The following is a 53,872-nucleotide window of genomic DNA, read 5'->3' on the forward strand; positions in this document are numbered from 1 at the left end:
AAAGGGCTACCGCCACTTCCCCCACGTCCACCAGGCGGCGGACGTAGGGCTTAAGGAAAGCCGGGTAATACCGAGATTCCCGATCCCTAGGGACCTTCAGGTCCACCTGGCCAAAGGCGGTCTCCAGCTTGCGGGGGTAGTAGCCGTTCCTGCGGCCTCCGTGCACCTGCAAGAAGGCCGTCCGGTCCAACTCCAGAACCGTCTGCAAAACCTCGGCCACCGTCTCCCGCACCGCTTCCCTCAGCAAGATTCGCAAGGTATCCTGGTCCACGGGGCACCTCCTCGTGCTAAGGTGTGCCCCCCTATTAAACACGGACCCTTACACATAAATCCTTACACGACCGAGGGGCTCGAGGGTGAGGCCATCCAGAACCACCATGGTGGGCGGCCAGTAGCACCCCACCACCGCATACTTATCCTCGTAGCCCTTGAACTTGCTGGACTCAATGGACCGGGCATCCAGGCAGGGCTTGGACTCCGCCACCACCTGGGGCGGGTTCATCCAGAGGTCTATCAGGCTCGCCTTCCCGTCCCGGCCGATGGCCATGAAGTACCGCCCCGTGGCGGACGAGCGCAGAATATGCGTGGCAAAACCGGTGGGCACGATGGTCACCAACTCCTTCTTGTCCCCGTCGATGATGGCCACCTGGCCCGTATCCCGGAGCACCTGGCCGAAGAAGTTCTGCCAGTTGCGGTTATGGAGGGGTTTGGTGGGCCGCTTCTCCGGCGGCACGTGCACCTTCCAGGTCTTCCTGATCTCCTCAAAGGTGGGAACTGGAGGCGACGGGGGCTGCTCCAAAAGGAAGCGGGCAAGGAGCTCGATGTCCTTTTCCTTAAGAATCCCCTGCCGTCCCCAGTCGGGCATGCCCCCAGGAAGGCCGCCGAAGATCACCGCCTTCAGGTACTCCACCCCCTTTTCCGCCATCTTCTTGGGATCAAGGGCGGGACCCGTCGCCCCCTTCCGCAACACCCCATGGCACCCAGCACAGCGGTCAAAGTAGATCTTGGCTGCCTCCTCCTTCTCCGCCGGGCTCAGGGGAGCAGGAGCCTGGGCCAAGGCCAAAGCGGCCAGCAGCAGAGGTCCTAATAAACCTAACGTTCTTTTCACAGCTTTCACCTCCATCAACTAGGATAGACATATCCGAGTAGTACAGATGTCCTATGGCTAAAGTCCCTACAAATCTCCCCACCCAAACTAGCCGGGGGAAGGAAAGGCTAATGGGTATGCTCTTTTTCGCGGAAGGTGGTTGCCACCCACCACCCCCCTTGGGGATGAAGAGATAGGCCGCGGAGCGAAAAGCGATCAAGTACTTCCAGAACAGACACAAGTAGGGTAGCAGAATCATGCCTAAAGCCCCTAACGAAGGTGTAGAAAGAGCCCCCGAGGGTTCTCCCCGGGGACCCTTGGAGGTCCTAAATGGGCGCTCCGGACTATTGGGAACTGGCCCGCTCACTCAAGGGCTCGTAGACACGGATGATCCCCTTCATGTACGGGTGGATGCTGCAGATGTACACGTACTCCCCTGGCTTGGTGAAGGTGATGCGGTACCGTTCTGCGTGGCCCAGCTTGGGGGTCACAAAGGGCTCAGGCCCCTGCACGTCGATCACCACCGCATCATGCCGGCCCGTGCGTTCCCCCTCCAAGAGGTCGAAGATGTCTTCGTTGACGAACTCCACCGTGGTGCCCACGGGGATCTCCAGGACCTTGGGGTAGAAGGAGTTGCCCACCATCTGCACGGTGACGGGAAGGGGTTCTAAAGCCTTTGCCCCAACCGCGACCGGCTGGGCCAGGGCAGGATCCAAGGGCACCCGCACCGTGTGCTCGTGGCTGGGGGAAGCAAGCCCATAGGGATCGACCACCCGCTTGGCACTGGCGGGAATTTCCTTGACCCCGGGCACTCCCTCCGCCCGCACCTCAGGAATCCGGGGCGCATCCTTCCTCGCCCGCAGGATCCCCAAAGCCCCCTTGATGGCGGTACCGAAGACATGGGTTACCAAAGCGTAATCCCCCTCCACGGGCGGAACCCGCCATTCGATGACCCAGGAATCGCTCGGCCCCGCCAGAGCCGTCTGGGAGCCCACCACGAGGTTTTTCGGATTACCCTGGTAGTACATGTACTCAAAGACCCCGCCCACCACGTGGAACGTGCTGGTAAGGTTGGGCCCCACGTTCAGGAAGTAGATGCGTAGATAATCCCCGGGACGCACGGGTATGGGTTCTTCCACGTAACGGAAGTTCCTGCCATTGAACATCACGTAAAGGGCCCTTCCATCGTAGAAATCCCGCCCTGAAGCGTAAGCCTCACTCTGGATTATGTAGAGCTTGAGGTCCGGCCCCCGGCCGAGCTCCCGCTCCATCCGGTACTTCTCCTTGGGCTCCACCACGATCATCCCAAACTGGCCACCCATGGTGTGGGCCATGATGCCGTGGCCCCCAGGGGCGCAGTGGTACATAAAAACTCCGGGAAAGTCCGCGGTAAAGCTGAACTCCCGGGTTTCCCCTGGCTGGACGTTGCCCAGGAACCTCGAGGTCTGGGTGTTGGCGGCATGGATGGAAAGGCCGTGGGTAACGCTATCCAAATTCCGAAGGACGATGTGTACGGTATCCCCTTCCTCCACCACCAACATGGGCCCAGGGCTCATGTCGTTGAAGGAAAAGCCCCTGAGGTAAACCCCCTGATCCACCTCGAAGATGCTGGAGCGGGCCTCGAGGGTAAAGTGCCTTTCCGCCGCCACGCCTGGAATCCCTAAAACCAACCCCGCCAGTACGCCTAAAACTTTTCGCATCCTTCACCTCCCAGGTCCTTACTCGGACCTTTCCATCTGTGTTTTAGCACCACCCCCCAAGGACAGGTGTCCTTGTGACAAATGTCCCAAGATGGGGAGCGCGCACCGAACGCCTCCCCCACCCTTGACCTCGATCAAAGCGATCCCGGCACGGACGGGGGTATCCTCAGGCCATGAGGCTGACCTTTTTGGGTTTAGGACTGCTCTTCACGGGGCTGGGCTTCCTGGGGGCCCTCCTTCCCATCCTCCCCTCCACCCCCTTTTTCCTGGTAGCGGCCTACCTCTTCTCCCGAAGCCATCCCCGCCTCGAGGTCTGGCTTCTTTCCCTACCCCAGGTAGGTCCTTTGGTGAAAAACTACCGGCAAGGCCTCGGCATCCCCAAAAGGACCAAGATTCTGGCCACGGTTTTAGCCCTAGGAGCAGCAAGCATCAGCACCTACGGTCTACCCCACCCCGCAGGCCAGGTAGCCGTAGTCCTCCTTATCGCCTACGGTATCTACTACATCTGGAAGCGCGTGCCCACCCTAGCGCCGGAGAAAGCCCCAAAAGACCAGGAACTCCCAAAGAGCTAAAAAGCCCCCCAGGGCATCCACGTCTCCCCTTCCCCCCCAGGCCCAGCCGTAAGGGGTGGGGAGGGGAAGACCCGTAAACCGAGTCGCCCCGTAGAAGAGGAAGAGGCCCAAGGCCAGAAAGGTGGAGAACCGGTACAGTCCTCTTCCCAGGCGCCCTTCCAAGACCTCCGGGGCCACCAAGAGGAGGAAGAGGAGGGTGTAGCCCAAACCTCCCTGGAGGATCAGCCCCCCGAGGAGCACCCCCTCGTACAAGAAGGCCTCCGCTTCTCCCCCGTAGGCCCTCTGTCCCAGGCTGGCCAGAAGGTCTCCGCAGAAGCCCTTTAAACCCAGCCCCACCCCCAGGCCCTGAAGATGGGCTGGCAATAGGGCCAGAAGGGGCGGCAACCAGGGAGGCATGCCCTCAGGGTACCGGGAAGGGGAAAGGACATTTGTACTTGACGCCGCCAGGGAGGGGACTAAAACTAGGACTTGTAAGTCTGAGTTAGGAGGTGGCGTATGGCAGAGAAAGGTCACTGGTTCTTGGATAACCCCTGGCTCCTCCTTGCCCTTCACATGGCGCTCTTCGTTGGGCTTTATCTTATCTGGGGCTGGTTGGACATCAGCCGGATTCCCGGCCGTTAGGAGGTAGCCATGGCCCTTCATACCCCTCCCAAAAACTGGCTGGAGGAACAGGTCAGCCCAGAAGAGCGGGTCTGGCTAGTCCTGGCCACCCTCTTTGCCATCGTCTTCCTCTCCGCCTTCATGGGGCTTTGGCACCTGACCGGCCGCCAGACCACCCACGGGGAGGCCTATAGGGTAGACCCAGCATCCTTCCGGCAAGAGGTGCTGGCCTTCGCCGAGCGTTACCAAGTGGGGGAACTCAATGGCATCCCCGTGGTGGCCCCGCCTCCTGGGGATGTTTACCTCATGGCCCAGGCCTTCAGCTGGTACCCAGTCCTGAAGCTGAAGAAAGGGGAAACCTACCGCCTTAGGGTAGCCTCGGTGGACTATCCCCATGGCTTCAGCCTGTACCCCCACGAGTGGAGCATCCAGCTTTACCCTGGTTACGAGTGGGTCTACTCCTTCACGCCCACCAAGGCGGGAGAGTACGCCCTTATCTGCAACGACTACTGCGGCTTAGGGCACCACCTGATGGTGGGACGGATTCTGGTGGAAGAGTAGGAGGAATCTATGGCGCTTCCCTTGGAACGCACCTGCCCTGCCACAGGGCTCAGGTTGTTTAGCACTGCGGAAACCCTGGTCAAGATCAACGCCGTGGTTGCGGTGGTCTTCCTGCTCCTGGGCTTTCTCTGGGTCATCCCGAGCATCATCAACCGGGTCCTGGGGCCCGGGGTAGTTTCCCCCCAGCTCTACTATCAGGCCACCTTCCTCCACGGCTGGAACATGCTCATTTTCTGGATTCTCTTCTTTGAGGTGGCCCTCCTCTACTTCGCTGCCTCTGCCCTCCTCAAGACCCCCCTCCGCTTCCCTGGCCTGGCCTGGGGAGGATTCTGGCTCATGCTCCTGGGAGCGGTCCTCATCAACTATCTGGGCGTGGCAAGCCCGAGCAACTTCCTCCCCTTCACCCCTTACGTGCCCCTGCAGGCCCCGCCCCTCTTCTACCTGGCGGTCATCCTCTTCGCCGTGGGAGCCATTTTAGCGGTCTTCGTCTTCTTCGCTACCCTACACCGGGCCTGGCGAGAGAAAACCTATGGGGCCACCATGCCCCTAGGCGCCTTCGGGGCCCTCACCGCAGCCATCTTAGCCACCACCACCCTGCTTTCCGGGGCCATCGCCTTCATTCCCACCTTCCTCTGGTCCTTAGGATGGCTCAAGGTAGATCCCCTCTGGTTCCGGCACACCTACTGGGGCTTCGGCCACGGCGCCCAGCAGGTAAACCTGGCCGCCATGGTCACCGTTTGGTACCTCCTGGCCCTCTTCACCGTGGGAGGTACCACTCCCAGCGAAAGGCTCTCCCGCATCGCCTTCCTCCTCTATTTGCTGGGCATCAATCTAGGCTCCGCCCACCACCTCCTCACCGAGCCCACAGGAGCCCTCTCCAGCGCCTGGACCTGGGTGAACACCGGTTACCTCATCCACGTGGCCGTCCTTGGAAGCTTGATCCACGCCTTCTCGGTGCCTGCGGCCATCGAGCGGGGTCTGCGGTTGAAGGGGTTCACCCAGGGGCTTTTCGGCTGGTTAGCCCGGGCTCCCTGGGGAAATCCCGGCTTCTCCGCCCTGGTGCTTTCTGTCATCCTTTTCGGCTTCCTGGGAGGGATGAGTGGGGTCACCATGGGCTCCTACGATCAGAACCTTAAGTGGCACAACACCCTGGCGGTGGTGGGCCACTTCAAGGGGACGGTGGTGGCCGGCACCAGCCTGGCCTTCATGGGCCTTACCTACTACCTCTTGCCCCTCATCTTCCGCCGGAAGCTCATCTGGCCCCGGCTCGCCGCCTGGCAACCGTGGCTCTTTGGGCTGGGCATGGGTCTCCTTTCCCTGGCCATGTTGCGCCTGGGAGTGGTGTATGGGCTTCCTCGGCGCTCTGGGGACACCTTCCAGTTCGGGGGAAGCCCCTTCGCCTTCCCATACCCTCCAGAGATGGCTACTCTTCTCGCCGCCATGGGCATCGGGGGAACCCTGGCCCTTCTGGGAGGGCTCCTTTTTGTCCTCCTGGCGGTGGGCACCCTGCTATGGGGTAAACCTTTGACCGACGAAGAAATCCAAAACGCCTACCAAGTGAAAGCGGAGGAAGGACACGCCACCCCCAAGGGTGTCTACCTCCTGGCCCTACTCTTCCTGGCTTTCTTCCTGATCTACTACCTCTACAACCACTGGTTCCTCTCTCAGGCCTGGCTCATCGGAGGAAGGTAGCGCCCTTCCCGCCCGTCTCCCGGGGGGATTGAACCCCGGGGGATTACTATGGAGGCATGCCAGTGCGAAGCCTCTTGAGACGCGAAGAGTCCTACGCCCTGCATGCCCTCTTGTTGCTAGCGGAAGAACCCGGCTTAAGCGCAGCGGAGATCGCCGCCAAGCTCAAGGCCCCTCCTGCCTTTATGGCCAAGGTCCTCTCCAAGCTGGCCAAAGCGGGCTTGGTGGAAAGCCGCATGGGCCGAGCAGGAGGGGTGTGGTTAAAAGCTCCCCCAGAGGGGATCACCCTGCTTAAGGTGATGGAAAGCCTCTCTGGACCTGTGGCCCTGGACCTTTGCGCCATCTTAAAGCGCTGCCCCACAGAGGAGAGGCGGGGATTCTGCTACCTCAAGCCAAACCTGGTGCGGATGAACCAGGAAATCCGCAAAGCCCTCGAGGGCCTGACCCTAAAGGATCTCCTGCCCGAGGCTACCCATCCCGCTTGACCCAGGTCATGGCGGTCCACCCCCCCGGGTGCCAAGCTTAGGGGGGTATGGTGGAACTCACCTTAAAGACCACGGTAAACAGGGTCTTGCAACGCCACCCGGAAGCGGTGAGCTTGCTAAACGAGATGGGCATAGATACCTGCTGTGGCGGAGCCGATTCCCTGGAGGAAGCCGCCCGCCAAGCAGGCAAGGACCCCGAAGAGGTATTGAAGGCCCTCCTGGCCTTTTTGGGGAGGGAAGGATGAACCTCTTGGAGAAGGCCCGCTACGGCCAGGTCCGGGGGGTGGAACTCCTGGCCGATCACCCGGAAGTGCGCCTGATCCTCTTCAGCCTGCAAAAGGGGCAGGAGGTCCGGGGTAAAGGGGAACCCCGGGTTCACCTGCTTTGCCTCGAGGGGGAGGGCATCCTGTGGGCCGGGGAGCGAACCCTCCCCGCCACCCCGGGCACCCTCCTGGCGGCAGAGCCGGGAGAGGCCCACGGGGCCAGGGCCGGGGAAGGAACCTTCCTGGTGCTAGGCATCCTCACCCCTAGGCCATGATTCCGGCAAGCCGGCTTGCCCTCACCACGGCCCTCCTCTGGTTCCTGGCGGCAAGCCTGGTGGGCCTGCTCCTAGGCCTGGGCCTCCTTCCCTATAGCTGGAGGCCCGCCCACGCCCACATGCAGCTTCTGGGCTTCGTAAGCCTTATGATCTACGGAGTAGCCTACCACGCCCTTCCCCGGTTCCGGGGGGTGGTCTTCCGCAGGCCGGGACTGGCCCTCCTGCAAGTGCTCCTGGCCAACCTCAGCCTTCTGGGAATGGCCTTAGCCTGGGGCTTCGGGCTTGGGACCTACATATGGGGGTTTTTCGCTCTTCTTTCGCTTCTAGCCGGAGGCCTTTTCGTCCTCCTCATGCTGGAGGTACTCTGGGGCTAAGAAACCCTAAGGACTTCGGAGAACGGTATGCGTGCGACAAGCGTTCCCCTTAAAGCCGTAGCCCTTCCCACGGAGCACGGGGGCTGGGGGTTTACCCTAGAACCCATCCTCCTGGGCCTACTCCTCTCGCCAGGACCCCACACCCTGGGGCTATTCCTCCTGGGCCTTTTCGGGTTTCTGGCCCGGCACCCCTTGAAGCTGGTCTACCAGGACCTAAGGAAGGGCAAACGCTACCCCCGCACCGAGCTGGCCTTAAAGGTGGGCGGGGCCTATTTGGCCCTGGCCCTTCTGGGCCTTCTCCTTACCGCCTTGACCGCCAAAGGCCCCTTCCTCCTCCCCCTTCTTTTGGCGGTGCCCTTGGGGGTCTACATGCTCTGGGCGGATGCCTCAAACCGTTCCCGGGACCTTTTCCCCGAGATCGCCGCCGCCTTGGCCATGGCTTCCTTGGCCCCTGCGGGGGTTTTGGCAGGAGGCTTGGAGCCGGGGATCGCTTTGGGAAGCTTTCTCGCCTTAGCCATCAGGGATATCGCCGCCCTGTACTATGCCCGCACCCAGGTGCTCAGGGCCCGGGGAAGAAACCCCAAGCATTACCCCGCCCACCTGACCCTCTGGACCTCCTCCCTCCTCGCCCTTCTTCTTCAAGGCCAAGGGCTTCTGCCTGCCCCCACTACCCTTGCCCTTTTCCTCCTGGCCCTTTATGGAAGTCTCGCCCTCTTGAGACCCCCGGTGGAGGCCAGGATCATCGGCTGGACCCAGATAGGCTTTGGCCTTTTGGTGGTCCTGGCCACCGCTTTGGGCTATACCCTTGAGGGCCTTCCCACCGCCCTTTTGGGGGTGCCGCTTCTGCACCGGTTCCTGGGGTGGACCCTGGTGGGATTGGCCTTTCTGGCAGGGCTTTACCTCCTCCTGCGGAAAGAGATAACCAGGCCCGTGCGCCTTCTCCTGGGGCTTTACGACCTGAACGCCCTCTTGGGCCTCCTCTACCTGGCCTTTCTCTGGAAGCCCCTCCCTCACCCCCTCCTGGCCCTCATCGGGGTGGCCCTCCTCCACCTCCTCCTGAAAAAACCCCATCCCTGGCCCGGGGTTGGCTTCCTCCTCCTGGGATTCCTCCTTCTTTGGCACTGAGGTCCATGGTGGGCGGAACCACCCTCTTCCTCTCCCTGCTACCGGGGAAAATAGAAGCATGAGGAAAGCCAGGGGGATCCTCCTTCTTCTTCCCTTGGCCGGGGCCCTCTACGCCCTGTGGAGCCAGCCTGTACAGCTTTGGGGTAGGCCAGAAAACGTAACTTGGGAACTGGCCCAGGCGCCTCCTGAACGCCTGCAGGAGGTCTACACCAGGGCCCATCCCGCCGTCTTGCGCATAGACGGCCCGGAGGGAAGCCGGGGCACAGGGTTCTTTTATCGGGAGGGCCTCGTCCTTACCGCCTACCACGTGGTGGCCGAGGGCGGGCCTTATACCCTGGTGCTCTCCAACCAAAAGCGGGCCACGGCCACCCTTCTCGGTTTCGCCGAGCCCATGGACCTGGCGATCCTGGCCACGGAGGCCCGGGCCCCCGCCCTCCTTTCCCTGGAAACCCAAAGGCGCCCCCAGGTGGGGGAAGCAGTCTTGCACATCGGCAACGGGCGCAACCAGTTCATCGCCCCCCGGTATGGGCGCATCACCCGGCTTTTCGTGGACCCCTCGCCTTTTCTCCCCCAGGGCCTGGTGGAAACCAGCCTCCCCCTTTCCCCCGGGGATTCGGGAGGACCCGTGCTGGACCTCGAGGGAAAAGTGGTGGGGGTGGCGGTGGCCATCGGCCAGACGGAGGAGGGCTTCCGAAGTTTCTTCACCCCGTTCCTGGGCCGGGGCCAGGTCCTGGCGGAGATGGAAGGGGGTAAGCGAAGCTACTGGCCCTACCTGGGCCTGAGGGGTCCAAGGGGCTTAACCCCAGAGCTGGCCCGGGAGCTGGGCCTGCCCCCGGGTGGGGTGCTGGTGGGCGAGGTGGTCCCGGGCGGGGCCGCCCACCGGGCAGGGCTTAGGGGCCTGGAGACAGGAGGGGTGCCGGATGTGATCCTCGAGGTCAACGGGGTCAAGGTGAACAGCTTCGAGGACCTCCTGCGGGAGGTGCGCCGCCACCAGGTGGGGGACCGGGTCCGCCTTAGTGTGCGCCGGGGCGGGGAGGTCCTCCAGGTAGAGGTGGAGCTCGCTCCCTTTCCCGGAAGGTGATCAGCCCATGAGGTCCTGGTAAGCGGGAATCCCCGGCGCACTCCCCGAAAGGAGCACCGCCCGAAGGATCGCCCGGGTTACGGCGTCGGCGGCGTAGGCCCCGAGGCGCAAGAGGGTGTAGGGGGCCACCCCCTTCCCCTCCCCCAGGGCCAGGGCAAAGACCAGGTCCCCATCCAGGGGCGTATGGGCCGGACGGATGGCCCGGGCAATCCCATCCTGGGCCATGATGGCAAGCCTCTTGGCCTGGGCCTTGCTAAGGGGCGCATCCGTGGCCACCACCGCCAGGGTGGTGTTCTGGCCAAAAAGGAAAGGGTAGCGGTAGTCCTCAGGCCTCCCCTGGTAGCGGGAGCGGTCCGGCAGAAGGGCCCTTTCCTCCTCCGCAAGGAGATCCTCCCCGTAAAGCCTCCCCGTCTGAGGGTCAAAGGGCCGGCCCAGGCTGTTGACCGCCACCAAGGCCATGATCCGGTGGCCTTCCTCCAGAAGGTACCCTGCCAAGCCCACCCCGCCCTTGACTCCCCCCGCCACCGCCCCCGTGCCCGCCCCCACGCTACCCTCCTCCACCCTTTCCCCTGCGGCCAAGGCTGCCTGGTACCCTGCCTCCACCCCGGGCGGGCGGTGGATCCTCCCCCGGCCCAGGTCGTAGAGGACCGCTGCGGGCACGATGGGCACCACACCCCCTGGGGTGGGGAAGCCCTTTCCCCTTTCCGCCAAGTAGCGCATGACCCCATCCGCCGCCCTTAGGCCGAAGGCGCTTCCCCCGGTAAGCAGGATGGCCTGCACCTTCTCCACGGTGTTCTCCGGGGACAGGAGGTCGGTTTCCCGCGTACCGGGAGCCGCCCCCCGCACGTCCACCGCCCCCACCGCTCCCTCTTCCACCAGGACCACGGTGGAGCCGGTGAGGGCCTCGAGGTCGGTGAAATGCCCTACCCTTAATCCCGGCAAAAGGGCCGCCTTGCCCCACAAGGCTTCCGCCATAAGGCCAGTATCAGGTAGGCTAGGGAGCAGGACAAGGAGGAAGTATGTGGGAGTACCTGATCCACGGCGAGCCTTCTCCTAACGTCCAAACCTTTCTGGAAGGGCTGGGGAAAGCCCTGGAAGCCCAGGGGTTTCGCTACAACCCTCAGGCCGAGGCTCCAAACCTGGTGCTGAACGCCATCTCCCTGGAAAACCCACGCCCCTATCGCCGGCGGGCCCAGGCTACCTTCGTGGCCTCGGTACTGGAGCTTCCCGCCTTTCCCGAAAACCCCCTCCAGGCTCTCTACCCCTACTTGGTCCGGGCTCTTTCCAACGTGCTCCTGGCCTATGTGCCCCACCAGGGGGTCAAGTTCCTCACCCTGGAGCTTGGGCACTACGACGAACCCAACGGGGAAGGGTTTTACGAGAGGGTGGCCGGGCGCCTGAAGCCCATCGCCTGCAGCCGCCTGGTCATCAACAACATCTTCCACACGGACCTCGAGCCCGAACTCTGGCAAGGGGACGAGCTTACGGAAAGCATGTACCGGGCGGGGAAGAAACTCAAGGAGTGGGACCTCCTTCCTGCTCCCTTCCCCATCGAGGAGATCCTGCCCCCCGAGGACCTGCGGCATGTCAAACGGCTTTACGGTATCGGGGGTCTTTCCTATGGAAACCTCTCGGTGCGCAAGGACGAGCGCCGCTTCTGGATGTCCGCAAGCGGGGTGGACAAGGCCAACCTGAAGGAGATCGGCCGGGACATCCTCATGGTGAAGGACTACGACCCCGAGCAAAACGCCATCCTCCTCTCCGTGCCCCCCCACGTGGAACCCAGGCGGGTCAGCGTGGACGCCATCGAGCACTGGATGATCTACCGGGAACACCCCGGGGTCGGGGCCATCCTGCACGTGCACGCCTGGATGGAAGGGGTTCCCGCCACCCCCTTCAACTACCCTTGCGGCACCTACGAGCTGGCCCAGGCGGTGGCGGAAAAGGTGCGCCAAGCCCCTGACCCCACCCGGGCGGTGGTGGGCTTGAAAAACCATGGCCTCACCATCACCGGGCGCAGCCTGGACGAGATCATGGAGCGGATAGAGGGTAAGCTCATCCGCACCGTGCCCATGTCATGAAGGCCCTCCTCTACACCCCTTCCCTTCCCCGCTTTTTTGCCGCCAGGGTCCTGGGCAAGCGATTTCCCAAGGGCCTTCTACCCCTAAGCCTCACCCAACTTCCCCTTCCCGAACGGCAAGGCTTCGTACGGGTGAGGGTCAGGCTAAGCGGGGTCTGCGGCTCGGACCTGGCCCTTCTCTACGGGAAAAGCCCCCCATCCATCAGCCCCTTTTTCTCCTTTCCCGCCGTCCTTGGCCACGAGATCCTGGGGGAGGTGGAGGGAAGCCTGGTGGCGGTAAACCCTCTCCTCACCTGCGCCGACCGTGGCCTTCCCCCCTGCCCAAAGTGCCAGGAGGGCGAGGAAGGCCTATGCCAGAACGTGGCGGAAGGATCCCTGGCCCCAGGGATGCTGGGCTACAACCGGGACCTGCCCGGGGGTTGGGGAGAGTGGATCCTGGCCCGGCCCGAGCGGCTTTACCCCATCCCAGCCCACGTCCCCGAGGAACGGGCGGTGCTCGCCGAGCCCCTGGCGGTGGTGGTGCGGGGCCTTAAGAAGCTGAAGCCCTGGCCCAAGGAGGTCCTGATCCTGGGCATGGGTACCTTGGGCCTTCTGGCCCTCAAGGCCCTTAGGGCCCTGGGGTTTTCTGGAAAGGTCTACGCGGTGGCCAAGTACCCCCACCAGGCGGAGCGGGCTTTGGCCTTCGGGGCGGATGGGGTCTATGGAAGCGCCAAAGAGGCCCTGCTGGAGCGGGCCAAGCGCTACCGCTACCTCCTCTTTGAAGGGTACCGGGGTGGGTACGAGGCGGTCCTCGAGGCTTCGGGAAGCGGGGCGGGTTTCCGCCAGGCCCTTACCCTGGCCCAGGAAGGAGGCCGGGTGCTCCTTCTGGGGGCCCCTGGGCTGGACTGGGCCGACCTCTCCCCCTTCTGGTTCAAGGAGGTGGGCCTGGTAGGAAGCTACACCTATAGCCCCGAGGAGTTTGCTCAGGCGGTGGGACTCCTTCCCGAGCTGGTGGGCCTCGAGGCCCTCATCGGGGGCATCTTCCCTCTTACCGACTGGCAAAAAGCCCTTTCCGCCAAGGGCAAAGCCCTATTCCGGCCAAATGTGTCCTGAAGGGGAGTATCCCCTGGCCTGGGGGGCTATACTCCTGGGAAACCCTTAGGGGGTGGGCATGGCCTGGGAAGAGGAACCCTTCTTGGCGGCAGGGGAAAGGCTTCGGGCCCTCCTGAAGGAGGTCAAGCAGGTCATCGTGGGCCAGGACCACCTCCTGGAGAGGATGCTGGTGGCCCTTCTCGCCCGGGGCCATCTCCTGATCGAGGGGGTGCCGGGGCTGGCCAAGACCCTGGCGGTGAAGACCCTGGCCCAGGCGGTCGGGGGGAACTTCAAAAGAATCCAGTTCACTCCCGATCTGGTGCCCGCCGACCTCCTGGGAACCCGCATCTATAACCCCAAGGAAGGGGAGTTCAAGACCGAGCTCGGTCCCATCTTCGCCCACCTCCTTCTGGCGGACGAGATCAACCGGGCCCCGGCCAAGGTGCAGTCGGCCCTCCTCGAGGCCATGCAGGAGCGCCAGGTGACCCTGGGCAAGGAAACCTACCCCCTACCCAAGCCCTTCCTGGTGCTGGCCACGCAAAACCCCATAGAAAGCGAGGGCACCTATCCCCTGCCGGAAGCCCAACTGGACCGCTTCCTCCTCAAGGTGGTGGTGGACTACCCTGCCTTCCACGAGGAGCTCCTCATCGTGGAGCGCATGACCACGGGGGAGGAGATCCAGGTGGCCCAGGTGCTTTCCCTGGAAGAGGTTTTGGAGCTTTCCCGCCTGGCCGACCGCGTCTACGTCCACCCCAAGGTGGCCGAGCACGCCGTGGCCCTGGTCCAGGCCACCCGGGATCTGGAAAGGGCGGGGCTTAAGGACCTGAAGCCCTTTGTGGCCTACGGGGCAAGCCCCCGGGCCTCCTTGGCCCTGGTCCAGGGGGCCAAGGCCCTGGCCCTGGTCCGGGGGCGGGCCCACGCCCTGCCGGAGGATGTGCGGGATCTGTACCTGGACGCCCTCCGCCACCGCGTGATCCTCTCCTACCAGGCCCTGGCGGAGGGCGTGCGGGTGGAGGACGTGCTGGAAGCCATCCTCAACCGCCTTCCCCCGCCCTTCGTGCCCCTTCACGACCCCTATGGAGACGCCCGAAGCCCTCTTGGCCCGCCTGGAGCTTAAGGTGGTACGTCCCCTGGATGGGCTCCTCTTTGGGGACTACCGGGGGGTGTTCTACGGCAAGAGCCTGGAGCTGGCGGAGATCAGTCCCTATGCCCCTGGGGACGAGGCCGAACGCATCGACTGGCCCGCCACCGCCCGAACCGGGGAACTCCACGTGCGCCGCTTTCGCGAGGAGCGGGAACTCACCCTGTGGCTCCTCCTGGATGGAAGCCCCTCCATGCGCTTTGGCTCTAGGAGGCGGGAAAAGTACACCCTGGCCCTGGAGCTGGCCCTGAGCGTGGCCTATATCGCCCTCCGCCACGGAAACCGGGTGGGGGCTATCCTGCCCTCGGGCCTCCTGCCCCCTCGAGGAGGAAAGGCCCAGGCCCTCCTCCTGGCCCGGGAGGCCCTTAAGGGCGGGAAGGCGCTTTCCCTGGGGGAAGCCTTGGGGCTTCTGGAGCGGGTGGCCAGGCGCCGGAGCCTGGTCTTCGTCTTCTCGGACTTCCTGGACACCTTTTCCGCTCCCTTTTCCCGCCTGGCCGCCCGGCACGACCTGGTGGGGGTCTTGGTGGAGGACCCCTTGGAACGGGCCCTGCCCCGGGCAGGGGTGCTCTCCTTCGTGGACCCGGAAACCGGGGCCCAGGTGGAGGTGAACACCCTGGACCCAAGGGTGCGGGAAGCCTACCGCCTCCGGGCGGAGGCCCTCAGGGCCGCCAGGATGCGGGAGATCCTCAAGGCGGGTGCCGATCTCCTGGTGGCCTCCACGGAGATGGACCTGCTTCCCCTCCTCCTCGGCTTCGTGGAAAGGAGGCGCAGGTGGCCTTCAAAAGCCCCGAGGGCTTCCTCTTAGGCCTTCTCCTCCTGGGCGCAGGGGGGCTTCTCCTCTGGCTTCTGGAGCGGGCCGGGCGGAGGCGGCTTCTCTCCGCCTTGGACCCTGCCTTCCTCCCTGGGCCTAAACCCCTACCCCTTCCCTTCCTCCTGGCCCCTCTTTTCCTCCTCCTGGCGGCAGGCCGCCTCGAGGCCAGCCTTCCCTGGCGGGAGAACCTCACCCAGGCCCTGCTGGTGGTGGACACCAGCCACTCCATGGCCGCGGACGACGAGGCCCCCACCCGGCTGGCGCGGGCCAAGGCCCTGGCCGAAAACTTCCTTCGCGGCCTGGATCCCTCGGTCAAGGTAGGGCTGGTGAGCTTCGGACCCCAGGCGGTCCTGGTCCTCTCCCCTACCCGGGACCGCCAGGCCCTCCTCAAGGCCCTGCAAGGCCTCAAACCCGGGGGGGCCACCCCTTTGGGCCAGGGTCTCCTCCAGGCCCGGCGGATCCTGCGGCCCAAGGGACCAGAAGGGGATCTTCCCCAGGCAAAACCCCCCGCCGCCATCCTTCTTCTTTCCGACGGAGCGGCCAACGCAGGGGGCGATCCCCTCGAGGCGGCTAAAGAACTCTCCCGGGCAGGCCTCCCCGTCTTCGTGCGTCCCTTGGGCGACCCTAGGGGGGCGGTGAGCCGCATCGGGGAGGGGCTTTACTTCGTGCCCACCAACCCCACAAACCTCCTGCGCCTGGCCCAGGCCACCGGGGGCCAGGTGCTCGGCGAGGATTTCCAACCCCTCTACCGGGCCCTCCGCCCCTACCGGGTGTGGCGGACCCAGACCCTAGACCTCACCCAGGCCCTGGTGGTGGCGGGGCTTCTCTCCTTTTCCTTCGGCGCTTACCTGAACCTGGCCCGGGAAGGGAGGTGGCCGTGAGCCTGCAGGCCCCCGAGGCTTTAAGCCTTCTCCTCCTTTTGGCCTTCCTGCTCCTGGGCCTTTATCCAAGGCGCCCCAAGGCCCGCCTGCCCCACCCCTTGGTCTCCCTGCTCCAGCAAGCGGCCCGGGAGTCCCGGAGCGTGCTTCCCTGGTTGCCCCCGGCCCTCTTCCTCCTGGGGCTTCTCCTTCTGGTCCTGGCAGCCACCCGCCCCCTCCTGCCCCTGCCCGGCCAGGCGAGCCGGAACGTGGTGATCCTGGTCATGGACGTAAGCCGGAGCATGATGGCGGCCGACCTGAAGCCAAACCGCCTCGAGGCGGCCAAGGAAGCCGCCCGGGTCTTCCTCCGCGAGGCGCCAAGGGCCTTAAGGATAGGGCTTGTGGTCTTTGGCAGCCACGCCCAGACCATCCACCCTCCCACCACCGACCGCAGGCGCCTAAGGGAGAGCCTGGACAGCCTGGAGTTCGGCCGCTCCACAGCCATCGGGGAGGGAATCCTGGAAGCCCTGCGCAACATCCGCGAGGCCGGGGGCGAAGGGGAGATCCTCCTCCTGACCGACGGCAGGAACCGAACGGGGAAAGACCCCTTGGAGGCGGCGGCCGAAGCCTCCCGCATGGGGGTGCGCATCTATGCCGTGGGGGTGGGGGTGCCGGGATGGACCCCGGGTCCCGAGGATCCGGTGAGCGCCTTCGGCTTCTTCCCGGGGGCCTTTGAGGTGGACGAGGAACTCCTCTGGGCCCTGGCAGAGTTCACCGGGGGGCGGTATTACCTGGTGGCCTCGGAAAAGGAGCTTTCCGACCTCTACCGGAAGCTCGCCCGCTCGGTTCGCCCCGAGGTCATGCCAGGGGAAGCCACCGGGCTCCTGGGGGTCCTGGGAGGGTTTTTGGCCCTCTTAGGGGTGGCCTTACGGCGTTACCTTTCCCCCGCCTAGGACCCGCCAAAGGGGTTAGGAACGGGCTCCACCGGGAAAAGCTCCTGGGGCTCACCCCCAGGCACCGGGAGCATGCGGAAAAACTCCCCGTTCAAGAAGAGGTAAACCTGGGGTTCGCATCCCTCCCCGCCCGGGGAAGGGAGTTGCTGGACGGGTATGGACCCCAAAACCCAGGAAGCAGGGACTTCCCGCAAGGACCCGCTCCCGGGTAGCCGCCCCATCCAGGCCACCCCCATCCCAAGAAGCCCTCCCAGGGCCAGACCCAGTAGAAAAGGCCTCATACCCTTTAGGGTAGCAGCCCGGGCGAAAAGGGCAGGCCGGGGAGCACTTTTCCAGCCATACCCCCGCCCAAGCCTTTTCTCAAGCCAGGGGCGTAAGATGTAAGGCATGTACGCCCTGCACGAGGGCCTGCGGCAGATCCTCCGCCATCCCACGGCCAGCCTCGCCACCTTCTTCACCGCCCTCGTATCCTTCGCCCTGCTTTACTTCCTGGGCCTTGTCCTTTGGAACCTGGAGCGGGTGGTGCATACCCTGGAGCGGGAACTGGAAGTGGCGGCCTTCCTGCAAAAGGAAGCCAACGTGGAGGCCCTCCTCACCGAGATCCAGGGCTGGCCGGAAGTGGGCGAGGTGCGGCTTCAAAGCAAGGAGGAGGCCCTGGCCCAGCTGGTCCTGGACTACCCCTACCTGGCCGAGGCCAAGGACCTGGTGGAAAATCCCTTGCCCGACACCCTGCGCCTCAGGCTTAAGGATCCGGAAGCGGTGCGCAAGGTGGCGGAAAGGCTACGGAGGCTTCCGGGGATAGAAGGGGTGGAGTACGGGGGGGAGCTTACGGAAAGGCTGGTCCAGGTGCTATCCGGAAGCCGGCTGGCCATGGGGGTCCTGGTGGGGCTCCTTCTCCTCAACACCTTCTTCAGCGTCATGGGCTCCATCCGCCTATCCTTAGAAAGCCGGAAGGAAGCCCTGGGCATCATGCTCCTGGTGGGGGCCACCCGGCGGTTTATCCAGGCTCCTTTTGTGGTGGAAGGAATCCTCCTCACCCTTGGGGCAAGCCTCCTGGCGGTGGCCTTCGGTAGCCTCCTCTACCTAGGCTTGGCGCAGGCCCTCCAGGGGCTCCTTCCCTTCCTCCCCGTGCTGGGGGTCAAGGACCTCTCGCAGACGGGCCTCATGGTCCTGGCCCTGGCAGTGGTTCTAGGGGCCGGGGGAGCCTTCATGGCCACCCGGGCCTATCTGAGGGAAGTCTAGGATGCGCCCTAGCTGGCTTATCCTCCTCCTGCTTTTGTGCCCAGCCCTTCTCCCATGGGCCTTGGGCCAGACCGTGCCCGCCCAGGAGCGCACCGTGCGCAACCTGGAAGGCCAGCTGGAACGGGCCAAGGCCCTCGAGGAGCAAAGCCAAAGGCGGATCCGGATCCTAAACCAGGAGCTTTCCCGCCTCTCCACCCGGGTGGAGAACCTACTTAAGGAGAAGGCCCGTCTGGAAGGGGAGATCACCCGATTGGAGAGGGAACGCGCCGCCTTAAGCCGGCAGATCGCCCAGCTGAAAGAGGAGATACGCTGGACGGAAGGGCGCATCGCCCAGCTGGAAAAGGACCTGGAAAGCCTCAAGGAGCGGCTCCAGGCCCTGATGCGAAGCCTCCACCGGGAAAAGGCGGGCCGCTACCTACCCCTCCTCAGGGCCCAGTCCTTCACCGACCTGGCGGTCCGGGCCCGCTGGGTGGGGTACATCTCAAGGCAGGATGCGGACTTAGTCCGCGCCCTCCAGGCCACCCTGAAGGCCCTAAGGGAAGAGCGGGAGCGCTTAGGCCTTCTCCTCGCCGACCTCACCGCCAAGGAAAAGGCTCTCAGGGAAACCCAAAGGGCCCTCGAGGGGCAGAAGAGGGAGCTGGAGGCTACCCTCTCCAGCCTGGAGCGGGAAGCCCAGGGCAAACGAGCCCTCCTGCGGGAGGCTCTACAGGAAAGGCAACGCCTGCAAGCGGAGCTAGCCCAGCTCCAGGCCCGGGTCCTGGCGGAGAGGCAACGCCTCCTGGAGCTCAAGCGCCAGGAGGAGGAGCGGCGAAGGCGGGAAGCCGAGCGCCGCCAGGCCGCGGCCCAGCCGGCACCCCGGGAAGCCAGCGTGGTGGTCCCCCCTCCCCCCCTGCCCGCCACCGTGGGCCGGTTGGCCTTCCCCGTGCCCGGGGGCAGGATCCTGGTGCCCTACGGACAGGAAGGCCCGTTCCAGGTCATCCAGGGCCCAGCCCCGGGAAGCCCCGTGCAGGCAGCCGCCGAAGGGTACGTGGCCGGAATCCTCTACCTGCCCAACCTGGGCTACACGGTGATGCTGGTGCACACGGAAACCCTCTCCACCGTCTACACCAACCTGCAAGAACCCCTGGTGCAGGAAGGGCAAAGGGTAGAGCGGGGCCAGCTCCTCGGCTACACGGGGGGTGGCCTTCTCATCCGCCCGGAGGAGCTGGAGTTCAGGGTGGCAGTACGCATAGGCGGAGAGACCCGCTTCGTGGATCCCTCCGCCTACTACTAAGGGCCTTGAAGGCTATGCGGGCTCAATAAGCCCGTAGTTGCCGTCCTTACGGCGATAGATAACGTTGATCTCGTCGGTCTTGGCGTTGCGGAACACGAAGAAGTCGTGGCCCAAAGCCTCCATCTGGAAGGCCGCTTCCTCGGGATCCATGGGCTTCATCTCGAAGCGCTTGACCCGGACGATTTTGGGACCCTCTTCCTCCTCGGGCTTGCGCAGGGCCTCGAGGTCCTGCACCTCGGGGGGCGGAGGCCCCTGGTACGAGTGGCGCTTACCGATAAAACGGCGCTCCTTGAAACGCTTGAGCTGGGTTTCCAGGCGGTCCACCATGCGGTCGATGGCCGCGTAAAGGTCGGGATCCTCCTCCTCCACCCTGACGAGCCCCCCGGGGAGGTCCACCTGCACCTCGGCCTTGGCCTTGCGGGCTACGTGATTGCTACCCGCCAGGGAGAGAACCACCTTGGCCATGAGCTCCCCGTTCTGGTAGCGGTCCAGGCGGGAGAGCTTCCGCTCCACGTAGTCCCGAATGGCGTCGGTGATCTCCAGGTTGCGACCGATGAGTTTGTAGACGTTCATATGCCCTCCTTTCCGCCCCGGTCAGGGCTTTCCCTTACCCTTATGCTACCACCTTCCCCAGGACGTTCGTCCCGCACCACCTGCCCGGCCTTCAGGACCACCACCCGCGCCGGATAGGCTTCCAAAAGCTCCCGGCTATGGGTGGCCACCACCACCGTGGCCCCCCGCTGGTGAGCCGCCTTGAGGATATCCAGCACCTGCAAGGCGTTATCCAGGTCCAGGTTCCCCGTGGGCTCGTCCGCCAGGATCACGGGAGGGTCCAGAAGCAAGGCCCGGGCGATGGCCACCCGCTGGGCCTCCCCCACGGAAAGCTCCTCGGGAAAGGCCCTCTTCTTGTGGACGAGCCCCACCCGGCGCAGGGCGGTGGTGATCCGCTCTCCCCATTCCCTGGGAGGAATCCCCTGCACCCTGAGCACAAAGGCCAGGTTCTCCTCCACCGTCATGTCGGAAAGGAGGCGGTGGTCCTGGAAGACCATGCCGATCCGGCGGCGGTGCAGGGCCACCTGGTCCCCCCTGAGGAGCTTGAGGTTCTGCCCGGCAAAGTACACCGCCCCCTGGGTGGGAAGAAGGCGGCGGAGGATAAGGGCCAGCAGGGTGGACTTCCCGGCCCCGGAGTGGCCCACCACGTAGACGAACTCCCCCTTCTTCACCTCGAGGCTCACGTTGTAAAGCGCCTTGGTCCCCGTGCGGGGGTACTCCAGGCCCACCCGGTGGAAGGCGATCATGTCCCTACTATACGGAAGATAGGCCAGACTTTCTTCTCATGGAAAGGCGCTATAGTGGAAGCTAGGTGAGGGAAGAGATGAAAAAACGCGCATGGCTCATCGCAGGGCTCGGGGTGGCCCTGGCCTTGGTATACGCCCAGCTTCCTCGTCCCCAGGCGGAAAACCTCCTGCAAAACCCCAACGGCCAGGCCCTCCTGGAGGTCTACCAGAGGATCCAGCAGGACTACCTGGAGCCCCTGCCCCGGGAGAAGCTCAACGCCCTCCTGGAAGGGGCCATCGGGGGCATGGTCTCCGCCTTGAAGGACCCCTTCACCAGCTACTCCCCGCCCCAGCGGGCAAGCCTCCGGCAGGAGGACCTCAGGGGAGAGTTCTTTGGCATCGGGGCCACCCTTTCCCCCGCCAACCCTGACGGCACGGGGGCCAAGATCGAAGGGGTGATGAAGGGCCTTCCCGCCCAGCGGGCCGGGATGCGGGCCGGGGATGTGATCCTCGAGGTGGACGGGGTGGACGTCACCGGCCTACCCCTCCAGGAGGTGGTGGCCAGAATCCGCGGCCGCGAGGGCACCAAGGTTACCATCAAGGTTCGTCGGGAAGGCACCCCTGCCCCTTTGGTCTTTGAACTCATCCGGGAAAAGGTGGAGATCATCTCGGTATCCACGGCCCGGATCGGGGACGTGGGGTATGTGGCCTTGGAAACCTTCGGCAACTTCAAGGTGGAGGACCAACTCAAGAAGGCCATCGATGGGCTTAAGGCCCAGGGCATCAAGAAGCTCATCCTTGACCTGCGCGACAACGGAGGCGGCCTCCTAGACCAGGGGTGCGCCGTGGCCAGCGCGTTTCTTAAGGAGGGACCCATCGTTTACACCCGCACCAAGAACCTCACACGGGTCTGGTGCGAGGCCTCCGGGAAGCCTTTATGGGATGGCCCCATGGTGGTCCTGGTGAACGGGAACTCGGCCTCCGCCAGCGAGATCGTGGCCGGGGCCCTCCAGGACTACGGCCGGGCCAAGGTCATCGGGGAGAAGACCTTCGGCAAGGGCGTGGGCCAGACCCCCTACACCCTGGCCAATGGGGGCGAGCTCACCCTGGTCACCTTCGAGTGGCTCACCCCCAAGCGCCGGGCCATCAACAAGGAGGGCCTGAAGCCCGACATCGAGGTGAAGGACACCCGCTTCCCCACTCCCTTCTCCCTGCAAGGGGCCGGGGCACCGCCAGGCGCTGAGGTCAGCGTAACCCTAAACGGCAAGACCGTGAAGGTGAAGGCCGACGCCGAGGGCAAGTTCACCTACGCCGAACCCCAGCGCCAGCGGCCCCTTCCCGAGGACCGGGGGCAGGCGGTCTTGGACCTGGAGCAAGACGCCATCCTCAAGCGGGCTTTGCAGGAGCTTAACGCCACCCGTTAGTCTGGGGGAAAGGCTAAAGGGGCCGGGTTTCTCCGGCCCCTTTAAACCACCCCACCGCGGCTTCATCGGGGTGGGGGCTCAGGTAGTTTCTTCTCTACACCCCTCTTGCGCCAAGGGCTATTTCACCAACGCCCCCGGGGGGATATCCCCCTCCACAGTGACCAGGGCGAGCTTATCCCCTTCCGAAGCCGCCAGGATCATTCCCTGGCTCTCCACGCCCCGGAGCTTGGCCGGTTTCAGATTGGCCACCAGCACCACCTTCTTCCCCACGAGCTCCTCGGGACGGTACCACCGGGCGATGCCGGAAACCACGGTGCGCTCCTCGTTTCCCAGGGAAAGCCTAAGCACCAGAAGCCTATCGGCGTTGGGGTGCTTCTCCGCCGCCACCACCTCCGCCACCCTCAGCTCCACCTTGGCGAAGTCCTCTATGCTGATGGAACGGTCCTCCTTGGTACCCTCCGTTTGACCCTCTCGGGATCCTTTGGCCGCCTCCCTCGGCGCCTCTTTGGGAAAGAGAACCCCCGCCTCCTGGGGAAGGGGAAGGGGTTCCGCCAGGCCCCAGCGCTCCGCCTCCTCGAGGCGCACCTCCTCCCTCAAGCCCAAAGCCCGGCGCAGCTCGGCCATTTTGTCTGGCATGGCCGGGGTAAGGAGGATGGAGGCGATCCTCAAGCCCTCCACCACCCGGTAAAGCACCGCCCTAGCCTCCCCCGGATCCTCCTTGAATAGCTCCCAGGGGCGCTTCTCGTTAATGTAGCGGTTCAGGGCCTTCACATAGGCCATGACCTCCTCGAGGGCCACGTGGAAGCGGAGGTCCCGCACCAGCCCTCTTAGACGCCCCGCAAGCCGCGTCCCCTCCTCCAGCTCCTCCCCGGGAACCGGCTCGGGGATGCGCCCTTCGGCGAAGCGGAAAAGCATGGCCCGGGTGCGCTGGAGAAGATTGCCCAGGTCATCGGCCAAATCTGCCTCGTACCTGGCCCTCAGGGCCTCCTCGCTCACGGGCGTATCCTGGCCGTAGGGAATTTCCCGCAAAAGGTAGTACCGCACCGCGTCCCGGCCATACTTCTCCGTGAGGGCAAAGGGATCCACCACGTTCCCCAGGGTCTTGCTCATCTTCCGTCCATCCGGCCCCAGCAGGAACCCTCCCACGTTCAGGTGCCGGTACATGGGAATCCCCGCCGCCTTCAGCATGGTGGGCCAGAAGACCGCGTGGGGCTTCAGGATGTCCTTGCCGATCAGGTGCCAAGCCTGCGGCCAGAAGGTGGCGTAGCGAGGGTCGTCGGGGTAGCCCAGGGCGGAAACGTAGTTGAGGAGGGCGTCAAACCACACGTAGGTCACGTGGGCTTCATCCCAGGGCAAGGGGATCCCCCAGGGAACCCGGGCCTTGGGCCGGGAGATGGAAAGATCCCCAATGGGCTCGGAGAGCATGGAGAGCACCTCGTTCCTGTACCCCTCAGGGCGGATAAGGTCCGGGTGGGTCTGGAGGTAATCTATGAGCCACTCCCGGTACTTCTCCATGCGGAAGAAGTAGTTCCCCTCCCGCCTCCTCTCCACAGGCCGACCGTGAATGGGGCAGAGATCCCCTTCTAGCTCCTTTTCCGTGTAGAAGCGCTCGCAGCTTACGCAGTAAAGCCCCTCGTACTCCCCGTAGTAGATGTCCCCGGCCTCGTAGACCCTTTGCAACACCCTTTGCACCACCCGCTTGTGCCGTTCCTCGGTGGTGCGGATGAAATCGTCGTAGGCAATGCCCAAAAGCTCCCAGGCCTTGCGGAAGCGCTGGGATACCCGGTCCACGAAGGCCTGGGGTTCTTCCCCCGCCTTCTGGGCTGCCCGGTACACGGTCTCCCCGTGCTCATCCGTGCCGGTCAGGAAGAAGGTCCGGTACCCGTCCAACCGGTGCCAGCGGGCCAGGAAATCCGCCACCACCGTGGTGTAGGCGTGGCCCAGGTGGGGTTCCGCGTTCACGTAGTAGATGGGGGTAGTGATGTAAAAAACCTTTTCCATCCCTCCTCCAAGAAAAACCGGGGCACGCGCCCCGGGCGGGAAGGTCCTTCCCGCCCTAGCCCAAAGGCATGCCCTTCACAACCCCGATTCTACACCTCATGGCAGAATCTCCTCCACCCCCATGGGTCCCGCCACCAGGGCCCGGGTGGCGAGCCCCACGAAGATCCCCGTTTCCACCACCCCGGGGATCTCCAAAAGGGCCTTGTGGAGGCCCAAAGGATCCCCGATGGGGCCAAAGCGCACATCGGCGATGAGGTGGCCCCCGTCGGTGAAATAGACCTCATCCCCGTTCATCCTCAGCTCCGGCTCCCCCCCAAGGGCGCGGATGGCCCTTAGGGTGGCCAGGTGGCCAAAGGGCACGATCTCCACCGGCACCACTCCCCGGCCCAACACGGGCACCTTCTTGGTGTGGTCGGCGATGACGATGAACTCCTTGGCGTTGCTCTCCACGATCTTCTCCCGCAAAAGAGCCCCGCCAAGGCCCTTGATAAGGGAGAGGTCCGGAGCGATCTCGTCAGCCCCGTCAATGGCCAGGTCCACCCCCTCTGGAGGAAGATCCACCAGGGGGATCCCCTCCCTCAGGGCCAGGTCCTTGGTGGCCTCCGAGGTGGGAACCCCCACCACCCCCTTTAACTCCCCTTCTCTCAGCCGCCGGGCCAGCTCCAAAACGGCGTACCTGGCCGTGGATCCCGTGCCCAGGCCCACCACCATGCCATCCTGCACAAAGGCCACCGCCGCATGGGCCGCCTCCTTCTTGTAGCTTTCCAAAGGCCTTTCCATCCTCAAGACCCCCTCAGGGCCCGCAGGGCCTCAGCCACCTCCTCGGCGTGGTCCTCCGGGGATACCTTGCGCCAGACTTGGGCAATCCGGCCCTCGGGATCGATCAGAAAGGTCTGGCGCAAAACCCCCTCGTACTCCTTGCCGTAAAGGTTCTTCTTCCCCCAAGCCCCATAGGCCAGGATGACCTCCCGCTCGGGATCGGCGAGAAGGGGAAAGTTCAAACCGTACTTCTCGGCGAAGCGCTTGTGGCTTTGGACGTCGTCCGCCGACACCCCAAGCACCACGGCCCCCAGCTCCTGCAGATCCCCCATGCGGTCGCGGAAGCCGCAGGCCTCCTTGGTGCAACCCGGGGTGTCGTCCTTGGGGTAGAAGTAGAGAACCACCCACTTCCCCCGGTAATCGGAAAGCCGGTGAATCCGCCCATCCTGGTCCGGCAGGGCAAAGTCGGGCGCAGCAGTTCCAGGTTCCATGAGGGCATCATACCCCAAGCCCCCAGGGCGCGGTAAGGAAAGGAGGCGCTAAAGTTTGTAGCCGAAACGGCGGAGAAGGTCCTTGCGCCAGGCCACCTCGGCCTCGTCCTCCACCCCCAGGGGCTTAAAGCCATCCATGACCCCCAGGATGGCCCGCTGCTCCCCTTCCTCCGCCACCACCACCTTGAGGGGATTGGCAGTGGCGGCATAGATGCGCACCACCTCCGGGCAGGCCTTCACCGCATGAAGCACGTTGATGGGGTAAAACCCCTCCCCTAAAACGATGAGGAAGGTGTGCCCCGCCGCCAGGTTGAGGAGGTTCTTGACCGCAAGATCGGTAAGCTCGGGATCGGTGCCCGAGCGCCGCACCAGGCGCTTGCCGCTGGCCTCGGAAAAGGCCAAGCCGAACTTGATGCCCGGCACGGCGGTCACCAAAGCCTCGTGCAAGTCCTCCACCGTCTTGATGAAGTGGGCCTGGCCCAGGATGACGTTCAGGTTTTCCGGCTTCTCGATGGGAATGAGCTTGAGTTCCATGCCTTCCATTTTACCCGTAGCCCAACCTCCGACCGGCGAAGCCAGAAGGGTGTAGCATGAGGCCTATGGATGTGCTGGAAAAGGCCGTGGCGGGAGAAAGGCTTTCCGAAGCGGAGGTCATGACCCTCTTTGACCTGCCCCTTCCCGAGCTGGCCGCCGCCGCCCACGAGGTGCGCTTGCAAAAGACCGACCCCGAGGTGGTCACCTTCCTCATAGACCGCAACATCAACTACACCAACGTCTGCACCGTGGCCTGCGCCTTCTGTGCCTTTTACCGCACCCGTCGGCAAAAGGACGCTTACACCCTCACCTACGAGGAGATCGCCAAAAAGGTAGAGGAACTCTACCGGGTGGGGGGAAGACGCATCCTCATGCAAGGAGGCGTTAATCCGGACCTGCCTTTGGAGTGGTACCTGGACCTCCTGCGCTACCTCAAGAACCGCTTCCCCGACCTGCGCATCGATGCCTTCAGCCCCGAGGAAATCCTGGGATTGGAACGGCTTACCGGGCTTAAGGCGGAGAAGATCTTGGAAAAACTTATGGAGGCTGGCCTAGACGGGATGCCGGGGGCTGGGGCAGAGATCCTGGTGGACGAGGTGCGGCACAAGGCTGCCCCCGCCCGTATCAAAACCGCCGACTGGTACCGCATCGTGGACGCTGCCCAGGCCCTGGGGCTTTACACCCTGGCCAGCATGGTGATCGGTTTCGGGGAAGGCCCAAGGGAACGTACCCTTCACCTCTTAGGCATCCGCGCCCAGCAAGACAAGGCCCTGAAGCAGTACGGGAATGGCTTTGCTGCCTTCGCCCTTTGGACCCTGCAGGTGGAGCACACCCGCCTGAAGGGAAAGGCTCCTGGAGCCACCGCTCACGAGTACCTGAAAACCCTGGCCATCGCCCGGCTTGCTCTGGACAACTTCGCCCACTTCCAGGCCTCCTGGCCCACCCTGGGGTTCAAGGTGGCCCAAGCGGCGCTTTACTACGGAGCCGACGACTTCGGCAGCACCATGCTGGAGGAAAACGTGGTCTCGGCGGCAGGAGGGCATGGGCGCACCCACGCCACAGTGCGGGAGATCGTGCGCCACATCGTGGACGCGGGCTTCAAGCCCGCGGAGCGGGATCCCCTTTACCGCATCCTGCGGTATCCCGACCCCAAGGCCGTCCTGGGAGAGGAAGCCGAGCTCCCCCTGGCCTAAGCGGGTTCCTTCTGCAAAAGCCCTTGGCGGATCTCCTCGAGGAGAGGGGCCAAGGGTCGGTCCTCCTCGAGGGCTCGCACCAAAGCGCTCCCCACCACCACCCCATCGGCCACCGCCGCCTGGGCCGCGGTTTCCCGCCCCGACACCCCAAAGCCCACGGCCACGGGCAAGGAGGTTTTGGCCTTGATCCGCCGCACCAGCTCCCGTACCTCGTCGGGCAAGCGCTCCCGCTCCCCGGTGACCCCGGTGACGGAAACCGCATAGATGAACCCGGTGGCGTAGCCCACCACGGTTTCCACCCGCCTATCCGTGGAAGTGGGGGCCAGGAGAAATACCGTTTCCAGGCCGATTTCCTGCGCCAGGCGCACCAGGGAGGGGTCCTCATCGGGAGGAAGGTCGGGAAGGATGAGGCCCGTGGCCCCCGCCTGTTTAAAAAGGCTGAAGAACCGCTCCGGCCCCCAGGCCAGCACAGGGTTCAGGTAGGTCATGAGGAAAAGGGGTTTTTCGGTGAGGGCCCGCACCTCCCGGAAGAGCTCCAGAACACCCTGAACGCTCATCCCCTTCCTCAAGGCCTCCTCGCTGGCCCGCTGGATCACCGGGCCGTCCCCCAGGGGATCGGAGTAGGGGAGGCCGATCTCTAAAAGATCGGCGTAGGGCAACACCTCCTTCACCGCCTGCAAAAACCCTTCCCGGCTGGGGAAGCCCGCGGTGAGGTAGGGGATTAAAGCGGCCCGGCCCTCGGCCTTGGCCCGGGCGAAGGCTTCTTTAGTGGTCATAACTCCCCCCCCAGAAGGCGCATCACCTCGGTCACGTCCTTATCTCCCCGGCCCGAGAGGTTGATGACCACGATCTGGTCCTTGTCCATCTCCGGGACCACCTTGGCGGCGTGGGCAATGGCATGGGCGGACTCCAAGGCGGGGATGATTCCCTCGAGGCGGGCGAGGAGCTTGAAGCCCTCGAGGGCCTCCTCATCCGTCACCCCAGCGTACTCGGCGATACCCTGGTCGGCATAGTAGCTGTGTTCCGGTCCCACCCCGGGGTAGTCCAGCCCAGCGGAAACCGAGTGGGCCGGGGTGATCTGGCCATCGTGGTCGTAGAGGAGGTACATGTAGCTTCCGTGAAGCACCCCCCGCTTTCCCGCCCCGATGCTGGCGGCGTGCCTGCCGGTGGAAAGCCCCTCCCCAGCAGCCTCCACTCCAATTAGCCGGGGGCGCTCCTTTTCGGGAAGGTAGGCAAAGGGGGCAAAGAGGCCGATGGCGTTGGACCCTCCACCCACGGCAGCGATGAGGACATCGGGGTAACGGCCAAAAAGCTTGAGGCTTTGTTCCTTCACTTCCTCCCCGATGACGCTTTGGAACTCCCGAACCATCATGGGGTAGGGGTGGGGGCCCACCACCGAGCCCAGGATGTAGAAGGTGGTGCGCACATGGGTGAGCCAGTCCCGGATGGCCTCGTTGGTGGCGTCCTTAAGGGTGCGGCTTCCCGCGGCCACGGGCCGCACCTCCGCCCCCAGAAGCTTCATGCGGAAGACATTCAGGGCCTGTCGCCTTACATCCTCCTCCCCCATGTAAACCACGCATTCTAGGCCGAAAAGAGCGGCCACCGTGGCCACGGAAACCCCGTGTTGCCCGGCACCGGTTTCGGCAATCACCCGCTTCTTGCCCATGCGCCGGGCCAGGAGAGCTTGGCCCAAGGTGTTGTTGATCTTGTGGGCTCCGGTGTGCAGGAGGTCCTCCCGCTTCAGGTAAACCTGGGCCCCACCCCAGTACTCGGAAAGCCTCTTGGCGTGGTAAAGAGGAGTGGGCCGGCCGGCAAAGGTCTTGAGGTAGTATTCAAGTTCCGCCAAGAATGCCGGGTCCTTCTTGGCCTCCCTGTAGGCAGCCTCTACCTCCTCCAGGGCCGGGATCAAGGTCTCGGGGACGTACCTCCCTCCGTAAGGACCGAAGCGTCCTCGAGGGTCAGGCAGGGGAAAGTCTGGCAACCTCAACATACTCGCTCCGGAAACGGGCGCACTGGCGCCGCAAAGCCTACCCATCCTACATGCCGCAAGCCCTTAGAGCCAAGGTCCCTAGGGCCTATACCACCCATGCCACCTGGTGCAGGCAAAGGGGGTGCGGACCCGCATGAGCTTAGGGTAGATCCCTTTGGGCCAAAGGGCAAGTAGACTCAAGGACATGGAGATTGCGGTTTTGGACAAGGGATTCGTGCGCCTGGTGGAGGTGATGGGAAGCGATGCCTCCATCGTCCAGGCGGCCAGGGTATCCTACGGCCCCGGCACCAAGACGGTGCGGGAGGACGCCGCCCTCATCGACTACCTCATGCGCCACCGCCACACCAGCCCCTTTGAGATGGTGGAGTTCAAGTTCCACGTGAAGGCTCCCATTTTCGTGGTGCGCCAGTGGTTTCGCCACCGCACCGCCAGCGTGAACGAGATCTCCGGTCGCTACTCCGTTCTCAAGGAGGAGTTTTACGAGCCACAAGCGTGGCGGAAACAAGCCCGGCGGAACAAGCAAGGCTCCGAGGGGGAGTTTTCCGATGAGGAAGCCTCCCTTCTCCTCAAAGGGGTGGAGCGGGAGGCCTACCAGGCCTACCAAACCCTTCTGGAAAAGGGGATTGCCCGGGAGATGGCCCGCATGGTCCTGCCCCTAAACCTCTACACCGAGTTCTACTGGAAGCAGGACCTCCACAATCTTTTCCACTTCCTGGCCCTGCGCCTGGACCCCCATGCCCAGTGGGAGATAAGGCAGTACGCTAAGGCCATCGCCGAGATCGTCAAGGCCCATGTGCCCCTGGCCTGGCAGAGCTTTGAGGAGCACGTATTAAAGGGAGCCCATCTCTCCCATACGGAAATTAAGGCCCTCCAGGGGCTTCTCACCCCGGAGCTTTACGAAAAGGCCCTCAAAGAGCTTGGCTTGTCCGGTTCCAGGCTCCAGGAGGCCCTGGAAAAGATCTTCCCACGCAGCCACCAGCTCTAGGAAGCTAAGGTTTCCACACGCTTCCCCGTGCGCTCCTCTATGAGCCTGTACAGCTCCTCCTCCGTCAAGGTGGGCACCCCCAGGGCCCGGGCCTTCTCCAGCTTGCTCCCCGGGGCCTCCCCCACCACCAGGTAGCTGGTCTTGCGGCTCACGGAGTCGGTCACCTTAGCCCCTAAGCGCCTTAAGAGGGCCTTCACCTCCTCCCGCGGGCGGGAAAGCTCCCCGGTGATGACGAAGGTAAGGCCCTTTAAAGCCTCCTCCCCCCGTTCCTTGGCCTCCATCTCCACCCGAGCCTCCTTGAGGCGCCTTATCAGGTCCCGGAAGGCAGGGTCCTGCAGGGTTTCGTAAATCCCCCGGGCGGTGAGCTCCCCCACCTCCTCCACCTGGAGGAGTTCCTCCAGGGTGGCCTCGAGGAGGCGGTCCATGGTGCCGAAGTGGGCCGCCAGGTTGCGGGCCAGAACCTCCCCCACCCCCGGCAGCCCCAGGGCATAGAGGAGCCGCTCCAGGCCCCGGCTCCGGCTCTCCTCAATCTGGCGGAGAAGGTTCCCTGCGCTCTTCTTCCCCATGCGTTCGAGGCCCACCAGGTCCTCCTCCTTAAGCCGGTAAAGGTCGGCCACATCCTTCACCAAGCCCTTTTCCAGGAGCTTCTCAATGAGCTTCTCCCCGAGGCCCCCGATGTCCATGGCCTTGCGGGAGGCGTAGTGACGGATGGCCTCAAAGCGTTTGGCCGGGCACAAGGGATTGGGGCAGCGGTGCACCTTGCCCTCCTTGACCAGGCGGTGGCCGCACTCGGGACAGGTTTCCGGCCAGCGAATGGATCTCTCCTCCCCAGTCCTCTTCTCCTTCAGGACCCTGAGGACCTCGGGGATCACCCCCCCCGCCTTGTGCACCAGGACCCAGTCCCCGATGCGCACGTCCAGCTCCTCGATGTAGCTTTCATTGTGCAGGGTAACCCGGCTGACCTCGCTTCCCTCAATGAAGACGGGCTCCAGGATGCCCACCGGCGTCACCCTGCCCGTGCGCCCCACCTGGAAGACCACCTGCAGCAGGCGGGTTTCCTTCTCCTCCGCGGGGAACTTGTAGGCGATGGCAAAGCGCGGGGCCCGGGCGGTGTACCCCAGTTCCCGCCAGAGGGAAAGCTCATCCAGCTTCACCACCACCCCATCCGCCTCAAAGGGCAGGCTTCGCCGCTCCTTCAGCCAGTCCTGGTAGATCCTTTCCACCCCCTCTGCCCCTTCTGCCCGGGCGAAGCCGTGCTCCACGGGAAATCCCTTCTCCCTAAGCCAGTGAAGGAGGTCCAGCTGGGTCTTGAGCCCGCTTTCCTCCAGGCCGAGGCCCAAGGCGTAGAAGGTGGCCCTGAGGCCCCTCCTTGCGGTGATCCGGGGGTCCTTCTGCCTGAGGGAGCCGGCGGCGGCGTTCCTGGGGTTTTTGAAGATCTTCTCTCCCTTTTCCTCCAGCTCCTCGTTGAGGCGGAGGAAGGCCTCTATGGGCATGTACACCTCGCCCCGGACCTCGAGGCGCTCCGGTACCCCTTGAAGCCTTCGGGGAATGGTGGGGATGGTGAGGAGGTTCTGGGTGACCTCCTCCCCTGTTTCCCCGTCCCCCCGGGTGGCCCCCCATACCAGAATCCCTTCCTCGTAGTAGAGGTTCACGGAAAGGCCATCCACCTTGTGCTCCACCGTGTACACGAAGGGCCCCTTCCTCCCCAAGGCCCGCTCGATCCGCTCCTCAAAGGCCCTGACCTCCTCCAGGGTGAAGGCGTTATCCAGGGAGTACATGCGGGTGGGATGGCGGATGGGGCGGAAGGTGGCCTCGAGGGGCTTAGCCCCCACCTGCTCCGTGGGGGAATCCGGGCTTTTGAGCTCGGGAAAGCGTTCCTCCAACTCCTTAAGCTCCCTCAAAAGCCGGTCGTATTCGGCATCGGAGATCTCCGGGGCATCCAGGACGTAGTAACGGTAGTTGTGGTAGCGGATGAGGTCCCGGAGCTCGTTGATCCGTTTGCGTGCCTCTTCCAGGGTCATGCCTCGAGTTTACCGAACCAGGTATAATGCCCTACGGCGAAATGCCATAGGAGGTGGCAGATGAAACGTATTGTGGCCCTTTTGGCGGTATTGGCCTTAGGCCTGGGCTTGGCCCAGGTGCGTGTGGGAATCGCCTTTGATGCGGGCGGCAAGTTTGACCGCTCCTTTAACCAATCCGCTTGGGAAGGAGCCCAGAAGGCGGCCAAGGACTTCGGGGTTAAGCTCTTCGACTTCGAACCCGCCGACCCCTCCCAGGTGGGCCAGGGCATCCGCACCTTCGCCGAGGAGGGCTTTGACCTGGTGATCGGGGTGGGCTTCGCCAACGAGCCCGCCATCACCGCCACCGCCAAGGAGTTCCCCAAGGTAAACTTTGCGGTGATCGACGCCGTCCCCGGGGAAGGCAAGCTGCCCAACGCCCTAGGCCTGGTCTTCCGGGAGCACGAAGGAAGCTTCCTGGTGGGCTACATCGCCGGCAAGATGACCCGCACCGGGGTGGTGGGCTTCATCGGCGGCATGGACATCCCCCTCATCCACAAGTTTGAGGCGGGCTTCCGGGCCGGGGCAGAGTACGCCTTCAAGGAGGACAAGATCCAGGGCAAGGTCCTGGTGGGGTACGTGGGCAACACCCCCGCCGCCTGGAACGACCCCGCCAAGGCCAAGGAGATCGCCGCCGCCCAGGTGCGCCAGGGAGCCGACATCATCTACGCCGCTGCCGGTGGTTCGGGCCTGGGACTCATCGACTACGTGAAGCAGGCCAAGTGCCTGAAGGAAGGCGGGGCCATCCGCTTCGTACGGAAGGCGGACCCCTACGCCAAGGTGCCCAAGTACGCCGACTACACCAAGACCTGCGGCACCGACGGCACCAAGGCCACCCCCCTCTTCTTCATCGGGGTAGACGCCAACCAGAACTACCTAGGGGACACCGACAACAACCCCAACACCCTGAACCACGGCCTCACCTCCATGCTGAAGCGGGTGGACGTGGCCACCTACGAGGTCATCAAGAGCGTGGTCCAGAAGGCCTTCAAGGGTGGGGTGCGGGAGTTCGGCCTGGCCAACAACGGGGTGGGCTACGCCCTGGACGAGTACAACAAGGCCCTGATCCCCGCTGCGGTGGTGAGCAAGCTGGAGGTTTTGAAGCAACAGATCATCAAGGGCCAGCTCAAGGTACCTGAAAAGCGCTAAAAGAAGGGCTACCTAACCTAGGCCGGGGGTTCCCCCGGCCTTTTTGTATACTCCGGGCGTGGAGGCTAGCGGAACCATCGCAAAGGCCCTGGTGCTCAAGGGCATCACCAAACGCTTCCCCCTGGTCCTGGCCAACGACCACATCAGCCTGGACCTGAACTGGGGCGAGGTCCTGGCCCTGGTGGGGGAGAACGGGGCGGGGAAGTCCACCCTGATGAAGATCGTCTACGGTCTGCAGCCGCCGGACAAAGGGGAGATGTGGGTGGACGGCAAACCCTACCGACCCAAGAGCCCCCTGGACGCCATCGCCCACGGCATCGGCATGGTCCACCAGCACTTCATGCTGGTGGAGCCCTTCACCGTGCTGGAGAACCTGGTCCTGGGCCTCGAGCCGGGAAGCCCTCTATACCTCAATCTGGACGAGGCCAGGAAGCGGGCCACCGCCCTCATGGAGGAGCTGGGCTTCCAGGTCCCCCTGGACGAGCGCATCGAGAACCTCCCCGTGGGCTTGCAGCAGCGGGTGGAGATCCTCAAAGCCCTCTACCGCCAGGCCAAAATCCTCATCTTGGACGAACCCACCGCCGTCCTAACCCCCCAGGAGGCAGAGGAGCTTTTCCGCTTTCTCAGGGCCTATGTGGCCAGGGGAAACGCCGCCATCTTCATCAGCCACAAGCTGAAGGAGGTGCTTTCCGTGTCCGACCGGGTCACGGTGATCCGGGACGGAAGGGTGGTGGGCACGGTGAAGACCCCGGAAACCTCCTTGGAGGAGCTGGCCCGGATGATGGTGGGAAGGGAGGTGGTCCTGAGGGTGGAAAAGGGCCCTGCCCGGCCCGGCGAGGTGGTGCTGGAGGTGGAGGGCCTCGAGGCGCCCCCCAGGCTAAGGGGGGTGAGCTTCTTCGTACGGGCTGGGGAGATCGTGGGCATCGCCGGGGTGGAAGGGAACGGCCAGAGCGAGCTGGTGGAGGCCCTGGCGGGCCTGCGCAAGTACCGGGGAACGGTGCGCTACCTGGGCCGCCCTCTTCCCCACCTGGCCCTCAAGGTCCGGGAGGCGGGCTTGAGCCATATTCCCGAAGACCGGCTTGCTAGGGGTTTGGTCCTGGACTTCTCCGTGCGGGAAAACGCCATCCTAGGGGACCAGCACCGCCCCCCCTTCCGGAGCTTCCTGGGCTTTCTGGACGGGAAGGCCATGGAGCAGCACGCCCGGACCCTGGTGGAAACCTTTGACGTCCGCCCTCGCTCCACGGACCTCTCCGCCCGGCGCTTCTCCGGGGGGAACCAGCAGAAGATCGTGGTGGGCAGGGAGCTTTTGCGGAGGCCCCGCCTCCTCATCGCCGCCCAGCCCACCCGGGGCGTGGACGTGGGGGCCATAGAGTTTATCCACCAGCGCCTGGTGGAGGCCCGCGACCAGGGCCTGGCGGTGCTTCTGGTTTCCGCCGACCTTTCCGAGGTGATCAGCCTCTCAGACCGCATCCTGGTCATGTACGAGGGGCGCATTGTGGGAGAACTCACCCCGGAGGAAGCCAAGGAAGAGCGCCTAGGCCTCCTGATGGCGGGCGTGCCCGCCTAGTCGCCGCGGAACTCCCCGGCCACCCCGCCCAGGACCACCACCTCCCCGGTCTTCAGGGCGTAGCGCACCCGCTCCCCCCGCACCACACCCCTTTCATCCCGGCTTTCCACCTTCCCATATAGGAAGGCGTACCCTTCCTTTTCCCTAAGAAGCGCCCGCTCAGCCTTGGTGGTGCGCCCGCCCTGGGTAAACTCCACCCCTCCGAGAAGCCAAAGCCGGTCCTCGTCCAGAAGATAGCGCAAGGAACCCGCCTTGCCCGAAAGGGGTTTTTCCCCTTCGCGGCGTACTTCCAGGGGACCCTCCAATAGGGCCTCCCCGGTGTCGTTTCGGTAGCGGAGCCTCCGCCCCTCCACCCGCACCTGCCCTTGGGCCACCGCCACCTTTCCGGGAGCCGGCCTTAGCTCCAGCCGGCCTTCCTCCTCCAGGTACCGGGCCTCTCCCCCGGAGAGGAAGAGCTCCTCCACCCCACCCCGCTCCACCACCGCCAGGGGCCCCCTGGCCTCCACCTCCTCCCCCAGGCGCACCTCCACCCCCTTGGGGTCAAAGAGGACGAGCCGGAGGTAGCGCTCCCCTTTCCCCTCGCCGGCCCTTCGCAAACGCATCAGGTAGGGAAGCCCCTCCTGTTCCCAATCGGGGTTATAGGCCACCTCCACCCTTTCCCCCACCTTCAACCCCTCCTCCACCGCGCTTCCCAGATCCCTGAAGAAGGCTCGGTTCTCCACCTGGACCCTCTCGGGGGAAAGGGCTTGCAGCTCCCCCACCAGGAGGTCGCCGTAGTCCGCGTAGAAGAGGCTTCCCTCCTCCCCGCTCACCCAGGCCACCACCTTCTTCTCCTTCCGGGTGAGCTCCACCTGGGGGTGGAAGACCTCCTGGGCCAGGGCGAGGAGGCAAAGGGCGGCCACCCCAAGGAGGAACCTTGGGGCACGGCGGCAAGGGCGAGAGAGGAGCACCTTGAACCCCGCCTACTTCTCCCCAAGCTTCCTAAACTCCCCCACGGGCAGGCGGAACTCCTTGCCGTAAACCCGCACCTGGTGGCGGTTCACATTGTGCTGGAGCGTGTTCCCCGAAAGCCTGAACCCCTCCTTCTTGTTCTCGCTCACCGCCGGCCTGCCCAAAACGATGGCCTCCCCGGTGGTATCGTCGTAGTAGAGGCTCTCCCCCGTGGTGACCAGATCCCCATCCTGGAGCCGCACCCCCCCGGTGGCGATGAGTTTTTTGGTTCCGGTGAGGCTCCGCACCTCCTTGGCCCGGATCACCAGGTCCCCGTCCTTGCGCTTGCGGGTGAGGACCACCTCCTTGGGATCGGTGAACACCGCCAGGCCCTTCTCCTCCTCATAGTAGACAAAGGCGGCCCGCCCCTCCTGGTTCCCGCTCCTTAGGAGGGCATTTTCGCTGCTGGAGGTGTCCGTGTCCACCTGGAAGGTCATGCGGCTCGCCTCCACCTCCACCGGGTCCTCCCCCGGCTTGGGCTCCTGGCGCATGCGGGCCGGGCCCAGAAGCTCCCCCTCCCCGGTTTTCTCCCGGTAGACCAGAACCGGCCCCCTGGCCTCCACCCGGCCCCGGCGCACCACCACCCCGCCCTCAAAGCGGGCCTCCCGCTCCCCCTCCGCTTCCTGCATGGTCTTGCCCTTGGGAGCGGTGAGGGTGGCCTTGGGGGAGCGGATCTCCAGATCCTTCACCCGGCCCCTCACCTCCCCCTCAAAGGTCCAGGGACCGTAGCGCAGGTCCCCTGAAAGCCGACCCCCTTCCACCTGAATAACCCGGACCCCGGAAGCGGCCAAGGCCAAACCCAAAAGGGACAACCAAACCCACCTTCTCATGGGCTACCTCCTTCCACGGCACAAGGACCAAAGGTGCCACCCGCGGGAAACTCAAACCGCGGGCTTTCCGCCTCTATGCGCTCCATGCCGAAATCCGAGCGAAAGCCCTGGGCCTCCCCCCTAAGGTTAGGGGCCTCAATCCGCACCCAGGGGGCGAAAAACCCCTCCTTCTGACGGATGAGGACCTCCCCCCTGCCCGGGGCGGAAAGCTGGAGGCGGAAGCATCCCTTCAGGATCTCCACCCGGGCGAAAGGAGCCCGCAGGTTGTCCCCTGGCTCCACCGCCACCTCGGGGGCGAAAAGGCGCAGGTCCAACCGGTCCCCCACATAGCGCTCCCCCCTAAGCCCCCCCTGGATGCGGAAAACTCCTCCCTCCTCCACCATCTCCTGGGCGGTGAACCGCCACTCCACCCCCTCCTCCTCGGGGAAAAGGTAGAACTCCACCCCCTTAAGGCGCACGCCTTCCGTGGGCAAGGGCTTGGGCGGGGGCCGGAGGAACCAAAAAATCACACCGAAGATGACAACAAGAAGAAGGGGGAGCCGCACCACCTTCCCACCTTACCCAAGGCCCCTTGAGAAAGATGACAAGACCCGCAAGCCCTTTCAGCCTAAGACATCCCGCGGGTTCCCCCGTACCCGCAGGTTCACCCAGGTCTTGCGCAGGCGCAGGAGGAGCTTCAAGGGACGGTAGAGGGGGGAAAGGGGCAGGGTGTAGGCGGGAAACTGGACGCGCCTACCCCCAAACCCCTCCTTGAAGCGCCATATCCCCTCCGCGTGGCTGCCCTCCGGGGTCCTGGGCACGCCCCAGAGGTCGTAGATGCGGTAGCCGCGTCCGATCCCATGGCGGATGGCCGCCAGGTGCATGCCCATGGGAGCCTTGGCCTCGGGGTGGGCGCGGCTGCTTCCCCCATAAAGGTAGTCCACCTTACCGGCGAAGGCCACGAAAAGCCCCGCCGCCAAGGCCTCCCCCTCCCTACGGGCCACGGCCAAGAAGGCCTCCCCATAGGGCTGGTTCATCTCCCTGAGCACCGCCTGGTAGTACTCCTTTGCGTGCTGCAGGAGCTTGGCCCGACGGTTGGTCTCCTCAAAGAGGCGGAAGAACTCGGGAAAGGCCTCCTCCCCCTCCACGCAAAGCTCCGTGCGCTTGAGGGCCAGGCGAGCGTTGCGGCGGTGCATCTCCTTCATCCCCTTAAGGAGGGCTTCTTCCCCTTGGGTGAGGTCCAGCCATACAGAATAGGCAGGCTGGATGGATTCCTCGAGGAGGAGGCCAGGGAAGGTGGGGGGAGGTTCCCCCGCCGGCAATCCCGCTTCGGGCTCGAGGACCAGGTGGGTACCCCGCACCCCCTGGGCCAGGGCCTTAGCCACCAGGGGCAGGTCCTCGAGGCGGGAAAGGGCAGGTCCCCTAGGGGCATAGGCCAGGCGGAGACCCCCAGGCAGGGGGCGCAGCAGCACCTGGGCCGCCCCCAGAAGCCCCTCCTTTCCGTAGACCGCAAGCCGCCTGGGCACCCAGCCGGAAAGCCGCTTCACCTCCCCCCAGCCCCAGGACTGCAGGGCGCTGGTGATGGGGAGGCTGGAAACCAGCCGGTTCCAGGCCTCAGGATCGGTGATCTCTAAAAGCTCGGCCACCCCCTAAGCGTACAGGGCCTGGGCCAGCTCTTCTAGGAGGCCGTTCCCCTCCAGGGGTAGCCGCTTCTCCTCCAAATAGGCCTCCAGGTGGGAAACCAGGCGAGGGTCCTGCACCCGGGCCGCCCGCTCCCTCAAGGGCACCAAAGGCCAGCCGAAGGCCAGGTGGCCCAGGAGGTCATAGAGGTCGTATTCACCGGGGAGAATGCGCCGCAAAAGGGCCTCGGTCCAGCCCTTGGCCAAAAGGTTTTGCAGAAGGGCACGGCGGCTTGCCGTCTTTCGCCAAAGAAGCTTGAAGCGGGCCTCCTCAGGCAAGGCATGCCGCAAGCGGCTACCCACCTCCTCGAGGCTATTCACCCGTTCCCCGCCGGGCAGCACATACCCTTCCCGGGCAAGAAGGTTCTCCACCACCTCCTTGAGCCGGCGGCTGGAAACGGGCTTCTCCAGGAAAAGATCCGCCCCCAAAGCCCGGCTGGGTCCCTCCAGCTCCCTGCCACCCCCGGTGAACATGATCACCGGCACCTTGGCTAGGCGCCGCACCGCCCGGATGCGCCCCAAAAGGGTGAGGCCATCCATATCCGGCATCATGATGTCCAAGAGAATCAGATCCGGGGTTTCCCTGCGCAGGTACTCCAGGGCCGCTTTGGCCGAATCCGCCAGCACCACCTGATGGCCCGCCCCGGAAAAGAGCAACTCCAAAAGGTGCAGCAGGCGGAGGTCATCGTCCACCACAAGCAGCCGCGCCACAAAGGCCATGCTAAGGGAGGCACCTTTTCCCTGTCTACGGGAAGCGGTAGGATGGAGGGCATGAGGATCGCCTTCCAGGGAACGGAAGGAGCCTATAGCGAGGAGGCCCTCCTCAGGAACTTTCCCGGCTCTACCCCCATAGGCTTTCCCACCTTCCACCAGGTCTTCGAAGCGGTGGAAGCAGGGGAAGCGGAACTCGGGGTGGTGCCCGTGGAGAACACCACCGCAGGCAGCATCAACCAGACCTACGACCTGCTCCTGGAAAGCGACCTCCACGTGGTGGGAGAGATCATCCACCGGGTGGAGCACTGCCTCCTCGCTCCCGAGGGCACCGAACTCAAAGACCTCAAGGCGGTCAAAAGCCATCCCCAGGCCCTAGCCCAGTGCGACGGTTTCCTGGCCCGCATGCGCCTTACCCCCATCCCGGTTTTTGACACGGCAGGGGCAGCCCGGTCCCTATCGGAGAACCCCGAGCCCGGGGTGGGGGCCATCGCCAGCCGGCGGGCCGCGGAGCTTTACGGCCTAAAGGTGCTGGCGGAAAACATCGAGGATTATCCCCACAACTACACCCGCTTTTTCGTCATCGGGCGAGAGGAAGCCCCAAAGGGAGAAGGTCCCCACAAGACCAGCATCGTCTTCGCCGTGCGCCACCGGCCCGGGGGGCTTTTGGAAGCTCTTTCCGTGTTCGCCGAGGCCGGGGTGAACCTCACCAAGCTGGAGTCGCGGCCTAGGCGCGATAAGCCCTTCAGCTACCTCTTCTACCTGGACCTCGAGGGCCACCTGGAAGATCCCGGCCCCGCCCAAGCCCTTCTGGGCCTTCTCAGACGGGCCGCCTTCCTTAAGGTTCTGGGCTCCTATCCCGCCTACCGCAACGGCGTCTAACCGGGGCGTACGTCCACCACCCGCTCCCCGGCAGCCCGAAGCCGGTCAGGGACACCCTCCACATCCTCCCCTACCACCCTCAGGACCAAGCGCTGGTACCCGTTCAAGTGGGCAGCGGTAGCGATGGACACGATGTTGGCCGGGGGAACCGCCCGGGCCATCTGGGCCAGGGCCCCGGGCACATCCGGGATGTCCACGGTGATGCGCAAGCCCCCCATCTTGAGCCCTAACACCTCAATGAAAGCCCTCAGGACATCGGTCACGGTGATGATGCCCACCAGCTTATCCCCTTCCATCACCGGGAGGCCGCCGATCTTCCTCTCCTCCATCAAAAGGGCTGCCTTCTCCAGGGGCGCGTCGGCCTCCACGGTGATCACGGGCTTGGCCATAACCTCCTGCACCGTGAGCTTGGAGAGGAGGTAGTTCATCTCCCACACGGAGAGGGTGGTGGCCTTGGAGGGCATGGCGTCCTTGAGGTCCTTGTCGGTGACCAGGCCAATGAGCTTCCCGTCCTTTACCACCGGCAACCGCCGGAAACCCTTGTTCTTCAAAAGGTTGATGGCCTCCAGCACCGGGGTATCCGGGGCCACGGTGAGGGGGTCCTTGGTCATCCAGTCCCTGACCAGCATGGCTTCACCTCCGGTTCTCAGTCTACCCAGGGTTGGCGGGAAAAATGTCCCCCGTCCAGAGAGCCTGGACGGGGGACATGGGTCCTAACCTAGCGCAGATTGGCCCCGATTACCGTGCGGGGGAAGCGCCCTCCCCCAAAGGCGTAGAAATACTCCCCATCCAGGAAGATCCCTGTGCGGGCGTCCAGGAGGAACTCCACCCCCAGGGAGAGATGAATCCCCACCTCACCCGGACCGACAAAGTAGCCGGCGAGCCCCCCGCCGAAATAGGGACGTATCCCCCTGAGATCCCCATCCAACTGGCCCAGGTCAGTTTTGAACAGCACCTCACCCGCCACTAGGAAACCAGGCCCACCGGGAAAGAGGTCCACAAATCCCCGGAAGGCCAGGTTGCGCTCTAAGGGTGCCTCGAGGCCCAGTCCCAGCCCCGCCGGGGGCAGGGATAGGCGGAAGGACACCGCCCGCTGGGCAAAAGCTCCCGTGCCTAAGGCCAACAACGCCAACATCCAGAGCACTTTGCGCATAATCCACCTCCTCCATGCATGGTACCCCCACCTAGGACAAAGCGAAAGAGGGACTTCTCTCACGCACCCTTCACCCTAAGGCCTTAGGCTTTCTCCTATGAAGCGCTTTTCCCTAGCAGCCCTCCTATTGGCCCTTGGTGCCCTCCTTGCCCCCATGCTGGCCCAGAACAGGAACGTGGCCACCCGGGTGGGGTTCGTGGATGCCGATGCCCTAGTGCAGGCCCACCCCGACTACAAGAAGGTGCAAGACCTCCAGGCCCAAGCCCGCAAGGAGCTGGCTCCCTTGGAGGAGAAACTCAAGCCCCTGGACCAAAAGATCCGTTCAGGCCAGGCCACAGCCAAGGAACGCCAGGACTACGAGGCCCTCCTCAAGACCTACCAGGACACCCTGAAGAAATGGCAGGACCGGCAGAATCCGGTGCTTAAGCCCATCCTGGAGGAGGTGGACCAGGCCATCGCCAAGGTGGCCAAGGCCCAGGGCTTTGCCGTGGTCATGAGCCGCCAGGTGGCAGCCCAATCGGGGCTGGTGGTCTACGCCGACGAGGACACCGACCTCACCCAGGCGGTGATTAGAGAGTTGAAGAAGTAGCCCTCTAACCTCAGACCCGGGGAAAGCATGCCCCGGGCTTCCCTTTTCCTGTCCTTGCCGCCAGGTTATAATCCTTCCGATGGCGAAGCGAAAACCGGCTAGGCCCAGCCGAAACCGCGACCTCGAGGCCCTGGGTACAGTGGCCTTGGGGGCGGGGGTCTTCCTCGCCGCTCCTCTTCTACCCTTACCCACGGGGGCCTTCGGGTCCTTCCTCCGGGAAACCCTCTACCAGGCGCTGGGCCTACCCGCCTACCTCCTTCCGCCAAGCCTTTTCCTCCTAGGGGCCTTCCTCTTCCGGAATAAACCCCTAAAGCCTCTCCTTCGCCACCTGCTTTTCCTTTACCTCCTGGCCTTCGCCCTCCTTCCCCTCCTGGGGCAACCCTTTTCGGGACGGGTGGGCGGGGAAATGCGGTCCTTTCTGGAGGCCAAGGTGGGGGCCCTGGGCTTCCTCCTTCCCCCTATCCTGGCCTCCCTGGTCCTGGACTTCTGGCGGCGAAAACCTCCTCTTCACCTCCTCCTCACCGGCCTGCGCCTAGGGGTGGAGGGCGTGCGCCGGATCCGCCACCGTCTAAAGGTCCTTCTCCTCAGGCGAAGGATCCGCCTCCTCGCCCGCTTTTACCCCGAACACACTGCCCTAAAGGCCCTGGCGCAGAACCTCTCCCCCGCAGAACTCCCGGGGGTGGAAAAGGCTTTAAGGGAGTTCCTGAAGGAGCGGGCCGCCGAGCTGAAGCGGCAGATGGAAGAGGACCAAAGGCCCCTGGAACCCCGGCTCCAAGCCCTTCTCCAAGGCTTGAAAACCCCTGTGCCCGGGGAAGGTCCCTTGCGGGATGCCCTGGAAGAACGGCGGGCAGCCCTTCACCTCGAGGCCCAGGCCCTTTTATCCCGCTTGAAAGCCCTTCTCACCTTTCCCGCGCCCAAGCCCAGCGTGGGAGGCCTGGTCCAGGGCCTAAGGCTTCGGGAAGAGCGCAAGGCCCGCTGGGAGGAACTTTCCGGTCTGGTCCAGGACCTCGAGGGGCGCTACGAAGAGCTCTCCTCTTGGCTATCCTTCCTCTACCGCCATCCCGAGGCCCAGGCCGAGGGGCTGAGGGCCCTGCTCACGGGGAATCCCCCGCCCGCTGTTTCTCCCCCACCCCCTTCCCCTGGACCGGAACCCTTTGACCTGGACCTGGTCTTCCCCGAACCTTCCCCAGCCCAGGTCCAACCGGATCCTCCCTCGCCCTCCCCTGCCCAGAGCACGGCCCTGGCCCTCCCCACCCCGGACCTCCTGGACCCCCCGGAGCCCAAGGGAACCGCCCGGGTCCTGGAGGAGGAGGTGGAAAGGCTAAAGCGCACCATCGCCGACACCCTCAAGCACTTCGGGGTGCAGGCGGAGGTGGTGGGCCACGCCCGCGGCCCCTCCGTGATCCGCTACGAGCTTCTGCCTGCCCCCGGGGAAAAGATCAGCCGCATCCAGAGCCTGCAAAACGACCTGGCCCGGGCCCTGGCGGTGGGGGCGGTCCGCATCGAAGCCCCCATCCCTGGAAAGAACACCGTGGGCCTCGAGGTGCCAAACCCCAAAAGGGAGCTGGTGCGCTTTTCCGAGGCGGTCCTCTCCCCTGCCTTCCAAAACGCCAAGGCCCTTCTGCCCCTGGTCCTGGGCAAGAGCATCGAGGGAGAGATCTGGGTGAGGGATCTCGCCAAAATGCCCCACCTCCTTATCGCGGGTTCCACAGGAAGCGGCAAGAGCGTGGCCATCAACGTCCTTATCGCAAGCCTCCTCTATAAGCACCTCCCCACCTCCTTGCGCTTCCTCCTCATCGATCCCAAGATGGTGGAGCTCACCCCCTACGAGGGCATCCCCCACCTGGTTCGCCCCGTGGTCACCAGCCCCGAGGAAGCCGCCGGGGTCCTCCAAGGAGCGGTGGCCCACATGGAACGGCGCTACCGGCTCCTAAGCGGGGTGGGGGCCAGGAACCTGGAACAGTACAACGCCAAGATGGAGAAGGAGGGCGGGGAAACCCTTCCCTACCTGATCATCGTGGTGGACGAGCTGGCCGACCTGATGATGACCGCCCCCAAGGAGGTGGAATCCGCCATTTTGCGCCTGGCCCAGATGGCTCGGGCCACGGGCATGCACCTTATCCTGGCCACCCAGCGGCCCAGCGTGGACATCCTCACCTCCCTCATCAAGGTGAACATCCCCGCCCGCCTGGCCTTTGCCGTGTCCAGCGGCTTCGACTCCCGCACCATCCTGGACACCCAAGGAGCGGAAAAGCTCATCGGCCAGGGGGATGCCCTCTTCTACCAGCCGGGGCTTCCCAAGCCCGTGCGCCTGCAGGTACCCTACCTCTCCGAAGAGGAGGTAGGGCGCCTGGCGGGCTTCCTCAGGGGGCAGAGTTACGAGGACCGCTTCGCCGAGGCCTACGGCCAGGACTTTGAGCCCCCCAAGGGGCCAGAAGGGACCGGCCTGGGCGAAGTGGACTTCTCCGATCCCCTTCTCAAGAAGGCAGCGGAGATCGTGGTGGAGGAGGGTTACGGCTCCGTAAGCCGCTTGCAACGCCGCCTTTCCATCGGCCACGCCCGGGCCGGAAAGCTGATGGATGCCCTCGAGGCCATGGGAATCGTGGGCCCCTCCAAGGGGTCCAAGCCCCGAGAGGTACTCATCAGCAAAGAACAGCTCAAGGACTTCTTCGGGTAAATTCGGGCAAGGGTGTGCTATCATGGCCCTTTGTGGAAACGGTGCCGGGCGGGCGCTGGGTGGCAGAGATCTACGGTTGCGACCTGGACGTCTTGGAAAACCCCAAGATGGTGGAGGCAGCCCTCCTGGACGCGGTGATGCGCCTGGGGGCACCCAGGGGTTCGGCCCAGTCGGTGGTGTACAAGTTTCATCCCCAGGGACTTTCCGCAGCGGTGGTGAGCCCGGTGGCAGCGGTGATGATCCACACCTGGCCTGAGGACAACGCCTCCGCCACCCTGGACCTCTATTTCTACCGGGATGGGGTGGACCCCGAGGAGGTCCTGAAGGGGCTCTCCCGGGCCTTCGGGGCCAAGGAGGAATCGGCCTTCCGCTACTGGCGGGGAACGGAACACGCCATCAAGCGCCGGGCCTTTGGCGACCAGCAAGGAGGTTGAAGCTATGGACTACGGCATGTACTTTTTTGAGCACATCACCCCCTACGAGACCATGGTGCGGCGCATGGAAAGGGTGATCGCCTCCGGCCGCACCAAGTACCAGGACTACTTTCTCTTTGAAACGAAAGGCTTCGGCAAGGTGCTGGTCCTGGACAAGGACGTGCAGAGCACGGAAAGGGACGAGTACGTCTACCACGAAACCTTGGTCCACCCGGCCATGCTCTCCCACCCCGAACCCAAAACCGTGCTTATCGTGGGAGGCGGGGAAGGGGCTACCCTGAGGGAGGTGCTCAAGCACCCCACCGTGGAACGGGCGGTGATGGTGGACATCGACGGGGAGCTGGTGGAGGTGGCCAAGCGCCACATGCCCGAATGGCACCAGGGAGCCTTCGAGGATCCCCGGACGGTCCTGATCATCGATGACGCTCGGGCTTACCTGGAGCGCACCCAGGAAACGTATGATGTCGTCATCATCGACCTCACGGACCCCGTGGGGGAGGATAACCCTGCAAGGCTCCTCTACACCGTGGAGTTTTACCGTCTGGTGAAGGCCCACCTGAACCCGGGCGGGATCATGGGCATGCAGGCGGGGATGATCATGCTCACCCACCACCGCGTCCATCCTGTGGTGCACCGCACGGTGCGGGAAGCTTTCCGCTATGTGCGGAGCTACAAGAACCACATCCCCGGCTTCTTCCTGAACTTTGGCTTTCTCCTGGCCTCGGATGCCTTTGACCCTGCGGCCTTCTCCGAAGGGGTCATCGAAGCCCGCATCCGGGAACGGCAACTGGCTTTACGACATCTCTCCGCTCCCTATCTCGAGGCCATGTTCATCCTGCCCAAGGACATCCAGGAGGCCATAGACAGGGAAACCCTGGTATCCACCGACCAGAATCCCTTCTACGTCACCCCTGAAGGAGAGGCCCGCCAGGCCCCCTACCAGGGCTAGGCGGGCTTGCGGAGCCCTCTGGGGCTTCTCATCCGGGACATGGTAGAGTAAGCCCATGCAACGCGTTATAGTCCTCGTAGGGATAGCCCTGGCCCTTTTGGGCCTGGGTTGGATTCTCTGGGGTCCCAAGGGAAAAGTCGGACTAGACCCCGCCCAAGGTGCCCGCTTTGCCCTGGGCGACCCCAATGCCCCCGTGGTGGTGGTGGACTTTTCCAACTACCTCTGCCCTCACTGTCAGAACCACGTCTTAAACGTCCTTCCCCAACTTAAGGCCGAGTACATCGACACCGGAAAGGTGCGCTATCTCTTCCGCGACTTCCCCTTCCCCGGCCAGGCCAACGTGATCCGGGCCAGCGAGGCCGCCGCCTGCGCCGCCGACCAAGGGCGCTACTACGAGTACCACGAGGTTCTCTTCCGGGCCGCCTCCAGCTGGGGGAACCTGCAGGGGAGCGTGCTGGACCGCTATTTGGTGGATCTAGCGGGGCAGATGGGACTGGATGAAAACACCTTTGCCCAGTGTTTGTCCTCGAATAAGCACCGTGAGGGGGTCCTAGCCGACCAGAAGCTGGCCTCGGACCTGGGCCTCACCGGTACTCCCACCTTCTTCATCGCCGGCGAAAAGCACACGGGCTTCCTACCGTACGAGGAGTGGAAGACCCTCTTGGACAAGGCCCTGGCAGAAAAGAAGTGAGCCTTTCGGTGTAGGTACAAGGGGGGGTACACCCCCCTTGTCCCATACGGGTCTGGTACCCTGGAAGCCGTGGAAGCCCTCTGGGTGGCTACCGCCTTCGCCCTGGGCCTCTTGGCCAGCCGCCTAGGGCTTCCCCCCTTGGTGGGTTATTTGGGAGCGGGCTTCGCCCTGCACGGGATGGGCTTAAGAGAAACGGAATTCCTGCACCGTGCGGCGGAGATCGGGGTGCTTCTTCTCCTTTTCACCGTGGGGTTGAAGCTCCGCTTTCAGGACCTTCTGGAGCCCCGCATCTTGGGAGTAGGCGGCCTCCACCTCCTGCTTTTCGCCCTTCTCGCGTTTCTCGTTGTGGGAAACCTTCCCCTGGCCATCGCCCTGGCCTTTTCCAGCACCGTGTTGGTGGGAAAGGTCCTCGAGGACAAGAAGGAACTCACCACCTACCATGGCCGCCTCAGCGTGGGCATCCTGGTCCTGCAGGACCTGGTGGCGGTGGGCCTTATCACCCTTTATGGCGAGAACCAGATAAGCCCCTGGGTAGGGCTGGTTCTCCTCCTGCCCCTTCTCAGGTCTGCCGTGGCCTGGCTTCTGGAAAAAAGCGGCCACGAAGAACTACTGGTGCTCTTCGGTCTAGGCCTTGCCCTCCTCGGGGGAGAAGGCTTCCGCCAGGTGGGGTTGTCCCCCGAACTAGGGGCCTTAATCACGGGAATCCTCCTCTCGGGCCACGAAAAAGGAGGGGAAATGGCCAAGGGGCTTTGGAGCCTCAAGGAGGCCTTTTTGGTGGCCTTTTTCCTAGATATCGGCCTCAGGGAAGGCCTACAGGGCGTGGAACTCGGGGTGGTCCTGTCCCTTCTCCTCCTGGCCCTGGTCAAGACCCCTCTCTTCTTCGCCCTGTTTCTCCTCTTCGGGCTTCGGGCCCGCACCGCCTTCGTGAGCGGCATGTACCTGGGCAATTACTCGGAGTTTGCCCTCATTGTGGGGGTCGTGCTGGAGCGGGCGGGGCTTCTCCCCCATAGCCTTTCCACTCTAGCCCTCCTGGTGGCCCTTTCCATGGCGATTTCCGCACCCCTTGCCCGGTACAGCCATAGCCTCTACAAGCGCCTCGAGGCCCGCCTCCTTCCCCTGGAACGCCAGGGGCGTCACCCCGACCAGGAACCCGAGCGCCTGGAAGGGGCCACGGTGCTCATCGTGGGCATGGGTCGCACCGGGGGGGCCGTTTACCGCATCCTGGAGGCCAAGGGCGAGCATCCCGTGGGCTTGGACGCGGACCCCGAAAAGGTAAGCCGCCACCAGGCCAAGGGGCGGAAGGTCCTCTACGGGGACGCGGAGGACCCCGAGCTTTGGGAACGTCTGGACCTTACAGGGCTTAAGGCGGTGGTCCTGGCCCTGCCGGACCTCGAAGCCAAGGTCCTCGCCGCCCGCTGGCTCAAGGAACGGGGCTTTAAGGGGATCCTGGCCGCCACCAGCTTCCACCTGGAGGAAGACCCCATCCTAGAAGCCGCCGGCGTCTCCCTCCTCTTCCACCCCTTCCGCGAGGCCGGGGAACGCCTGGCGGAGAAGGTGCTGGAAAGGCTGGCTATAATGGGTGAGGTGAGCCATGGCCGGTCATAGCAAGTGGGCACAGATCAAACGTAAAAAAGCCGCCAACGACCTCAAACGCGGCAAGATCATCTCCAAGCACCTCCGGGCCATCCAGGCAGCAGCCCGGGCAGGGGGGAGCCCCTACCCGGAGGCCAACGTCCAGCTTCGCAACGCCATCGAAGCTGCCCGCGCTGACGACGTCCCCTTGGAAAACATCGAGCGTCTCCTACAGAAGCTACAAGGGGGTGGGGAAAGCGCCGAGCAGTACGAGGAGATCGTCTACGAGGGCTACGCCCCCGGCGGGGTAGCCCTTCTCGTCTACGCCCTCACGGAAAACCGCAACCGCACCGCGAGCGAAGTGCGCCACGTCTTCAACAAGTACGGGGGTTCCCTGGGAGCCAGTGGGAGCGTGGCCTGGCAGTTTGAACGCAAAGGGGTGATTGTCTGCCAGAACTCCGAGGCCGCCCAGGAAGCAGCCATAGAACTCGGGGCCCTCGACCTTGAGGAGGAAGGGGAAAGCCTAACCATCTACACCGACCCCAGCGAAACCTACCGCATGGCCGAGGAGCTTAAAAGGCGGGGCATACCTGTGGAGGCCGTGGAGGTGGTGCAACATCCCCAGAACACCGTGGCCTTGCCCCCTGAGGAAGCTGCCAAGGTCATGCGCCTGGTGGAGGCTTTGGAGGACCTGGACGACGTGCAACACGTCTACACCAACCTGGACCCCGCAAGCCTCCAGGTGGAGGCCTAGTACCGCCCCACCTTGGCGAAAGCCAAGGTGGGGAACCCGGTAAGTCCCTTCCGGCCAAGTTCTGGAACGCCCCGGGAAAGCTCACGGGAAAGGACCCTACTCCTTCTTGCGCTTCCTCTCCTCCCGCATGAGCCTTCGGCGCTCAGCCCGGGAAAGGCCCGGCTGGGGCGGCGGGGTGGCGAGGCGCTTCTTCTCCACACCAAAGGGCCGAACCTCCTCCTTGGGGGTGGGCACGGGCACGTAAGGAGCCTCCCGCACCGGGCGCACCGGCTCCGCCTCCACCTTGAGGCGGAAGAGGAACTTGGCCACCTCCCCCTTGATGAAGCCCACCATGTCGTTGAACAGCCGGGTGGCCTCGATCTTGTACTCCTGGAAGGGGTCCTTCTGCCCGTAGCCCCGCAGGAAGATACCCTGGCGGAGCACATCCAGGTTATGGAGATGCTCCTTCCAGGCGGAGTCCACCACGTTGAGGATCACGAAGCGCTCCACCGCCCGCATCAGGGGAGGGGAAAGTTCCTGCTCCCTGACCTCGTAGGCCTTCAAGGCCGCCTGCACCAGGCGCTCCACACCCTCTTCCGGCTTTAAGGTACGAAGCTCCTCAAAGGGGAAGTCTGCAAGCTGGGGCACGGTGTCCAGGAGAGTGGCCTTCAGGGCATCCAGGTCCCAGTCCTCGGGATGCACCTGAGGATTAAGGATGTTTTCCGCAATTCCCGCCACCGTTTCCTCCACCATGCCCAAGGCTGCCTCCTTTACCTCCTCATCCTTGCCCAGAAGGATAAGGCGGCGCTGGGCGTAGATGACTTCCCGTTGGCGGGCCATCACATCGTCAAACTGCAAAAGCTGCTTGCGGATGGCAAAGTTGCGGTCCTCCACCCGCTTCTGGGCCCGCTCGATGGAACGGGTCACCATGGGGTGCTCGATAGGCTCAGAGTCATCGAAGCCCATGCGGTCCAGCATGGCGATAATCCGGTCTGAGGCGAAAAGGCGCATAAGGTCATCGTCAAAGCTGACGTAGAAGCGGCTTCCCCCCGGGTCCCCCTGGCGCCCGGCCCGGCCCCGAAGCTGGTTGTCGATGCGGCGGGACTCGTGCCGCTCGGTGCCGATGATGAAAAGCCCTCCTAGTTGCCGCACCCTTTCCTCGTCCGCCTTACACTCTTCCCGGATCTGACGGATCTTTTCCAGGAGCTCTTCCTTTATCCCCAGCTCCTGGGCCAGGGCCCGGGCCTCCTCCTCCTGGCCTGCCACCATCTTCTTGATGAAGAGCTCCACCTTCCACTCGTACCGGTCAAAGCCCTCCTTTTCCAAAAGGGCCGCCGCCAGGTACTCGGGGTTGCCACCCAGCTTGATGTCTGTACCCCGGCCCGCCATGTTGGTGGCGATGGTGACGGTCTTGCTCCGGCCCGCCTGGGCCACAATCTCCGCCTCCTTGGCGTGGTGCTTGGCATTCAGGACCTGGTGGGGAATGCCCTGGCGCAGGATGCTCAGGGTATGCACCGCCCGCTTTAAACCCTCCCAGGCAGCACGCAGGTTGCCCTTCGGGGGAATAAGTCCTTCAAAGGCTGCCAGGTCCTCATCCTTAAGCTGGGTGGGCTTTTCCAGAAGCTTCCTTAGGCGCTCCCACTCCTCTCCCTGCTGCTTCTGGCTGGCCTTCTTGAAAAGCTCCAGGCGCATCTCCAGCCGAGGCAGATAGAGGCGGGGCTCCTTAAGCATCTGGGAAAGCCTTTCGGACTTCTCGATGCTGATGGTGCCCACCAAAACCGGCTGGCCCCGTTCGTACTTCTCGGCGATCTCCTCCACCACCGCATAGAACTTTCCCTTTTCCGTGCGGTAGACCACGTCGGGGAAGTCCTGCCGGATCATGGGGCGGTTGGTGGGCACCACCACCACGTCCATGCCGTAGATCTCCTGGAACTCCTTCTCCTCGGTCTTGGCGGTGCCGGTCATACCGGCCCGCTTCTCGTAAAGGCGGAAGAAGTTCTGATAGGTGATGGTGGCCAGGGTCTGGTTCTCCCGCTCGATCCTGACCCCCTCCTTGGCCTCGATGGCCTGGTGGAGGCCCTCCCCGTAACGCCGCCCCGGCATCAAGCGGCCCGTGAACTCGTCCACGATGATAACCTGGCCATCCTGGACGATGTAGTCCCGGTCCCGATGGTAGAGCTCCTTGGCCCGGATGGCCTGGATGAGCATGTGGGCAAGCTCCATGTTCTCTGGGCTGAAAAGCCCCTCCACCCCAAGGAGTTTCTCCGCCTTAGCGATGCCCTGGAGGGTGAGGTGCACGGAGCGGTTCTTCTCCTCAATGGTGTAGTCCCCCGTGGGCTCCTTACGCACCCCGGGCTCCGGGGGAAGGCCTCGCTCCAGCTTCTTGGCGATCTCCGCCATCTTGTAGTAGAGGTCCGTAGCCTTCTCCGCCGGGCCGGAGATGATGAGGGGGGTGCGGGCCTCGTCGATCAGGATGGAGTCCACCTCGTCGATGATGGCGTAGTGCAAGGGGGTGTCGTGGCGAAGCACCAGCTGGTCCGGGGTAATGGCCATGTTGTCCCTGAGGTAGTCAAAGCCCAACTCGGAGTTGGTCACATAGGTAACGTCGGCCAAGTAGGCCTTGCGGCGCTCCTCGGGGGTGGAGCTGTGCTGAATGACCCCCACCGTGAGGCCCAGGCCTCGGTACACGGGCCCCATCCACTCGGCGTCACGGCGGGCCAGGTAGTCGTTCACCGTGACCACGTGAACACCCTTGCCGGTGAGGGCGTTCAAGGCTACGGCCAGGGTAGCCACCAGGGTTTTGCCCTCCCCGGTCTTCATCTCCGCGATCTTGCCCTCGTGGAGCACCGCCCCGCCGATGAGCTGCACGTCAAAGTGGCGCATGCCCAGGTAGCGCTTGGCGGACTCGCGGGTTAAGGCAAAGACCATGGGGAGAAGCTCCTCGAGGCTCGCCCCCCTTTTGTGCTTCTCCTTGAGCTCCGCATAGGCTGCGGCCAGGTCGGCAATCTTCTCCACCTCCGGCTCCAGCCGGTTGGTGGGCTCCACCACTTGCTTGTAGTAGCGGGCGATCTCCCGCTCGTTGTTGTCAAAAAGCCGTCGTATGAGGCCCAGCATCCTAAGGCCGATTGTACCCCTACAGGATGAGAAAGCCTTCAGGCCTCCTCGAGGGGCCAGTAGGCGGTGGCCCCAAGCGACAAGGGGCTAGGGGGAAAACCTCCTTGGTAACGGCGCCAGGCGGCCAAGGCCACCATGGCCCCGTTGTCCTGGGAAAGGCCCCTGGGAGGGAAGTACACGGTAAGCCCCGCCTCCCGGAAGCGAGCCTGCAAGGCCCGGTTGGCAGCCACCCCTCCTGCCACCAAAAGCACCCGGTGGCCCGTGTCCTGGGCAGCCCGGATGACCACCTGGGCCAGGTGCTCCACCGCCGCCTCCTGAAACCCCCTGGCCAAGGCCGGGGCGGGATGCCCAGCCTCCACCAGCTGCACCGCCTTGGTCTTGAGGCCGGAGAAGCTGAACTCGTATCCCTTCTGGTCCTTGAGGGGGACGGGGAAGGGCACCTTCTCCCTGGCTTCCTGGGCCAGGCGCTCGATCTCAGGCCCCCCGGGAAAGCCCAGGCCGAGAAGCCTCGCTACCTTGTCAAAGGCCTCCCCGGCGGCATCATCCCGGGTAGCCCCGAGAAGCCGGTAGCGGCCCAGGGCCTCCACCGCGAAAAGGTGGGTGTGCCCACCCGAAGCCACCAGGGCCAAAAAAGGAGGGCTCAGGCCAGGAGGCCAGGCAGCGGCGATGTGGGCCTCGAGGTGATGGATGGCATAGAAGGGCTTCCTCAAGGCCCAGGCCAGGCCCTTGGCGAAGGTGTACCCCACTAGCAGGGCCCCGATGAGCCCAGGGCCACGGGTGGCCGCCACCAAGGAAAGATCCTTGGGCCCTATCCCCGCCTCGGCCAGGGCCTTTTCCGCAAGGGGGCGGATGACCTTCAGGTGCTCCCGGCTGGCCAGCTCGGGCACCACCCCGCCGAAAGCCTGGTGCAGGGCCACCTGGCTGGCCACCAGGTTCACCACCACTTCCCCGTCCTTCACCAGGCCTACCCCTGTGTCGTCACAGGAGGTGTCAATGCCCAAAATCCACATAGCTATCCTTCCCTCGGGTCCAGCACCGGGCCCGGGTAATGGCGGGTATTAGAGCTGACCAAGGTGAGGCCGTGCACCTCCGCCGCTGCCCATTGCAACAGGTCCACTAAAGGAAGCCGGGCTCCCTGGACCTTCCTCTCCCAAAAAAGCCTTGCAGCCCGCTCGGCTACCGCGAAGTCTAAAGGTGCGAAACCCAGCTCCCGGAGAAACCGGCGCTGGGCCTCCAATCCCCTCTCCGGAACGCCTGCCAACACCTCCGCCACCGTAATGGGCGTAACCCACAGGGTCGCCCCCTGGGCCAGACTCCCCCGCACCCAGGCCACCACCTGGGGATGGCCCCGAAAGAGATCAATGATCACCGTGCTGTCCAGGAGATAACGCATCCAAACGGGCCTCCGTTTCCCCCCTCAAAGTCCGGACATAGCCCACCACATCCTCCGGCGTGGCCCAGTGGGGAGCCTCTTCGAAACCCACGGAACCCGCCACCTCCTCCACCAGGGAGAGAAGCCGCACCCGCCTGAGGTAGTCTTCCAGGGCCTCCGCCACCACCTCGCTTCGGGAACGCCCCTTCCGCTCCTCATCCAGGCGCTTTACAAGCTCTTCCGGAAGCCTCAAGTGCACCAGCACCCCGGGCATGGTATCACCTTCTGCTACTCTAGCAGATACCCTCAAGAAGGGACTAGGCTAAGGGCAATGCTCTGGCTCCTCCTTCCGGTGCTCCTCCTCGTCTACCTCCTTTACCGGGCGAGGAGGCCCAAGGTGCGCCCCTGGGCCGGGGTGTGGCTTTGGCAGAGGGGCAGGAGGAAGCGCTTTCGGCCCCGGCTGGACTTAAGGCTTTTCCTCCTTCTCCTGGCGGCCGCCCTGATGGTCCTGGCCCTCGAGGATCCCCCCTTGGGTCCCTCCCCCATGGTCTTCGTGGTGGACACCTCCGCCAGTATGGCCACTCGGGAAGGAGCCAAGACCCGTTTGGACCTGGCCAAGGAAAGGCTTCTCCCCCTTTTGGAAAGAACCCCGGAGGCCGTCTTGGTGCGGGCTGGGGAAAAGCCGGAAGCCTATGGCCCTGCCCCCGGCATCGCCCTGAGGACCCGGCTCCTGGCGCTGGAGGCAAGGGACCGGGAGGCCCGGCTGGAGGAGGCCATCGCCCTGGGGCGGAGGCTTCTAAAGGCCCCGGTGTTGGTGGCAAGCGACGGCCCCGCGCCCCCTGGGGCGGAG

Annotated in this window: 58 protein-coding genes (1 of these 58 cut by a window edge); 32 read left to right on the forward strand and 26 right to left on the reverse strand. The window is 64.3% G+C overall.

Annotation, left to right across the window (positions count from 1 at the left end; all coding sequences use genetic code 11):
* From G584_RS0105920 to G584_RS0105930, 3 genes are all read right to left on the reverse strand, one after another.
* The coding region (locus tag G584_RS0105920) for a transposase (RefSeq protein WP_028493792.1) at window positions 1-313 on the reverse strand (313 nt) is incomplete at its 3' end.
* A gap of 6 nt (window positions 314-319) precedes the next feature.
* Window positions 320-1,108 carry a nitrite reductase gene (locus G584_RS11995; RefSeq protein ID WP_245563338.1) on the reverse strand — a complete coding sequence of 263 codons (789 nt, stop codon included), beginning with the start codon at window positions 1,106-1,108 and terminating at the stop codon, window positions 320-322.
* A 323-nt stretch (window positions 1,109-1,431) separates the two neighbouring features.
* Entirely contained in the window at window positions 1,432-2,787 is a 1,356-nt protein-coding gene (locus G584_RS0105930; protein WP_028493793.1) for a multicopper oxidase domain-containing protein, read from the reverse strand.
* A gap of 173 nt (window positions 2,788-2,960) precedes the next feature.
* Between G584_RS0105930 and G584_RS0105935 the strand changes: the two genes are divergently transcribed.
* Window positions 2,961-3,359 carry a YbaN family protein gene (locus tag G584_RS0105935; RefSeq protein ID WP_028493794.1) on the forward strand — a complete coding sequence of 133 codons (399 nt, stop codon included), beginning with the start codon at window positions 2,961-2,963 and terminating at the stop codon, window positions 3,357-3,359.
* Here the strand turns inward: G584_RS0105935 and G584_RS12000 are convergent.
* Window positions 3,312-3,755, reverse strand: a complete 444-nt coding sequence (locus G584_RS12000) for a hypothetical protein (RefSeq protein WP_051209191.1) — start codon at window positions 3,753-3,755, stop codon at window positions 3,312-3,314. The genes G584_RS0105935 and G584_RS12000 overlap by 48 nt on opposite strands.
* 99 nt (window positions 3,756-3,854) lie before the next feature.
* On the opposite strand from G584_RS12000, the gene G584_RS13080 reads away from it, so the two are divergent.
* From G584_RS13080 to G584_RS0105985, 9 genes are read left to right on the forward strand one after another with little or no spacing between them, the layout of a single operon-like run.
* Window positions 3,855-3,980, forward strand: a complete 126-nt coding sequence (locus tag G584_RS13080) for a hypothetical protein (protein WP_272595914.1) — start codon at window positions 3,855-3,857, stop codon at window positions 3,978-3,980.
* A gap of 9 nt (window positions 3,981-3,989) precedes the next feature.
* On the forward strand, window positions 3,990-4,520 hold the full coding sequence (locus tag G584_RS0105950; RefSeq protein WP_028493795.1) for a cupredoxin domain-containing protein: 531 nt from the start codon (window positions 3,990-3,992) through the stop codon (window positions 4,518-4,520).
* 9 nt (window positions 4,521-4,529) lie between these two features.
* Window positions 4,530-6,212: a cbb3-type cytochrome c oxidase subunit I gene (locus G584_RS0105955; RefSeq protein WP_028493796.1), complete on the forward strand. Its 1,683-nt coding sequence runs from the start codon at window positions 4,530-4,532 to the stop codon at window positions 6,210-6,212.
* A 56-nt stretch (window positions 6,213-6,268) separates the two neighbouring features.
* Window positions 6,269-6,694, forward strand: coding sequence for an RrF2 family transcriptional regulator (locus G584_RS0105960; protein WP_028493797.1), 426 nt, complete (start codon window positions 6,269-6,271; stop codon window positions 6,692-6,694).
* Window positions 6,695-6,741: 47 nt separating this feature from the next.
* On the forward strand, window positions 6,742-6,939 hold the full coding sequence (locus G584_RS0105965; protein ID WP_015717646.1) for a DUF542 domain-containing protein: 198 nt from the start codon (window positions 6,742-6,744) through the stop codon (window positions 6,937-6,939).
* Window positions 6,936-7,232, forward strand: a complete 297-nt coding sequence (locus G584_RS0105970; protein ID WP_028493798.1) for a cupin domain-containing protein — start codon at window positions 6,936-6,938, stop codon at window positions 7,230-7,232. Before G584_RS0105965 ends, G584_RS0105970 begins: the two co-directional genes overlap by 4 nt.
* Window positions 7,229-7,606 carry a hypothetical protein gene (locus G584_RS0105975; RefSeq protein WP_028493799.1) on the forward strand — a complete coding sequence of 126 codons (378 nt, stop codon included), beginning with the start codon at window positions 7,229-7,231 and terminating at the stop codon, window positions 7,604-7,606. Before G584_RS0105970 ends, G584_RS0105975 begins: the two co-directional genes overlap by 4 nt.
* Window positions 7,607-7,633: 27 nt before the next feature.
* The gene (locus G584_RS13085; RefSeq protein ID WP_028493800.1) at window positions 7,634-8,731 is read left to right on the forward strand and encodes a YwiC-like family protein; all 1,098 of its coding nucleotides are present in this window, start codon (window positions 7,634-7,636) and stop codon (window positions 8,729-8,731) included.
* Window positions 8,732-8,789: 58 nt separating this feature from the next.
* Window positions 8,790-9,812: a S1C family serine protease gene (locus G584_RS0105985; RefSeq protein WP_028493801.1), complete on the forward strand. Its 1,023-nt coding sequence runs from the start codon at window positions 8,790-8,792 to the stop codon at window positions 9,810-9,812.
* On the opposite strand, the gene G584_RS0105990 is transcribed toward G584_RS0105985, so the two are convergent.
* Entirely contained in the window at window positions 9,813-10,787 is a 975-nt protein-coding gene (locus G584_RS0105990) for a P1 family peptidase (RefSeq protein ID WP_028493802.1), read from the reverse strand.
* Window positions 10,788-10,831: 44 nt separating this feature from the next.
* Here G584_RS0105990 and G584_RS0105995 point away from each other — a divergent pair, with 44 nt between their 5' ends.
* Genes G584_RS0105995 through G584_RS0106020 form a run of 6 tightly spaced genes read left to right on the forward strand, consistent with a single transcriptional unit; the run spans window position 10,832 to window position 16,725 of the window.
* A complete protein-coding gene (locus G584_RS0105995; RefSeq protein WP_028493803.1) occupies window positions 10,832-11,893 on the forward strand; it encodes a class II aldolase/adducin family protein in 1,062 nt (353 codons plus the stop codon).
* Window positions 11,890-12,984 carry a zinc-dependent alcohol dehydrogenase gene (locus G584_RS0106000; RefSeq protein WP_028493804.1) on the forward strand — a complete coding sequence of 365 codons (1,095 nt, stop codon included), beginning with the start codon at window positions 11,890-11,892 and terminating at the stop codon, window positions 12,982-12,984. Before G584_RS0105995 ends, G584_RS0106000 begins: the two co-directional genes overlap by 4 nt.
* 58 nt (window positions 12,985-13,042) lie before the next feature.
* On the forward strand, window positions 13,043-14,080 hold the full coding sequence (locus G584_RS0106005) for an AAA family ATPase (RefSeq protein ID WP_028493805.1): 1,038 nt from the start codon (window positions 13,043-13,045) through the stop codon (window positions 14,078-14,080).
* Window positions 14,040-14,909: a DUF58 domain-containing protein gene (locus G584_RS13090; protein ID WP_028493806.1), complete on the forward strand. Its 870-nt coding sequence runs from the start codon at window positions 14,040-14,042 to the stop codon at window positions 14,907-14,909. Before G584_RS0106005 ends, G584_RS13090 begins: the two co-directional genes overlap by 41 nt.
* On the forward strand, window positions 14,876-15,796 hold the full coding sequence (locus G584_RS0106015; RefSeq protein WP_028493807.1) for a vWA domain-containing protein: 921 nt from the start codon (window positions 14,876-14,878) through the stop codon (window positions 15,794-15,796). Before G584_RS13090 ends, G584_RS0106015 begins: the two co-directional genes overlap by 34 nt.
* The gene (locus G584_RS0106020; RefSeq protein WP_038050820.1) at window positions 15,793-16,725 is read left to right on the forward strand and encodes a vWA domain-containing protein; all 933 of its coding nucleotides are present in this window, start codon (window positions 15,793-15,795) and stop codon (window positions 16,723-16,725) included. The genes G584_RS0106015 and G584_RS0106020 overlap by 4 nt, the downstream gene beginning before the upstream one ends.
* On the opposite strand, the gene G584_RS0106025 is transcribed toward G584_RS0106020, so the two are convergent.
* Window positions 16,722-17,006, reverse strand: a complete 285-nt coding sequence (locus G584_RS0106025) for a hypothetical protein (RefSeq protein ID WP_028493809.1) — start codon at window positions 17,004-17,006, stop codon at window positions 16,722-16,724. The genes G584_RS0106020 and G584_RS0106025 overlap by 4 nt on opposite strands.
* Window positions 17,007-17,112: 106 nt before the next feature.
* On the opposite strand from G584_RS0106025, the gene G584_RS0106030 reads away from it, so the two are divergent.
* Window positions 17,113-17,967 carry a cell division protein FtsX gene (locus tag G584_RS0106030; RefSeq protein ID WP_028493810.1) on the forward strand — a complete coding sequence of 285 codons (855 nt, stop codon included), beginning with the start codon at window positions 17,113-17,115 and terminating at the stop codon, window positions 17,965-17,967.
* A 1-nt stretch (window position 17,968) separates the two neighbouring features.
* Window positions 17,969-19,240, forward strand: coding sequence for a murein hydrolase activator EnvC family protein (locus G584_RS0106035; protein ID WP_028493811.1), 1,272 nt, complete (start codon window positions 17,969-17,971; stop codon window positions 19,238-19,240).
* A gap of 12 nt (window positions 19,241-19,252) precedes the next feature.
* On the opposite strand, the gene hpf is transcribed toward G584_RS0106035, so the two are convergent.
* Together hpf and ftsE are read right to left on the reverse strand one after the other, a co-directional pair.
* Window positions 19,253-19,813: a ribosome hibernation-promoting factor, HPF/YfiA family gene (gene hpf, locus G584_RS0106040; RefSeq protein WP_028493812.1), complete on the reverse strand. Its 561-nt coding sequence runs from the start codon at window positions 19,811-19,813 to the stop codon at window positions 19,253-19,255.
* Window positions 19,810-20,538, reverse strand: a complete 729-nt coding sequence (gene ftsE, locus G584_RS0106045; protein ID WP_028493813.1) for a cell division ATP-binding protein FtsE — start codon at window positions 20,536-20,538, stop codon at window positions 19,810-19,812. Before ftsE ends, hpf begins: the two co-directional genes overlap by 4 nt.
* Before the next feature lie 77 nt (window positions 20,539-20,615).
* Here ftsE and G584_RS0106050 point away from each other — a divergent pair, with 77 nt between their 5' ends.
* Window positions 20,616-21,941: a S41 family peptidase gene (locus tag G584_RS0106050; protein ID WP_028493814.1), complete on the forward strand. Its 1,326-nt coding sequence runs from the start codon at window positions 20,616-20,618 to the stop codon at window positions 21,939-21,941.
* A 117-nt stretch (window positions 21,942-22,058) separates the two neighbouring features.
* Here G584_RS0106050 and metG read toward each other — a convergent pair whose 3' ends face one another.
* The 4 genes from metG to G584_RS0106070 form a co-directional block, all read right to left on the reverse strand.
* Entirely contained in the window at window positions 22,059-23,942 is a 1,884-nt protein-coding gene (gene metG, locus G584_RS0106055) for a methionine--tRNA ligase (RefSeq protein ID WP_028493815.1), read from the reverse strand.
* A 96-nt stretch (window positions 23,943-24,038) separates the two neighbouring features.
* Entirely contained in the window at window positions 24,039-24,722 is a 684-nt protein-coding gene (gene rpiA, locus G584_RS0106060; protein WP_028493816.1) for a ribose-5-phosphate isomerase RpiA, read from the reverse strand.
* Between the two features lie 2 nt (window positions 24,723-24,724).
* Window positions 24,725-25,192 (reverse strand): thioredoxin-dependent thiol peroxidase, encoded by a 468-nt coding sequence (gene bcp / locus G584_RS0106065; RefSeq protein ID WP_028493817.1) that lies wholly within the window; start codon window positions 25,190-25,192, stop codon window positions 24,725-24,727.
* A gap of 48 nt (window positions 25,193-25,240) precedes the next feature.
* A complete protein-coding gene (locus G584_RS0106070) occupies window positions 25,241-25,726 on the reverse strand; it encodes an adenosine diphosphatase (RefSeq protein WP_028493818.1) in 486 nt (161 codons plus the stop codon).
* Between the two features lie 56 nt (window positions 25,727-25,782).
* On the opposite strand from G584_RS0106070, the gene mqnC reads away from it, so the two are divergent.
* Window positions 25,783-26,919 (forward strand): cyclic dehypoxanthinyl futalosine synthase, encoded by a 1,137-nt coding sequence (gene mqnC / locus G584_RS0106075; RefSeq protein WP_028493819.1) that lies wholly within the window; start codon window positions 25,783-25,785, stop codon window positions 26,917-26,919.
* On the opposite strand, the gene trpA is transcribed toward mqnC, so the two are convergent.
* A complete protein-coding gene (gene trpA, locus G584_RS0106080) occupies window positions 26,916-27,695 on the reverse strand; it encodes a tryptophan synthase subunit alpha (protein WP_028493820.1) in 780 nt (259 codons plus the stop codon). The two genes, mqnC and trpA, sit on opposite strands and share 4 nt — an antisense overlap.
* Window positions 27,692-28,909 (reverse strand): tryptophan synthase subunit beta, encoded by a 1,218-nt coding sequence (trpB, locus tag G584_RS0106085; protein ID WP_028493821.1) that lies wholly within the window; start codon window positions 28,907-28,909, stop codon window positions 27,692-27,694. Before trpB ends, trpA begins: the two co-directional genes overlap by 4 nt.
* Window positions 28,910-29,093: 184 nt before the next feature.
* Here trpB and thyX point away from each other — a divergent pair, with 184 nt between their 5' ends.
* The gene (gene thyX, locus G584_RS0106090) at window positions 29,094-29,894 is read left to right on the forward strand and encodes an FAD-dependent thymidylate synthase (protein WP_028493822.1); all 801 of its coding nucleotides are present in this window, start codon (window positions 29,094-29,096) and stop codon (window positions 29,892-29,894) included.
* Here the strand turns inward: thyX and ligA are convergent.
* Window positions 29,891-31,915 (reverse strand): NAD-dependent DNA ligase LigA, encoded by a 2,025-nt coding sequence (gene ligA, locus G584_RS0106095; RefSeq protein ID WP_028493823.1) that lies wholly within the window; start codon window positions 31,913-31,915, stop codon window positions 29,891-29,893. The two genes, thyX and ligA, sit on opposite strands and share 4 nt — an antisense overlap.
* Before the next feature lie 60 nt (window positions 31,916-31,975).
* On the opposite strand from ligA, the gene G584_RS0106100 reads away from it, so the two are divergent.
* Both G584_RS0106100 and G584_RS0106105 read left to right on the forward strand, forming a co-directional pair.
* Window positions 31,976-33,100, forward strand: a complete 1,125-nt coding sequence (locus G584_RS0106100; protein WP_028493824.1) for a BMP family lipoprotein — start codon at window positions 31,976-31,978, stop codon at window positions 33,098-33,100.
* A gap of 76 nt (window positions 33,101-33,176) precedes the next feature.
* Window positions 33,177-34,667 carry an ABC transporter ATP-binding protein gene (locus G584_RS0106105; RefSeq protein ID WP_028493825.1) on the forward strand — a complete coding sequence of 497 codons (1,491 nt, stop codon included), beginning with the start codon at window positions 33,177-33,179 and terminating at the stop codon, window positions 34,665-34,667.
* On the opposite strand, the gene G584_RS0106110 is transcribed toward G584_RS0106105, so the two are convergent.
* Genes G584_RS0106110 through G584_RS0106130 form a run of 5 tightly spaced genes read right to left on the reverse strand, consistent with a single transcriptional unit; the run spans window position 34,664 to window position 38,865 of the window.
* Entirely contained in the window at window positions 34,664-35,569 is a 906-nt protein-coding gene (locus G584_RS0106110) for a hypothetical protein (RefSeq protein WP_028493826.1), read from the reverse strand. The genes G584_RS0106105 and G584_RS0106110 overlap by 4 nt on opposite strands.
* Before the next feature lie 60 nt (window positions 35,570-35,629).
* On the reverse strand, window positions 35,630-36,487 hold the full coding sequence (locus G584_RS0106115; protein WP_028493827.1) for an LptA/OstA family protein: 858 nt from the start codon (window positions 36,485-36,487) through the stop codon (window positions 35,630-35,632).
* The gene (locus G584_RS0106120) at window positions 36,484-37,035 is read right to left on the reverse strand and encodes a hypothetical protein (protein WP_028493828.1); all 552 of its coding nucleotides are present in this window, start codon (window positions 37,033-37,035) and stop codon (window positions 36,484-36,486) included. Before G584_RS0106120 ends, G584_RS0106115 begins: the two co-directional genes overlap by 4 nt.
* A gap of 54 nt (window positions 37,036-37,089) precedes the next feature.
* Window positions 37,090-38,112 carry a lipid II:glycine glycyltransferase FemX gene (locus G584_RS0106125; RefSeq protein ID WP_028493829.1) on the reverse strand — a complete coding sequence of 341 codons (1,023 nt, stop codon included), beginning with the start codon at window positions 38,110-38,112 and terminating at the stop codon, window positions 37,090-37,092.
* A gap of 3 nt (window positions 38,113-38,115) precedes the next feature.
* Window positions 38,116-38,865 carry a response regulator gene (locus G584_RS0106130; protein ID WP_028493830.1) on the reverse strand — a complete coding sequence of 250 codons (750 nt, stop codon included), beginning with the start codon at window positions 38,863-38,865 and terminating at the stop codon, window positions 38,116-38,118.
* 51 nt (window positions 38,866-38,916) lie between these two features.
* On the opposite strand from G584_RS0106130, the gene pheA reads away from it, so the two are divergent.
* Window positions 38,917-39,738 carry a prephenate dehydratase gene (gene pheA, locus G584_RS0106135; protein ID WP_028493831.1) on the forward strand — a complete coding sequence of 274 codons (822 nt, stop codon included), beginning with the start codon at window positions 38,917-38,919 and terminating at the stop codon, window positions 39,736-39,738.
* Here the strand turns inward: pheA and G584_RS0106140 are convergent.
* Window positions 39,735-40,367 (reverse strand): CBS and ACT domain-containing protein, encoded by a 633-nt coding sequence (locus G584_RS0106140; RefSeq protein WP_028493832.1) that lies wholly within the window; start codon window positions 40,365-40,367, stop codon window positions 39,735-39,737. The two genes, pheA and G584_RS0106140, sit on opposite strands and share 4 nt — an antisense overlap.
* Before the next feature lie 89 nt (window positions 40,368-40,456).
* Window positions 40,457-40,891 (reverse strand): hypothetical protein, encoded by a 435-nt coding sequence (locus G584_RS0106145; protein ID WP_028493833.1) that lies wholly within the window; start codon window positions 40,889-40,891, stop codon window positions 40,457-40,459.
* Window positions 40,892-40,988: 97 nt separating this feature from the next.
* On the opposite strand from G584_RS0106145, the gene G584_RS0106150 reads away from it, so the two are divergent.
* The 7 genes from G584_RS0106150 (at window position 40,989) to G584_RS0106180 (ending at window position 48,557) form a co-directional block, all read left to right on the forward strand.
* Entirely contained in the window at window positions 40,989-41,480 is a 492-nt protein-coding gene (locus G584_RS0106150) for an OmpH family outer membrane protein (protein ID WP_028493834.1), read from the forward strand.
* Window positions 41,481-41,559: 79 nt separating this feature from the next.
* Window positions 41,560-44,157 (forward strand): FtsK/SpoIIIE family DNA translocase, encoded by a 2,598-nt coding sequence (locus G584_RS0106155; RefSeq protein ID WP_028493835.1) that lies wholly within the window; start codon window positions 41,560-41,562, stop codon window positions 44,155-44,157.
* A gap of 32 nt (window positions 44,158-44,189) precedes the next feature.
* On the forward strand, window positions 44,190-44,591 hold the full coding sequence (gene speD, locus G584_RS0106160) for an S-adenosylmethionine decarboxylase (RefSeq protein ID WP_028493836.1): 402 nt from the start codon (window positions 44,190-44,192) through the stop codon (window positions 44,589-44,591).
* A gap of 4 nt (window positions 44,592-44,595) precedes the next feature.
* Window positions 44,596-45,540: a polyamine aminopropyltransferase gene (gene speE, locus G584_RS0106165; protein ID WP_028493837.1), complete on the forward strand. Its 945-nt coding sequence runs from the start codon at window positions 44,596-44,598 to the stop codon at window positions 45,538-45,540.
* 55 nt (window positions 45,541-45,595) lie between these two features.
* Window positions 45,596-46,231, forward strand: a complete 636-nt coding sequence (locus G584_RS0106170; protein ID WP_028493838.1) for a DsbA family protein — start codon at window positions 45,596-45,598, stop codon at window positions 46,229-46,231.
* Between the two features lie 69 nt (window positions 46,232-46,300).
* Window positions 46,301-47,836, forward strand: a complete 1,536-nt coding sequence (locus G584_RS0106175; RefSeq protein ID WP_028493839.1) for a cation:proton antiporter family protein — start codon at window positions 46,301-46,303, stop codon at window positions 47,834-47,836.
* Window positions 47,823-48,557: a YebC/PmpR family DNA-binding transcriptional regulator gene (locus tag G584_RS0106180; RefSeq protein ID WP_028493840.1), complete on the forward strand. Its 735-nt coding sequence runs from the start codon at window positions 47,823-47,825 to the stop codon at window positions 48,555-48,557. The genes G584_RS0106175 and G584_RS0106180 overlap by 14 nt, the downstream gene beginning before the upstream one ends.
* Window positions 48,558-48,653: 96 nt before the next feature.
* On the opposite strand, the gene secA is transcribed toward G584_RS0106180, so the two are convergent.
* From secA to G584_RS0106200, 4 genes are read right to left on the reverse strand one after another with little or no spacing between them, the layout of a single operon-like run.
* Window positions 48,654-51,650, reverse strand: a complete 2,997-nt coding sequence (secA, locus tag G584_RS0106185) for a preprotein translocase subunit SecA (protein ID WP_028493841.1) — start codon at window positions 51,648-51,650, stop codon at window positions 48,654-48,656.
* A gap of 38 nt (window positions 51,651-51,688) precedes the next feature.
* A complete protein-coding gene (gene tsaD / locus G584_RS0106190; RefSeq protein WP_028493842.1) occupies window positions 51,689-52,660 on the reverse strand; it encodes a tRNA (adenosine(37)-N6)-threonylcarbamoyltransferase complex transferase subunit TsaD in 972 nt (323 codons plus the stop codon).
* A gap of 2 nt (window positions 52,661-52,662) precedes the next feature.
* Window positions 52,663-53,043, reverse strand: coding sequence for a type II toxin-antitoxin system VapC family toxin (locus G584_RS12355; RefSeq protein ID WP_083964865.1), 381 nt, complete (start codon window positions 53,041-53,043; stop codon window positions 52,663-52,665).
* A complete protein-coding gene (locus tag G584_RS0106200) occupies window positions 53,009-53,296 on the reverse strand; it encodes a ribbon-helix-helix domain-containing protein (RefSeq protein ID WP_028493843.1) in 288 nt (95 codons plus the stop codon). The genes G584_RS12355 and G584_RS0106200 overlap by 35 nt, the downstream gene beginning before the upstream one ends.
* A 57-nt stretch (window positions 53,297-53,353) precedes the next feature.
* Here G584_RS0106200 and G584_RS0106205 point away from each other — a divergent pair, with 57 nt between their 5' ends.
* A protein-coding gene (locus tag G584_RS0106205; RefSeq protein WP_028493844.1) for a vWA domain-containing protein crosses the window boundary here: on the forward strand, window positions 53,354-53,872 show its 5' end (the start). The gene runs 813 nt beyond the window's last position; only the first 519 of its 1,332 coding nucleotides appear in the window; its start codon is at window positions 53,354-53,356; the stop codon falls past the right edge of the window.

It is taken from the genome of Thermus antranikianii DSM 12462, assembly GCF_000423905.1.
In the GTDB taxonomy this organism is placed as follows: Bacteria; Deinococcota; Deinococci; order Deinococcales; family Thermaceae; genus Thermus; species Thermus antranikianii.

Bases quoted from the DNA above. Each gene is read 5' to 3' on its own strand.
- G584_RS0105930 (WP_028493793.1), bottom strand. From the start codon at position 2,787: ATGCGAAAAGTTTTAGGCGTACTGGCGGGGTTGGTTTTAGGGATTCCA.
- G584_RS0105935 (WP_028493794.1), top strand. From the start codon at position 2,961: ATGAGGCTGACCTTTTTGGGTTTAGGACTGCTCTTCACGGGGCTGGGC.
- G584_RS12000 (WP_051209191.1), bottom strand. From the start codon at position 3,755: ATGCCTCCCTGGTTGCCGCCCCTTCTGGCCCTATTGCCAGCCCATCTT.
- G584_RS13080 (WP_272595914.1), top strand. From the start codon at position 3,855: ATGGCAGAGAAAGGTCACTGGTTCTTGGATAACCCCTGGCTCCTCCTT.
- G584_RS0105950 (WP_028493795.1), top strand. From the start codon at position 3,990: ATGGCCCTTCATACCCCTCCCAAAAACTGGCTGGAGGAACAGGTCAGC.
- G584_RS0105955 (WP_028493796.1), top strand. From the start codon at position 4,530: ATGGCGCTTCCCTTGGAACGCACCTGCCCTGCCACAGGGCTCAGGTTG.
- G584_RS0105960 (WP_028493797.1), top strand. From the start codon at position 6,269: ATGCCAGTGCGAAGCCTCTTGAGACGCGAAGAGTCCTACGCCCTGCAT.
- G584_RS0105965 (WP_015717646.1), top strand. From the start codon at position 6,742: ATGGTGGAACTCACCTTAAAGACCACGGTAAACAGGGTCTTGCAACGC.
- G584_RS0105970 (WP_028493798.1), top strand. From the start codon at position 6,936: ATGAACCTCTTGGAGAAGGCCCGCTACGGCCAGGTCCGGGGGGTGGAA.
- G584_RS0105975 (WP_028493799.1), top strand. From the start codon at position 7,229: ATGATTCCGGCAAGCCGGCTTGCCCTCACCACGGCCCTCCTCTGGTTC.
- G584_RS13085 (WP_028493800.1), top strand. From the start codon at position 7,634: ATGCGTGCGACAAGCGTTCCCCTTAAAGCCGTAGCCCTTCCCACGGAG.
- G584_RS0105985 (WP_028493801.1), top strand. From the start codon at position 8,790: ATGAGGAAAGCCAGGGGGATCCTCCTTCTTCTTCCCTTGGCCGGGGCC.
- G584_RS0105990 (WP_028493802.1), bottom strand. From the start codon at position 10,787: ATGGCGGAAGCCTTGTGGGGCAAGGCGGCCCTTTTGCCGGGATTAAGG.
- G584_RS0105995 (WP_028493803.1), top strand. From the start codon at position 10,832: ATGTGGGAGTACCTGATCCACGGCGAGCCTTCTCCTAACGTCCAAACC.
- G584_RS0106000 (WP_028493804.1), top strand. From the start codon at position 11,890: ATGAAGGCCCTCCTCTACACCCCTTCCCTTCCCCGCTTTTTTGCCGCC.
- G584_RS0106005 (WP_028493805.1), top strand. From the start codon at position 13,043: ATGGCCTGGGAAGAGGAACCCTTCTTGGCGGCAGGGGAAAGGCTTCGG.
- G584_RS13090 (WP_028493806.1), top strand. From the start codon at position 14,040: ATGGAGACGCCCGAAGCCCTCTTGGCCCGCCTGGAGCTTAAGGTGGTA.
- G584_RS0106025 (WP_028493809.1), bottom strand. From the start codon at position 17,006: ATGAGGCCTTTTCTACTGGGTCTGGCCCTGGGAGGGCTTCTTGGGATG.
- G584_RS0106030 (WP_028493810.1), top strand. From the start codon at position 17,113: ATGTACGCCCTGCACGAGGGCCTGCGGCAGATCCTCCGCCATCCCACG.
- G584_RS0106035 (WP_028493811.1), top strand. From the start codon at position 17,969: ATGCGCCCTAGCTGGCTTATCCTCCTCCTGCTTTTGTGCCCAGCCCTT.
- hpf (WP_028493812.1), bottom strand. From the start codon at position 19,813: ATGAACGTCTACAAACTCATCGGTCGCAACCTGGAGATCACCGACGCC.
- ftsE (WP_028493813.1), bottom strand. From the start codon at position 20,538: ATGATCGCCTTCCACCGGGTGGGCCTGGAGTACCCCCGCACGGGGACC.
- G584_RS0106050 (WP_028493814.1), top strand. From the start codon at position 20,616: ATGAAAAAACGCGCATGGCTCATCGCAGGGCTCGGGGTGGCCCTGGCC.
- metG (WP_028493815.1), bottom strand. From the start codon at position 23,942: ATGGAAAAGGTTTTTTACATCACTACCCCCATCTACTACGTGAACGCG.
- rpiA (WP_028493816.1), bottom strand. From the start codon at position 24,722: ATGGAAAGGCCTTTGGAAAGCTACAAGAAGGAGGCGGCCCATGCGGCG.
- bcp (WP_028493817.1), bottom strand. From the start codon at position 25,192: ATGGAACCTGGAACTGCTGCGCCCGACTTTGCCCTGCCGGACCAGGAT.
- G584_RS0106070 (WP_028493818.1), bottom strand. From the start codon at position 25,726: ATGGAACTCAAGCTCATTCCCATCGAGAAGCCGGAAAACCTGAACGTC.
- mqnC (WP_028493819.1), top strand. From the start codon at position 25,783: ATGAGGCCTATGGATGTGCTGGAAAAGGCCGTGGCGGGAGAAAGGCTT.
- trpA (WP_028493820.1), bottom strand. From the start codon at position 27,695: ATGACCACTAAAGAAGCCTTCGCCCGGGCCAAGGCCGAGGGCCGGGCC.
- trpB (WP_028493821.1), bottom strand. From the start codon at position 28,909: ATGTTGAGGTTGCCAGACTTTCCCCTGCCTGACCCTCGAGGACGCTTC.
- thyX (WP_028493822.1), top strand. From the start codon at position 29,094: ATGGAGATTGCGGTTTTGGACAAGGGATTCGTGCGCCTGGTGGAGGTG.
- ligA (WP_028493823.1), bottom strand. From the start codon at position 31,915: ATGACCCTGGAAGAGGCACGCAAACGGATCAACGAGCTCCGGGACCTC.
- G584_RS0106100 (WP_028493824.1), top strand. From the start codon at position 31,976: ATGAAACGTATTGTGGCCCTTTTGGCGGTATTGGCCTTAGGCCTGGGC.
- G584_RS0106115 (WP_028493827.1), bottom strand. From the start codon at position 36,487: ATGAGAAGGTGGGTTTGGTTGTCCCTTTTGGGTTTGGCCTTGGCCGCT.
- G584_RS0106130 (WP_028493830.1), bottom strand. From the start codon at position 38,865: ATGGCCTTTGTGGCGCGGCTGCTTGTGGTGGACGATGACCTCCGCCTG.
- pheA (WP_028493831.1), top strand. From the start codon at position 38,917: ATGAGGATCGCCTTCCAGGGAACGGAAGGAGCCTATAGCGAGGAGGCC.
- G584_RS0106140 (WP_028493832.1), bottom strand. From the start codon at position 40,367: ATGCTGGTCAGGGACTGGATGACCAAGGACCCCCTCACCGTGGCCCCG.
- G584_RS0106145 (WP_028493833.1), bottom strand. From the start codon at position 40,891: ATGCGCAAAGTGCTCTGGATGTTGGCGTTGTTGGCCTTAGGCACGGGA.
- G584_RS0106150 (WP_028493834.1), top strand. From the start codon at position 40,989: ATGAAGCGCTTTTCCCTAGCAGCCCTCCTATTGGCCCTTGGTGCCCTC.
- G584_RS0106155 (WP_028493835.1), top strand. From the start codon at position 41,560: ATGGCGAAGCGAAAACCGGCTAGGCCCAGCCGAAACCGCGACCTCGAG.
- speE (WP_028493837.1), top strand. From the start codon at position 44,596: ATGGACTACGGCATGTACTTTTTTGAGCACATCACCCCCTACGAGACC.
- G584_RS0106170 (WP_028493838.1), top strand. From the start codon at position 45,596: ATGCAACGCGTTATAGTCCTCGTAGGGATAGCCCTGGCCCTTTTGGGC.
- G584_RS0106180 (WP_028493840.1), top strand. From the start codon at position 47,823: ATGGCCGGTCATAGCAAGTGGGCACAGATCAAACGTAAAAAAGCCGCC.
- secA (WP_028493841.1), bottom strand. From the start codon at position 51,650: ATGCTGGGCCTCATACGACGGCTTTTTGACAACAACGAGCGGGAGATC.
- tsaD (WP_028493842.1), bottom strand. From the start codon at position 52,660: ATGTGGATTTTGGGCATTGACACCTCCTGTGACGACACAGGGGTAGGC.
- G584_RS12355 (WP_083964865.1), bottom strand. From the start codon at position 53,043: ATGCGTTATCTCCTGGACAGCACGGTGATCATTGATCTCTTTCGGGGC.
- G584_RS0106200 (WP_028493843.1), bottom strand. From the start codon at position 53,296: ATGCCCGGGGTGCTGGTGCACTTGAGGCTTCCGGAAGAGCTTGTAAAG.